The following is a 57,671-nucleotide window of genomic DNA, read 5'->3' as shown; positions in this document are numbered from 1 at the left end:
GGCGTACTGCCAGCCGCGGATCTCGCTGATCCGGCCCAGGCCCACCAGTGCGGCCGGGCGCAGCTGCCCGGAGTTGACGGACGCCATCAGGTCGGTGCCACCGGCGACGGGCACGGCGCTGGGCATGGCGGCGAGTGCTTCCACCGCCTCGTCCAGCGAGGACGGCAGCGTGACATTCTCCGCCGCCTGCTGTGCATACGTGCTCACGCAGCTGCCCCTTCCCGGCCTTCCTCCGTCACGCGGTAGCCGTACCGTACGTGCTGACAGCCCGGACGTGGCAACTCTGGCACATGTTCCCCGGTGGTCGACGCGAGGGTCCACGAAGTACCGATCCGCCCGCCCCGGGGGCGAACATGCGACTGCGCGGGGTATTTTCCGCTGTGCCGGAATTGCCATCGTTCAGGGCGCTTGCCACGGTACGCGTCCACCCGGCCGGCCCGCCGAGTGGCCTGTGGAAAACTCCGGGATCTGTGGACAACTCCCGGACCGGATCACACGATCGGGGGCGGCCCCTCCTTGGGGCGGCCGAGCACGCCGGGGCGGCGCTGCCAGGGCAGCGGCCCGCCGGCGGGGCGGTATTCCACCCCGAGGGCGTCGAGACGGGCGTAGTGGGCGGTCATCCGCCGTTCGAAGTCGGGCCAGTCGCGCGCGGCCGGCTCCGGCAGCGCGGACCAGGCGACCTCGGCGAAGGCGGCGAGCCGGGGGAAGGCCATGTAGTCCAGCACGCGCACCGAGTCCATCACCTCGGTCCAGATGTTGGCCTGCGCGCCGATCACATGTGCGGCCTCCTCCTCGGTCAGTTCCGGCGGGACCGGCTCGAAGCGGTAGACATCCTCCAGCCCGCGGGCGTGCGCGATCGGCACCGGCTCGTCCGGGGACTCCGACTGCCGCCAGTCCAGGTACACATGGCTCTGCGGGCACATCACCACGTCGTGGCCCGCCCTGGCCGCCGCGATACCGCCTCCGTAGCCCCGCCACGAGGAGACGGCGGCCCCCTCCGCGAGGCCGCCCTCCAGGATCTCGTCCCAGCCGATCAGTCGGCGGCCGCGCTCGGATAGCCACTTGTCGAAGTGCCGGATCAGCCAGCTCTGCAGCTCGTCCTCGTCCGCCAGCCCCAGCTCCTTGATCCGCGCCTGGGCGGTGGGCGACTCGCGCCACTGCTCCTTGGGGCACTCGTCGCCGCCGACGTGGAAGAAGGTGCCGGGGAACAGCTCCAGCAGTTCGGCGAACACGTTCTCGTAGAAGCGCAGGGTGTTGTCGGTGGGTGCCAGTACGTTGGGGTTGACGCCCCAACTGGGGAGGACGGGGAGGGTGGTGGTGTCGATGACGTCGGTGTTGCCGAGTTCCGGGTACGCGGCGATGGCCGCCTGCGAATGGCCCGGGATGTCGACCTCGGGGACGACGGTGATATGCCGCTCGGCGGCGTAGGCCACGATCTCCCGGATGTCGTCCTGGGTGTAGTAACCGCCGTGCGGGCGCTCGTCCCACAGCGGTGACTCCCGCAGGCCCACCTTGGTGCGCTCCCGCCAGGCGCCGACCTCGGTGAGCCGCGGATAGCGCTTGATCTCCACCCGCCAGCCCTGGTCGTCGGTGAGGTGCAGGTGCAGCACGTTCAGCTTGTGCGCGGCCATCAGGTCGACATAGCGCAGGACGACGTCCTTGGGCATGAAGTGCCGCGCCACATCGAGCATGAAGCCGCGCCAGCCGAAGCGCGGGGCGTCCTGGAGGTGGCAGGCCGGCACCTGCCAGGAGCGGTCCGGGGCGCCCACCGGGGCGCGGCGGAAGGCGTCGGGTCCCAGCAGCTGGCGCAGGGTCTGCGCGCCCCAGAAGACGCCGGCCGGTCCGGCGCCGATGATCCGTACGCCCGAGGCCGGGTCGACCGTGATCCGGTAGCCCTCGGCGCTGCCCGACGCCCGTTCGTCCAGCGCGAGCCGCACCACTCCGCCGGCCGAGCGCTCGCCGGGCGTCCCGGCGGCGAAGGGCAGCCCGGTGGCGGCGCCCAGCGTCGCCCGCAGCCAGCGCGCGGTGGCCTCCGTACCGGGTTCCGCGACGAGCAGGGTCCCGGCGGTGAGGGCGAAGCTCCCGTCGGCGGAATACGTTGGTTTGTGGCTGGGGGTGGGAATGAGGTCCATGGAAACAATCCTGCCCGGCGAACGCCGATTGGCATAGACCAATCCCGGAATAACGATGTCCCGCCCGCGCGTGCGGACTCCCGGCCGCTACAGCGCCTGACGCCGCCGGGTCTGGAGCCGCCAGACCAGCACCACCGCGGCACACCAGCTGAGCCCGGTCCAGGCCAGGTGGCCCAGCGCCAGCGCCGTCCAGGGCCAGCCGGACGCCTGCCCGGCCGCCGCCAGCCCCACCGTGCTGCCCGCCAGCCCGCCGGCCACCGCGAGTTGCACGGCCACCACCCGGCCGTAGCCCAGCATCCGCCGGGCCAGCCAGGTGCCGTACCACCAGCGCGCCCCGACCAGCACCAGCACCAGCGCGCCGAGCCCGGCCGCGGCGGCCGTCGCGGTGGCCCACAGCGGCCAGCCGTGGCCGCCCCGGGCCCGGTCGGCCACCATGCCGGTGCTGAGCAGCACCGGGAAGGGCAGCAGCGCGCCGACATGGACCGCGCCGATCCGCCACAGCCAGTCGTCGCCGCCCAGTTCGGTACGGGTGGTGGCCCGGATGCCGCGCAGCCGGGTCCTGGCGGTGACGCCGGAGCGCCGGGTGCCGACCCGTACCAGCAGCGCGATCAGTACCAGGGTGGCGGCCAGCACGGCCGCGGCGGACAGGAGTTGCCAGCCGCCGCCGGTCTCGATCCGGTAGAGCTGCACCGCCCAGAACAGCGCGAGGCCGATCCCGCCGACCAGCGCGCCGCCGCGCGGCGCGGTGAGTTGCCCGGCGTCCACCCCGAGGGTCAACGCCCGCTCGACCGCCGATTCGTGCTCGGTGCGGTGCCGGCGGGGCAGCCGGCCGAACAGGCCCCGGGTCGCCGACAGTGAACGGGCCAGCGCCACCTGGGCCTCGGCCTCGTACGGAGCGACGGCGACCGCCCGGCGGGCGGCGACCACCGCGTCCGGGACCCGGCCGAGCCGGCGGTAGACGTCGGACAGCAGCACCGAGGGCTCCCAGCCGTCGGGCTCGGCGCCATGGGCCCGCAGCGCCACGGTCAGCGCGTCGTGCGCCTCGTCCAGGGTCAGCAGGACGACCCCGGCCAGCACGAAGACGTCCGCGGTCTCCGCCGGCCCGGCCAGGGCCAGCGCCCAGTCGACCGCCTCGCGGGCCTCGACCGGCCGCCGCTCCTGGGTCAGCACCCAGGCGCGCAGCAGATAGCCCGCGCTGCCGTTGCGCTCCACGAAGGCATCGCTGATCAGGGTGTGCGCCTCGGCGAACCGGCCCTGGCCGACCAGGACGTGCACCCGTTCACCGCTGCTGGCGTCGTCCTCGGGCGGCCCGCCGGGCAGATCCTCGTCGTCGGGCGGGCCGGCCGCGCCGAACACGCCGCCGTCAGCCGTTGCTGCCCTTTCCGGACTTGTCCTTGGCGCCGTCGCCGCCGCCGAACGACATGCCCTCGTAGATCTCCTTGCACATCGGGCAGACCGGATACTTCTTCGGGTCCCGCCCGGGGACCCAGACCTTGCCGCACAGCGCGACGACGGGCGTGCCTTCCAGCGCGCTCGCCATGATCTTGTCCTTCTGGACATAGTGCGCGTAGCGCTCGTGGTCGCCGTCACCATGGGAGAGCTGCGGAGTCGGCTCGACCAGAGTGCCGGTGCCCGTCCCGCGCTCGGGCTCAAGAGTGCTCATGGGAGTCAAGCCTAATTGAGACTCGGATCGTCGGGATACGTGGCCAGCATCGCCAGCTTTCCCAGTTGCCGGCGCAGCACCGAGCGCCACAGCCGCTCCGGGTCGGGGGCGGACAGGTCGCCCGGCTCGGAGTCCACCAGATACCAGGCGCCGGCCACCAGCTCCTGCTCCAGCTGGCCCGGCCCCCAGCCGGCGTAGCCGGCGAAGATCCGCAGCGATCCCAGCTCGGCGGCCAGCAGTTCCGGCGGCGCCTCCAGGTCGACCAGGCCGATGGCGCCGTGCACCCGCCGCCAGCCCAGCAGCCCGCTCTCGCCGTCCGCGGCCGGCTCGCCCGGCACGACGGCCAGGCCCAGCGCGGAGTCCAGCGAGACCGGACCGCCCTGGAAGACCACCCGCGGGGCGACGGCCAGCGGCGCCCACGGCTCCAGGACGTCACCGACCTCCACCCCGGTGGGGCGGTTCAGCACGACGCCGAGCGACCCCTTCCGGTCGTGGTCCAGCAGGAACACCACGGCCCGGTCGAAGTTGGGGTCGGCCAGCCTGGGGGTGGCGACGAGCAGCCGCCCGGTGAGCGAGGTCACCTCGGTCATGCTCCACATGATCCCGCACGGGAGCGGCGCGCGTAGGCTCATCCTGGGCGTGGGCCCGCCAAACACGGGCACACGTCCAGCGCATTACCATTTCTTCTTGCGTTCCCGCGCGGCGACCTCCGCCCCGGGCGTCCCGCTGCCCCCATGCCTGCCCCAAGGCCCGTTCCCAACTGTTCCCGACGGTCGCCCACGGCTTCCGAACCGTTGCGAACGATCCTTCCGACGATCGCGAGATCCATGACCGACATCGCCGACGTACTGCTTGTCCATGGCGGAACCCCTCTTGAAGGCGAGATCCGGCTCAGAGGCGCGAAGAACCTCGTACCGAAGGCCATGGTGGCCGCGCTGCTCGGCAGCGGGCCCAGCAGACTGCGCAACGTCCCCGAGATCCGTGACGTCAAGGTCGTACGCGGGCTGCTCCAGCTGCACGGCGTGACCGTGGAGAACGGCGACGAGCCCGGTGAGCTGGTGCTGGACCCGACGAAGGTGGAGAGCGCCAACGTCGCCGACATCGACGCGCACGCCGGCTCCTCCCGGATCCCGATCCTCTTCTGCGGCCCGCTGCTGCACCGGCTGGGCCACGCCTTCATCCCGGGGCTGGGCGGCTGCGACATCGGCGGCCGGCCGATCGACTTCCATTTCGACGTGCTCCGCCAGTTCGGCGCGACCATCGACAAGCGGGCCGACGGCCAGTATCTGGAGGCCCCGCAGCGGCTGCGCGGCTGCAAGATCCGGCTGCCGTACCCGTCGGTGGGCTCCACCGAGCAGGTGCTGCTGACCGCGGTGCTCGCCGAGGGCGTCACCGAGCTGGCCAACGCGGCGGTCGAGCCGGAGATCGAGGACCTGATCTGCGTACTGCAGAAAATGGGCGCGATGATCTCCATGGACACCGACCGCACCATCCGGATCACCGGCGTGGACCGCCTCGACGGCTACACCCACCGGGCCATCCCGGACCGCCTCGAAGCCGCGTCCTGGGCGAGCGCGGCGCTGGCCACCGAGGGCGACATCTACGTCCGCGGCGCCCAGCAGCGGTCGATGATGACCTTCCTCAACACCTTCCGCCGGGTGGGCGGCGCCTTCGAGATCGACGACGAGGGCATCCGCTTCTGGCACCCGGGCGGCCCGCTGAACGCCATCGCGCTGGAGACCGACGTCCACCCCGGCTTCCAGACCGACTGGCAGCAGCCGCTGGTGGTGGCACTCACCCAGGCCTCGGGGCTGTCGATCGTGCACGAGACGGTCTACGAGTCCCGGCTCGGCTTCACCTCGGCGCTCAACCAGATGGGCGCGCACATCCAGCTCTACCGGGAGTGCCTGGGCGGCAGCGCCTGCCGCTTCGGGCAGCGCAACTTCCTGCACTCGGCGGTGGTCTCCGGGCCGACCAAGCTCCAGGGCGCCGATCTGGTCATCCCCGACCTGCGCGGCGGATTCTCCTACCTGATCGCGGCGCTGGCCGCCCAGGGCATCTCCCGGGTGCACGGCATCAGCCTGATCAACCGCGGCTACGAGAACTTCCTGGCCAAGCTGCAGGGCCTCGGGGCGCACATCGAGCTGCCGGAGCGGGCGGCGGCGACAGCGGCGACCACAGCGGCCTGAGAAAGCGGGCCCTGGCCCGCTCCCGGCCCCCGCGAACGCCGAAGGGCGGCTGTCCCCCACCGGGACGGCCGCCCTTCGTGTGTCACGCCCTCGGCGGCTTACTTGCCCTTGGCGGATTCCTTCAGCTTGGAACCCGCGGAGACCTTGACGCTGTAGCCGGCCGGAATGTTGATCGGCTCGCCGGTCTGCGGGTTGCGGGCGGTGCGGGCGGCACGGTGAGTGCGCTCGAAGGTCAGGAAGCCGGGAATGGTGACCTTCTCGTCACCCTTGGCGACGATCTCACCGACGGTCTCAGCGAACGCGGCCAGGACGGCGTCCGCGTCCTTGCGGGTCACCTCGGCGCGGTCGGCCAGCGCGGCCACCAGCTCACTGCGGTTCATATCTGTACTCCCGTGTTCTTTCTAGCCATGGGGGCGCGAGCTCGAAGCTGTTGCTGTGTGCCTCACTGCCCAGGTGTGCATCCTGCCCCCACATATGGGGGGAAAGCCAATCGCCTGCCCGCGCGAGTCGTGGAAAAAGCGTGGCCGGGGGCTTGGGCATGACGGATTGTCGTCCCATGGTGCACACACGGATTCCGATCGGCCGGAATCCGGGCGTTGTCCGCGCCGATGTCCGCCCCGACGTCCGCGGCCGACCGCTAGGGCCGCCGTCGCGGTGCGGTGACCGTCACAGTGCCACGGCCGTACCGGTCGCCGCCCCGGACACCGACGGGCCCTGCGCCTTGGCCGCCTCCCGCACCGCGTCGGCGACCGCGCCGGCCACCTTGTCGTTGAAGACGCTGGGGACGATGTAGTTCGGGTTCAGCTCGCCGTCGCCGACCACGCTCGCCAGGGCCCGCGCGGCGGCCAGCATCATCTCGGTGTTGACCGTACGCGACTGGGCGTCGAGCAGGCCGCGGAAGACGCCGGGGAAGACCAGTACGTTGTTGATCTGGTTGGGGAAGTCGCTGCGCCCGGTGGCGACCACGGCGGCGGTCTCCCTGGCCTCGCCCGGGTCCACCTCGGGGTCGGGGTTGGCCAGCGCGAAGACGATCGCCTTGTCGGCCATCTTCGCGATGTCCGAGCCGTTCAGGACGTCCGGGGCGGACACGCCGATGAAGACGTCGGCGCCGACCACGGCCTCCTTCAGGGTGCCGGTGACCCCCTCCGGATTGGTGTTCTCGGCGACCCAGCGCAGCGGGGAGGCCGGGGCCGCGTCCTTCAGGTCGTCGCGCTCGGCGTGCACCACGCCGTGGATGTCGGCCACCACCGCGTGCTTGAGGCCGGCCGCCAGCAGCAGCTTCAAGATGGCCGTACCGGCCGCGCCCGCGCCGGACATGACGACCCGCAGGCTGCCGATCTCCTTGCCGACGCACCGCAGCGCGTTGGTCAGCGCGGCCAGCACCACGATCGCGGTGCCGTGCTGGTCGTCGTGGAAGACCGGGATGTCCAGCGCCTCGCGCAGCCGGGCCTCGATCTCGAAACAGCGCGGCGCGGAGATGTCCTCCAGGTTGATGCCGGCGAATCCGGGGGCGATGGCCTTGACGATGGTCACGATCTCGTCGGTGTCCTGGGTGTCCAGGCACAGCGGCCAGGCGTCGATGCCGGCGAACCGCTTGAACAGCGCCGCCTTGCCCTCCATCACCGGCAGCGCGGCCTTGGGGCCGATATTGCCCAGGCCCAGCACCGCGGAGCCGTCGGTGACCACGGCCACCGAGTTGCGCTTGATGGTCAGCCGGCGGGCGTCCTCGGGGTTGGCCGCGATGGCCATGCAGACCCGGGCGACTCCGGGGGTGTAGATCATCGACAGGTCGTCACGGTTGCGGATCGGGTGCTTGGACTGCATCTCGATCTTGCCGCCGAGGTGCATCAGGAACGTACGGTCGGAGACCTTGCCGATCACGACGCCTTCGATGCCGCGCAGCTTGCTGACGATCTGGTCGGCGTGCTCGGTGGAACTGGCCGCCACCGTGACGTCGATCCGCAGCCTCTCGTGGCCCGAGGCCGTGACGTCCAGGCCGGTGACCGATCCACCGGAGGACTCCACCGCGGCGGTCAGCTGGCTGACCGCGGTCCCGCTGGCGGGGACCTCCAGCCGTACCGTGATCGAGTACGAGACGCTTGGCGCCGTTGCCATGACGACCTTCTTCCGGTTCCTACGAGAGGGTTGTTCGGTTGTCCGTAATGCGGATCGATCGTCGCACCTACCGCCGGGTAGGTCTAAACCCGCGGCTGAGGACGGAAGACTACTTCCGCGATGCGGAGATCGGCCGAGCGGGTGGCGAGCGGCGGGGGAAGAACGCATGACCGAGGGGTGACCCATGAGGTTTTCCGCCCCACGGGAAGAGGTTCCGCGAAGGGTTTGTTAGATTGGACAAGGCACCGGCTCGATCCAAGCCCCCGGGCCCAACCTTAGGCGCTTCGAGCGCCCACTTGCCGCGAGGCGAGCATGGCGGGCCGGTGTCATGAACGTCCTTCGGGCGCCCCTCCTGCACGGAGGGGCGCCCGAAGTCGTCTCCGAGGGCCGGTGCCCGGCCCAGCCCCGGCCCAGCCCTCCGCTCAGTCCCTCCTGAGCAGGTCGGGGACACCGTCCGCGTTCGGCAGATCCCGCTCCCCGGCCAGCACGGTCAGCTGCTGGGTGGCCCGGGTCAGCGCCACGTACAGCACCCGCAGGCCGGCCGGCGACTCCTCGGCGATCTCCGCCGGACAGACCACGACCGTGGCGTCGTACTCCAGGCCCTTGGCCTCCAGACTGCCCAGCGCCACCACCCGGTCGCCCAGCCCGGCCAGCCAGCCCCGAGCCTGGGCCCGCCGGTTCATCGCCACGACCACACCGACCGTGCCGTCCACCTCGGCCAGCAGCACCTGCGCCGCGGCCCGCACATCGGCGCCCAGGTCGTCGCCGGCCACCTCGTAGCGCGGCCTGATGCCGGTGGAGCGGACGGCGCGCGGCGATTCGCTGCCCGGCATGGCCAGCGCCAGCACCGTGGCGGCGACCTCGGCGATCTCGGCCGGATTGCGGTAGTTGACGGTCAGGGTGAAGCGGCGGCGCGGCCGGGCGCCGAGGGCCTCGTCGCGCGCGCGGGCCGCCTCGTCCACGTCCAACCAGGAACTCTGCGCCGGGTCGCCGACGATCGTCCAGGTGGCGGTGCGGCCGCGGCGGCCCACCATCCGCCACTGCATCGGGGTGAGGTCCTGCGCCTCGTCCACGATGACGTGCGCGTACTCGGTGCGCTCCCAGGCCAGCCGCTCGGCCCGCTCCCGACCGCTCTCGCCGCGCTGCGGCATCAGCTCGTCCAGACCGGTGAGCTGGTCCATCGGGTCGATCTCACGCCGCTTGTCCCGGGGCGGCAGCCCCAGCAGCGTCTCCAGCTCGTCCAGCAGCGCCACGTCGTGCACCGTGGCGCCGGTGCGCCGCAGCGAGCGGGCCACCCGGCGGACCTCGGGCGGTGACAGCACCCGGCGCGCCCAGCGGCTCAGCCGCTTCTCGTCGGCCAGCGCCGCCAGCACGTCGGCCGGTCGCAGCACCGGCCACCAGCCGTCCAGGAAGTCGATGAAGTCCTGCTCGGTGCTGATGTCCTCGTCGAAGCCCTGGCGCTCCTCGGCGGCCAGCTGCTGGTCGTCGAAGCGGCGGCCGGACTTGCGCCACAGCGCGTCCAGCAGCAGCCGGCGGGCCCGCGGGCGCAGCAGATTGACCGGGGCGGTGCCGCCCAGCACCTGCTGGCGCACCGCGTCCAGCTCCTGCGGGTCCAGCTCGACCCGGCGGCCGAAGGCGACCACCCGCAGCACCGAGGGCTGCCGGTCGTCGCCGTCCAGGCAGCCCCGGGCGGCGTTGCGCAGCACCTTCGTCATCCGCAGCGACCCCTTGATCCGGGCCACCGCCGGATCGTCGTAGAGGTCCGCGGTCACCCCGTCCACCAGCGAGCCGACCGCGCGGATCGCGACCTGGCCCTCCTCGCCCAGCGACGGCAGGACGCCCTCGGTGTAGGCCACCAGCAGCGGTGTGGGGCTGACGCACAGGATTCCCCCGGCGTAGCGCCGCCGGTCCTGGTAGAGCAGGTACGCGGCCCGGTGCAGCGCCACCGCGGTCTTGCCGGTGCCGGGCCCGCCGGTCACCTCGGTGACGGACGCGGCGGGCGCGCGGATCACCAGGTCCTGCTCGGCCTGGATGCTGGAGACGATGTCCCGCATGGTGTGGGTACGGGCCTGGCCGAGCGCGGCCATCAGCGCGCCGTCCCCGATCACCGGCAGCCCCGTGGTCAGCTCCGGACGCAGCAGGTCGTCCTCGACGCCCAGCACCCGGCGCCCCTTGGAGCGGATCACCCGGCGGCGCACCACCCGGCCGGGCGCGACCGGCGTGGAGCGGTAGAAGGGCGCGGCCGCCGGGGCCCGCCAGTCGATCACCAGCGGCGCGTAGTCAGTGTCCAGCACCCCGATCCGGCCGATGTGCAGCGTCTCGGCGATGTCGGCGGTGGCGTCCTCACGGATCGCGTCGTCGGCCGGATCGACCGAGGTGAACGCGCCGTCGGCGCCCTTCTTGCCGTCCTTGCCGCGCAGCAGGTCGATCCGGCCGAAGAGGAAGTCCTCGAACTCGCTGTTCAGCCGGTTGAGGTGGATGCCGGCCCGGAAGACCTGCGCGTCCCTTTCGGCCAGCGCGCCGGGCGTGCCGACCTGGCCCCGCTGGGCGGCGTCGCTCATCAGGAACTCCGCCTCGTGGATCTTCTCCTCAAGGCGGTGGTACACCCGGTCCAGGTGCGCCTGCTCGGCGGCGATCTCCTGGTCCCTGACCCCCGGTGCTGCGGTCTGCGCGGCCACGCAGGACCCCCTTCTTCGTGCGGTGCCCCTCGCGCGACCGTGCGAGGGGCAGCCTGCAACCGTACGCGACCTGCGGCCTTCTGCCCACCCGGCCGCCGCCGCCCGGGCCCCGGCTTTCCCCCGGGTGGCCCGTCCGGCGCCCTCCCGGTCAGCCCTGCGCGGTCCTGAGCGTGCTGCGGCGGCGGTGGCGGGCCACCCGCTCGCGGTTCCCGCACACCTCGCTGCTGCACCAGCGGCGGCGCCGGCCGCGCGAGGTGTCCAGATAGACCAGCGTGCAGTTCTCCCCCGCGCAGCGCCTCAGCTGGGTCCGCGCCACCGGGTCGGTGAACAGCTCCACCGCGTCCCGCGCGACCGCGGCCAGCAGTTCCTCGCACCTCGGCTCCCCGGCCAGGCTCCGGCGCAGCGCCCCGCCCTCCCCCGCTACGGCGGCGGGCGCGGGCGTGGCGGGGCGTGCGGCGGCGTTCAGCGCGTCCACGTCGGCGGGCGCCTGCCGGTGCGCCGCCAGTTCCGCCTCCACCATCCGCCCGAGCCGGCCCCTCAGCTCGACGAAGGCGGCCAGCCACCAGTCCGCCACCCCCACCGACGTCCCTTCGGGCACCAGCCCGGCCCCGTACACCCACGCCCGTAAGCTCCCCACCGACGGCAGCCCCTCCTCCGCCCCCGTCGCGACCAGGTCCAGGCACACCCGCCCACCGTCAAAGCGCAGCGCCTCCATCGCGCCACCACCTTCCCCATCCGTCGCTCTCCCTTCAGGGTGCCCGCAGACGGCGCGGTGAGCTAGAAGAGCGTCAAGCCGTATCGAAAAAGGCGACGGACCGTCAGGAGCCGGGCGCGTACTTGGCGTCGGCGTGGGGGTCGACGGAGAGGCGGTAGCCCCGTTTGACGACGGTCTGGATCAGCTTCGGGGCTCCGAGGGCGACCCGCAGCCGGGCCATCGCGGTCTCGACCGCGTGCTCGTCGCGGCCCGCTCCGGGCAGCACCCGCAGCAGGTCGCCGCGGGAGACCACCCAGCCCGGCCGCCGGGCCAGTGCCCGCAGCAGCGACATCCCGGCCGGCGGTACGGCCCGCAGGCCACCGTCCACCACGGCTGCCTGCCCCCGTATCTCCAGCCGGTGGCCCGCTACCGGCAACGGCCGCACGCCCCCGGGCAGTTCACTGGCGATGAGCTGCACCAGCGGGCCCAGGCGGAAACGCTCCGGCTGCCGGGTCGGCACGTCGTGCGCCTGCAAGGGCAAGGCGGTCATCGGTCCGACGCACGCCGCCAGCACCTCACCGCGCCGGAAGGCCCGCAGCAGCTCCTCCAGACGCCCGCGCCGCCGGGCCCGGTCCAGCAGGGAGGCGGCGGCCGGCGCGCTGGTGAAGCTCACCGCGTCCAGCCCCCGGGCGCACACCGCGTCCAGCAGCCGGTCGACCGGCGCCAGGTCCTCCGGCGGCATCCAGCGGTAGACCTGCACCGCCACCACCAGCGCGCCCGCCTCGCGCAGCGCCTCGCTGAAGCCGGGCAGCGGCTCCCCGTGCACCAGTACGGCGATTTTGCGCCCCTCGACCCCCTGCTCCAGCAGCCGTTCCAGCACCTCGGCCATCGACTCCGAGGCCGGCGACCACGCCTCGGCCAGCCCGACCGCCCGCACCGCGCCGCGCACCTTCGGGCCGCGCGCCAGGATCTCGACCCCGCCGAGCCCGCGCAGCAACTCCTTGCCGAGGCCCCACCCTTCGGCCGCCTCGATCCAGCCGCGGAAGCCGATCGCGGTGCTGACCACCGCGATGTCGGGCACGTCGTCCAGCAACCGCCGGGTCACGGCCAGGAGTTCGGCGTCCCGCGACAGCGGCACGATCCGCAGTACGGGCGCCCGCAGCACGGCGGCGCCGCGCCGCTCCAGCAGCGCGGTCAGCTCATCGGCGCGGCGGGCCGCCGTCACCCCCACGGTGAAGCCCGCCAGCGGCGGCACCGCTCCCGGTTCACTGGTCTGTCCGGAATCCGTTCCCATCACCGCTCCGCCCGGCTCGTGCTGGAGATGCAGATCCCGCCGGGGCGCCCGCCGTCCCATCGGCGCCGCTCGTCCCGCCGGGATCTGCATCGTCGCAAGAGGGCATGACACACCGAGTTCACCGGCATTTCCCGGCTGTTACGGACCGGGGCACCCTTTTCCGCGTCCGCGGCACCGCCGACGAGGCGGGAGCCGCCCGTGCGGGCCGATGCCCGGGGCGGCGGGTCACCGGAGGTATACGGCCGGGGCGGGCAGGCGGGCGCGCTCAGTCGGTCAGCACGAGCCACTTCCTGCCGTCGATGAGTTCGCGAACCGCGTCCAGATGCCCGGCGTGGCACGCCGTCTCGGTGATCACATGCAGGAGCACGTCCCGCAGGGTGCCGGGCTGCCAGCCGCCCGAGGGGCCCTCGGGGCGCCAGGCCGGGGCGGCGTCCACAGCGGTGTCCAGGATGACGGCGTCGGCGAGCGCGGTCTCCCGGCGGTACAGATCGAGTACGGAATCGGCCGGCACCTCGGGGCCGACCCGCCAGGCGTTCTCAGGTCCCCGCGCCAGCCAGTCGAGGACCTCCGGCTCACCTGCGACGACGCCCCGGAACCAGAAGCGCTCCACATCCAGCGCGAGGTGCCGTACCAGCCCCAGGCACGTCCACCCCGACGGCAGCACCGCCCGGCGCAGCGCTTCCTCGTCCAGCCCGTCCACCATTTCCCGCACATGCCGCCGCTGCGCCTCCAGCGCCCCGACCAGCGCGCGGATCTCCGCCCCCGGTGCCATTTGGCTCCGCCTTTCCCCGGTCCGAATCCTCTGGGCCCCCACATAACCGCCCGGCGCGTCCCCCTCGCAACCCGCCCGGCCCCTGCCGGCGGCCCACCGGGCGTGGTTCGGCCGCCCCCCGGCTGTCGCTGCGTCCTGGCTGGTCGCGCAGTTCCCCGCGCCCCTGGCGGGGCCGTTCCCCCACCCCGAAACGCACCGGTCCCCCCGGCGGGGACACGCCTGACGGCAGGCGGTGACCAACAGGGGCGCGGGGAACTGCGCCACCAGCCCACGACGGGCCGCAGCCCGCAAACAACCACAACCCCCGGGGCGGATCCGGCCCGCGCCCCCGGCAGGCGGCGTGCCGCCAAACGACGAAGGCGAGGCGGCCCGCGCTTTCGCGCGGGCACACCTCGCCTGTCGTCATGGTGGAGATGGCGGGAATCGAACCCGCGTCCTGTGGTGCAAAATCAGGGCTTCTCCGAGCGCAGTCCGCTGTGCTTTTCTCGGCCCCGGCAGTCACGCGGACAAGCCGCCGACGGGCCCAGCCACTGTTTGATTTCCTTCCAGGACCCGTGACCGGTCCTAGAAGTTTAGTTCCCTAGCTGATGCCAGGATCCGGGTCGGGAACAGCCCCGGGCTGACACTTCGCAAGTCGCTACTTAGGCAGCGAGGGCGAAGGAATCGCGCTTGGTGTTGGCGATTATTGTTTCGGCATATGGTTTACGAGATCATTGCCGCTTTCTCGGCTCGCTTCCCCTGCTTCGACATCCCCAGTCGAAACCGATCATCCCCATGTTGTGTTTTCAAGGTGCCCGCGGAACTCACCATGGCCCCGCGGTCCTCACGCCATCGTAGTGGAAGAACGTCCGGCGGTGCCAGCGCATTCCCGCGCGCACACCCCCGGTCCACCGCGCCGTCACCCGCCCGACGTACCACCCGCCCCGGCGCGCCCGCCGACGGCGGCGGACCGCTCAGGCGCGCTGGCGCCGGCGGACCGCCGACATCGCGCGGTCCGACTCGCGCCGGTCCTGCTTCTCCCGCAGCGTCTGCCGCTTGTCGTACTCCTTCTTGCCCCTGGCCAGCGCGATCTCGACCTTCGCCCGGCCGTCCTTGAAGTACAGGGCGAGCGGCACGATGGTGTGCCCGCTCTCCTGGGACTTCTGCACGAGCTTGTCGATCTCGGCCTTGTGCAGCAGCATCTTGCGCTTCCTGCGGGCCGTGTGGTTGGTCCAGGTCCCCTGGGTGTACTCGGGGATGTGCACGTTGTGCAGCCACGCCTCACCGCCGTCGAGCTGCCCGAAGCCGTCGACCAGCGACGCGCGGCCCATGCGCAGGGACTTCACCTCGGTACCGGTCAGCACCAGACCGGCCTCGTAGGTGTCCAGGATGAGGTAATCGTGTCGCGCCTTCTTGTTCTGCGCGATCATCTTGCGACCCGTCTCTTTTGCCATAGCCGGACCATTGTCCCACTACGAGGGGGCTCCGAGGCCAGCGAATACCTCGCGGCTCTCGGCCACCGGGTCCTGCCCGGGCGGGACCTGCACATCGGGGGTGATGCCCCGGCCGTCCACGCCCCGGCCGGCGGGCAGGTCGTAGTGGCCCACGGTCAGCTCGGCCACCGAGCCGTCGGGCAGCGCGCTGGGCATCTGCACCGACCCCTTGCCGAAGGTCCGCGACCCCACCACGACCGCCCGGCCGCGGTCCTGGAGCGCGCCGGCCAGCATCTCGGCGGCGCTCATCGTGCCGCCGTCCACCAGCACCACCAGCGGGACGGCGGTGTCGCCGCCGGCCGCCGCGTACAGCGCCCGCTGCTGACCGCGCAGGTCGTAGGTGGCGACGAGGCCGCCGTCGAGGAAGACCGAGGCGACGGCCACCGCCTCGGTGACCAGGCCGCCGGAGTTGCCGCGCAGATCGAGCAGCACGCCGCGGGGGGCGTTCCGGGCCGCGGCGCGGACCTGCCGGCCGACACCGGCCGAGAACGCGTCGATCTTGATGTCGGTCGGCCCGCCCTTCGGACGGCTCACGGTGACGGCCTCGGTGGCCAGGCTGGCGCGCCGCAGCGTGACCTTCCAGCCGCGCCCGCCGCGCTCGACACCGAGGGTGACCCGGCTGCCGGGCACGCCGCCACCCGTGTCGCCGTCCCCGCCGTCTTCGTCGTCCCCGCGCAGATCGGCGACGACCTCGGTGACCGGGAGGCCGGCGCAGCCGATCCGGTCGATGGTGGTCAGCACGTCACCGACCCGGATACCGGCGTGCCCGGCCGGGCTGCCGCCCTGCACCCGGGCGACCTGGATCCGCCCGCCGTCGATCCGGCGCACCCACAGGCCGACCCCGACGTAGCGGCCGTCGAGTGCCTGCTGGAGGCCCGCGTACTCCTGGGCGGTGTAGAAGGAGGACCAGCGGTCGCCGCTGCGGCTGACCAGCTTCCGCGCGGTGGCCGGGCCGACCTCGCCGTCCTGGATCTCCTCGGCGATGCGGCCGGTGTCGAGCGGGGCGGGCGCGGCGCCCTGGATCTCGGCCGCCCGCGCCAGTCCGCTGTCGGCGATCCGCCGGACCGGAGAGGTGAGGCTGCCGGCCGCGGCCCCTGTCGCGAGCATCGTCCCGAACACCAACGTCAGGGTCGCCCCGCGGCGGATACGGCGGGGCGACCCGAACAATGACAGGCCGGACATGGCGGGAAGTCTAGGCCAGGAAGGGGCGGCGCACGGAAGGGCGCGGACGGACCGGCCCGACCGGTCCGAGCGGACGGACCGGCGGAGCGGCCCGAGTTGCCGGAGCGGCCGGAGCCGTCAGACCCGCAGATACCTGCGCAGCGCGACGAACGCGGCGAGGGCCGGCATGAACAACCCGATCAGCAGCACGAGCGGCAGCACGCCGAACACCGGACCCCAGCCGAGGAACGACACCGACGAGATCTTGTCCTGGAGCTTGAGCCCGGAATCGATCAGGAAGTACCTGCCGCCGAGCAGCATCACGCAGGCCAGCCCCGCGCCGACGAGTCCCGCGAAAGCGGCCTCCATGATGAACGGCATCTGGATGTAGAAGCTGGACGCGCCGACCAGCCGCATGATCCCGGTCTCGCGTCTGCGGCTGAACGCCGAGACACGGACGGTGTTCACGATCAGCAGCATGGCCACGGTGAGCATGAAGGCGAGGACCACGTACGCGACCCTGGTCATACCGTTCAGCAGACCGAACAGGCTCTGCAGCACCGCCCGCTGATCCTCGACGGACTGCACCCCCGGATGCCCGGTGAACGCGCTGGCGATGACCGCGAACTTGGTCGGGTCCTTCAGCTTGACCCGGTAGTTCTCCTCCATCTGGTCCGGCGTGACCGAGCTGTACAGCGGGGAGTTCTTGAACTGCTCCTGGGCGTTCTTGTACGCGCCCTCCGCCGACTCGTAGTAGACCTTCTCCACCACTTGGAGCTTGTTGAGGTCGGCGAGGATGCTCTTCTTCTGGTCGTCCGTGACGGCGCCCTTGGCGCAGTTGGGCGTCGTCACCGCGTCGCCCTTGTTGCACATGTAGATGGTGACTTCGACCTTGTTGTACCAGTAGCCCTTCATCGCGTTGACCTGCTTGTTGACCAGCAGGGCGCCACCGGTGAGAGCCAGCGAGAGGGCCACGGAGATGATGACGGCGAAGGTCATCGTGAGGTTGCGGCGAAGACCGACGCCGATCTCCGACAGGACGAACTGGACGCGCATGGTGCCAAGTTCCTTTCAGGGGCTGGTGGTTACGGCGCTCAGTCAGTGCTGGTAGCCGTAGACACCGCGCGACTGGTCGCGCACCAGCCGGCCCTTCTCAAGTTCGATGACGCGCTTGCGCATCTGGTCGACGATGTTCTGGTCGTGGGTGGCCATCACCACGGTGGTGCCGGTCCGGTTGATCCGGTCCAGCAGCCGCATGATGCCGACCGACGTCTGCGGGTCGAGGTTTCCGGTCGGCTCGTCGGCGATCAGCAGCATCGGCCGGTTGACGAAGGCCCGCGCGATCGCGACGCGCTGCTGCTCACCGCCCGACAGCTCGCCGGGCATCCGCTCCTCCTTGCCGGCCAGGCCGACCAGGTCCAGCACCTCGGGCACCGTCTTGCGGATGGTGCCGCGCGGCTTGCCGATCACTTCGAGGGCGAACGCCACGTTCTGCGCGACGGTCTTGTTGGGCAGCAGCCGGAAGTCCTGGAACACCGTGCCGAGCTGGCGCCGCATGTGCGGGACCTTCCAGTTCGACAGCCGGGCCAGATCCTTGCCGAGCACGTGCACCAGGCCGGTGTCCGTACGCTCCTCGCGCAGGATCAGCCGCAGGAAGGTGGACTTCCCGGAGCCCGACGAGCCGACCAGGAAGACGAACTCACCCTTCTCGATCTCCAGCGTGACATCCCGCAGGGCAGGACGGTTCTGCTTGGGGTAGGTCTTGGTGACGTTGTCGAATCGGATCACGTTCGCACCAGGTTTGCGGGGTGAGCGGACAGGGGATGTGGGGGCGACACTACGCGACCGCGCTCAGGCCGCGCAGTCGCCGTCCGAGGTTGGTGGCCTTGCCCACAGGGCATCCACGGACAAAACCGTCATTGTCGCGTCCGGTCTCCGCCGCCCGGCGCCGGTGCGGGGGCGCCGATTCGCGCGGAACCTGTCACAGTGGAAGGTGCGTGTACACGTAGTGGACCCGCGCATCCCCTACGCGCGGCGCATCCGCGGAGTAGGACCGCGTCGCCTCGGGAACGATTCCGGCACCGGGGGCGTTCATTGGGGCGGAGGAGGAGATCGCATGACATGCGACCGACTGGTGTGTGCGAACTGCGCCGGCCCGGTGAGCGAGGGCCGCTGCCCCGTCTGCCGCGCCAGCCGCGCCCGACTGGAACGGGAGAACCCGTTGTCGTCGATATCTCCCGCCGCGCTCATAGCTTTCCTCGTCGCGCTGCTGGCGCTGGTGCTGGTCGTGGAGCACGCCACAGCTTGACCGAGAGTAGTCATCGAATCCCCGCGGGGTGACCGGCGGGAGCTTCCGCGCGTGCGCTTCGCACGAATGCCGCGGACATCACCGCGGCCATGAGAAACGGGGCCCGGGACGCCTGACGCGCCCCGGGCCCCGTTCGCGTCACTGGTGTACGCCCGGGGCTGTAACTCAGCCGGCGTCGCGGCGGCCGGCCAGACGCGGGGTCAGGCGGAAGCCGACACCACCCGCGATCATGGTGGCCGCGCCCAGGATGAGGTACGTGGTGCCGTCCGAGCCGGTCTCGGCGAGCTGGCTGGTGGTGGCGCCCTGCGGGACCTGCTGGACGGTGTCCGCGCCGGGGTTGTTGTTGCCGCAGTCCACGCTCGCACCGGTCAGGGTGCAGGTGTTGCCGTTACCGCCGGACGCGGCCGAACCGCCGCTCGGGGTGCTTCCCGGGGCGGTGCTGGGGGTGTCGCCGCCGGAGACGCCCGCGATGGTGCCCGGCGCCGTCGTGGGAGGCGTGGCGGGCGTGCTCGGCGGAGTGCTCGGCGGCGTGGTGGGAGGCGTCGTCGGCGGGGTCGTGGGCGGAGTGGTCGGCGGCTCCGTGGTCGGCGACGTCGGCGGAGTGGTGGGGGGCGTCGTCGGCGGCTCCGTGGTCGGCGCGGTGGTCGGCGGCTCGGTCGTCGTGTCCGTCGGGTCGGCCGACGCGGTGTCCGTGGGCAGCACGTCCACCAGCGGCTTCGGCACGGCTGCGGCCTGGGCCACTCCCGCCACCGTCAAGGACGCACCGGCCGCCACGAGGACGGCCGCGGCGACGCGGGTCACGCGCAGCCGTGTGTTGCGGTTGCTCATGAGTCAAGTACCCCCAGTAGGTGTCTGCTTCAGGCGTGCGCGGCCATGGAGGGGCGCGGAGCCGCTGGGAGGACCGGTGCGTTCGTCCCCGTGCGCTGACGCCTCACATCGTGCGCATGCCGCGCAACACCCTGTCGGCTTTCACAGGTACCGTCAAGGTCATTAAGCACGCAATCGGCTGAATTGCCCAGGTGTGGCCGGGAGTTCGCTACCCCACTGTGACATCACACGGTGACAACACCTGGACGAAGAGCAGTCGGACCGCTCAGGCGACGGCCTTCTCGTGCGACTTGCGCCAGCGGATGCCCGCCTCGATGAAGCCGTCGATGTCGCCGTCGAGGACACCGTGCGGATTGCCGACCTCGTAGTCCGTGCGGAGGTCCTTGACCATCTGATACGGGTGCAGGACGTAGGAACGCATCTGATTCCCCCACGAGTTGCCGCCGTCGCTCTTGCCCAGGGAGTCCATCAGGGCCTGCTCCTCCTGCCGGCGCCGCTCCAGGAGTTTGGCCTGCAGTACGTTCATCGCGCTGGCCTTGTTCTGGATCTGCGAGCGCTCGTTCTGACAGGAGACGACGATGCCGGTGGGGAGGTGGGTGATGCGCACCGCGGAGTCGGTGGTGTTGACGCCCTGGCCACCGGGGCCCGACGCGCGGTAGACGTCGACCCGCAGTTCGGTCTCGTCGATCTCGACGTGGTCGGACTGCTCGACCACCGGGAGCACCTCGACGCCGGCGAACGACGTCTGGCGGCGGCCCTGGTTGTCGAAGGGCGAGATCCGCACCAGCCGGTGGGTGCCCTGCTCGACCGAGAGGGTGCCATACGCGTAGGGCGCCTTCACCACGAAGGTGGTGGACTTGATGCCGGCCTCTTCGGCGTACGAGGTCTCATAGACCTCGGTGGAGTAGCCGTGCCGCTCGGCCCAGCGCAGATACATCCGCTGGAGCTGCTCGGCGAAGTCGGCCGCGTCGACGCCGCCCGCCTCGGCGCGGATGTTGACCAGCGCCTCCCGGGCGTCGTACTCACCGGACAGCAGGGTGCGGACCTCCATCTCGTCCAGCGCCTTCTGCACGGTCACCAGCTCGGCCTCGGCCTCGGTACGGGTGTCCGCGTCGTCCTCCGCCTCGGCCAGCTCGAAGAGGACGGACAGGTCGTCGATCCGGCTGCGCAGCGCCTCGACCTTGCGCAGCTCGGCCTGGAGGTGGGAGAGACGGCTGGTGATCTTCTGCGCGCTCTCCGGGTCGTCCCACAGGGACGGGACCGCGGCCTGCTCCTCCAGCGCGGCGATGTCGGCCCGCATCTTCCCGAGGTCGAGGACGGCCTCGATCGATCCCATGGTCGAGGACAGGGACTTCAGTTCTTCGGATACATCGACGATCGCCACCCCTCCAGCCTACCGGCTGGGCGAAGACAGCAGAGTCCCTCGTCCACAGGCTTCCGCCCGGCGCCCCTGCTCACGCGCCCGCGCGGGTCCGGTCGGGCGCCGCGGCGGCCGACCCCGCGGCACCGCCGCGCCCCGCCCGCTCAGACCGAGGCGGTCGACCGGGTCAGCGTCCCCGACCCGGTCCTGGCGTACAGCTGGAGCGACCGCCCGGCGGCGGCCGCGGCCACCGGTCCCGTACCGCCGCCGCGCGGCAGGGCCGCCGAACTCGAGCCGGCCGATTGGTCACCGCCCGCGAAGACGTAGATCCTGCTCCCGACGGCCACCGCCTCCGGGCGGTGTCCGGCCGCGTCGAGGCCTCCCACCAGCGAGGACGGCCGCCAGGCGCCGCCGGAGTACGGCAACCGCAGCACCGCCCCGTCGGCCTTGCGGACGACGAAGGCGTCCAGGGTGCCGTCGGAGCGCGAGACCAGGGCGGGCGCCTCGGTGATCCGGCCGGCGGTGGGCACCAGCGCCCAGGCGTTCCAGCGGCCCTCGACCAGTGAGGCGGTCACCAGATCGCCGCCCACCCGGCCGACCAGATCGATCCGGCCGGGCTCGGAGGAGGCGGCGGCGGGCGCGGCGTCGAAACGGGTGCGCTCGTCCACCTGCGACCAGGCGTTCCAGTAGCCGCCGGACAGGGTACGGCGGTAGAGCAGACCGTCGGTGCCCAGGGAGAACAGATCGATCCGGCCCGCCTCGGCGGAGGCGACCGCGGGATCGTCGGTGGTGCTTATACCGGTGAGCCGGTGCCAGGGTCCGTAGCCGGTGCTGTCGTGCACGACGTACCAGACGTTCTTGTCCGCGCCCCGGGCGAAGACATAGGTGGCGCCGCCCATGACCAGCGCGCGCGGGCCGCCGGTGAGCCGGACGGACGGGGCCGGTACGTCGTCGAAGGCGGACCAGCGCGGCAGGGCAACGGGCGCGCCTGTGACGCCCTGCGGTGAGGGCGCGCCCGCGGTGGGCGCCGTCGGGGTGGCGGCCGGGGCGCTCGGAAGGCCGGTCGGAGAGCTGCTGGGAGAAGGGCCGGCCGGCGGCTGGTCGTCCCGGGAGGTGCCGGAGCCGGCCGGGCCGTTGGAGCCGGCCGCCGCGATGCCCCAGCCGCCGATTCCGGCCACCGCGAGGGCCGCGGCGGCGGCAGCGGCCACCTTGAGCCGGCGCTGCCGCAGGGCGTCCGACACCGCGCGGTGGCGGGGGCTGGCCGGGCGCTCGGCGGCGGAGGCGCGGTTGCCGGCGGCCTTGCTCCCGCCGCGCGGCGCGCCGCGCCCGGCCGCCGCCAGTTCGTCGGCGGTGGGCAGTTTGATGCTGGTGTGGGTGTCACGGCTGGAGTCGGGGGCGGCGCCCCGGACCAGTGGGACGGCGCCGCGCTTGCGGTCCGGGCCGGCGACCGCGCCGGTGCCGGGACCGTGACCGGGCGCGAAGGGCGACTCGGCGGGCGCTTCGTCGCCGTAGGGCGTCTCGGCGGCGCTGCCGTCGGCGCCGGGCGCTGCCACCTCCAGCGCGGGGGCCCCGGCCAGGCCCGGCAGCAGCTCGCGCAGCCGCGCGGCCAGCTCCCCCGCGGTGAGCCGGGAGGCCGGCGCCTTGGCGAGGCACTGGGCGAGCAGCAGCCACAGCTCGTCGGGCAGGCCCGGCAGCGGTTGTACGGCCTCGGTCACGTGCCGGCGCAGCACCGCGCCCGGGTGACCGCCGCCGAAGGGCGTGAAGCCGGCCAGCAGCTCGTAGAGCACGGTGGCGAGGGCGTAGATGTCGACCGAGGCGCGCGGCGGCAGGCCCTCGATGATCTCCGGGGCCAGATAGTCCGGGGTGCCGATGATCCGGGTGGCGCGGGTGCGGCGCGGGGAGTCGACCAGGCGGGCGATGCCGAAGTCGGTGAGCAGCGCGGGCGGGGCGCCGCCCGGGCCGGGCGGGGCCGCCGAGTCCAGCAGGACGTTCTCGGGTTTGACGTCGCGGTGCACGACGCCGGCCGCGTGCGCGGCGGCCAGTCCGTCGGCCACGTCGGCGGCGACGGACACCGCCGCCTGCGGGGTCAGCCGGCGCTCGCGCTCCAGCCGGGACCGCAGGTCGGTGCCGCGCACCAGATCCATGACCAGGGCCAGGTCGGTGCCGTCCACGACGAGATCGCGGATGCCGACGATGTGCGGGTCGTCGAGGGAGAGCAGCGCGGTGCGCTCCTGGACGAAACGTCCCACCAGATCCTGGTCGGAGGCCAGGTCTTCGCGCAGCAGCTTGATCGCGACCGGCCCCTCGGGGCCCTCGCCCAGCCACACCGTGCCCGCGGACCCCCGCCCGAGCACCTGGTGTGCGGTGTACCGGCTGCCGATCTTCCTGGCCAAGGCTGCTCCGACTCCTCCGAAGGTCCGTCGCGTTGGCGACAAAACTACGCGGGTCAGCGGCTGTTCGGGTACGGGCGGGCGGTCAGGAGGCGTATCGGTGGAGAAATCACCCTCCGGAAGTCGACATGTCGTCAACATCGGCTGCCGGTAAGGGGGTTGGCGGCGGCCGGCGGGGACGGCGGGTGGACCCGCCCGCCCCCGCCGCCCCCGCGCCCGAGCCCGCCGCACGCCGTTGTCCGACGCTCAGCCGTGGTCCGACGCTCAGCCGTTGTCCGAGCCCCCGGTGAGCGACGACACCTGGTCCCACACCGTCCTGACCCCGTTCGACCCGGCGTCCCACAGGTTGCGCGTGCTGTTCACCCAGTCGGGCAGCGGTGTGGTGTACCAGACCAGCACGAAGATCACCACGATGACGAGGATCACCATCAGGCAGCCCTTGAGGCAGCCGAGGCCGGGGATCTTCATCGGGTTGGCGCTCCGGCGGCCCGACCCGCGGGGCTCACGCGGTTCGCGGCCCCGGGGCGGCTCGGCGGCCGGCGGCCGGGGAGCGGCGGGCGGGCGCTCGTACGCCTGGGGCTCGTAGCGCTGCTCCGGGCGCGGCCGGCTCGGCGGGGGCGCGGCACGGCGCTGCTGCGGCTGCTGCGGGGCCTGGGGCTGCTGCGGCGAGTAGCCGTAACCCTGGGCCTGCTGGGCGCCCGGCTGGCCCGCTCCAGGCCCCCGGCCCTGCTCGGGGTACGGCGGCCGGCCGCCGTACTGCTGCTGCCCGTACGACTGCGGCGGCTGCGGCGGCTGGGCGGTGCCCGGCTGGCGGTGCGGGCGGCGGCGCAGCGGGTCCTGATCCGGCGGGAGGTGCTGCTGCACCTCCGTCTGCTCGTTGCGGTGCCGGGCCGCGCTCAGCTGGGACTCCCACGGATGCGGGCCCTGCGGCGGCTGCGGCGCGCTCCCGGGAGTCTGCGGCAGCAGCCGGGTCCCGTCCGGCGCCCGGGACTCGGAGGGGAGCACGGCGGTGGCCGCGTTCGGATCGAAGGCGTTGACGGCGGACCCGCCGCCGGAGGGCAGCACCTGGGTGGGATCGGCGTCGCCGACACCCGTGTCGGGGACCAGGGTCGGAGTCGGGTCCGGGGCGAGCAGCGCGCCGACGCCGTAGGCCGCCTCGACCTGGGCCGGACTCGCGTGCACCCCGACGCCCGCGGCGACCACCCGCAGCGCCCGGGCCAGATTCTCCGCGCTGGGCCGCTGGCCCGGCTCCTTGCGCAGACAGCGCTCGATGACCGTCCACAGCGGCTCCGGGACGTTGCCCGGCCGCTCGGGCGTGTCATTGAGATGGTGCTGCAGCACCTCGATCGCGCTGTCGCCGCGGAACGGCGGACGGCCGGTGACCAGCTCGTACAGCAGGATGCCGGCGCCGTAGACGTCCACCGCCGAGGTCTGCGGGCGGCCCTGCGCGGACTCGGGCGCCACATACGTCGGTGTGCCCACGAACTCATGGGTGCGGGTCAGGCCCGGCGAATCGGCCAGCCGCGCGATACCGAAGTCGGTGAGCATCGGGTGCATCCGCTCGGTGCCGTCCTCGCCGGTGACGGTGGCGAGCAGCACATTGGCCGGTTTCAGATCCCGGTGCACCACGCCGTCGGCGTGGCTGGCGGCCAGCGCGTCGGCGACAGCCGCGGTGAGCAGGGCGGCGCCGACCGGCGAGAAGTGGCCGTTGTCCCGCAGATAGCGGTGCAGGTCGGGGCCGTCGATGAGATCCATCACCAGGGCCAGCAGATCGCCCTCGACCACCAGGTCCCGGACCCGGACGATGTGCGGGTGGCGCAGCCTGACCAGCACGGAACGCTCCCGCAGGAAGCGCATCACCACGTCGGGGTCGCTCGCCAGCTCTTCCTTGAGCACCTTGACCGCGACCGCCTCGCCGGGCACCACGGCGCCGTCCGCACCGCGCACCCGGCCACGCCAGACGGTGCCGGTGGCGCCGCGTCCCAGCGGCTCCTCCAGGAGGTACTTGCTGCCTACCGGCCGCACGTCATGCGCTCCCTAGCTCCCTGTGGGCTCGTCCGCCCGCTTACCCCGTTTGACTGGCTGATCCCGGCAAGCGTAGTGCCGACCACCGACGAAGCGTCCGGACAGCACCGGGGAACCGCAGGTCGCCCACAGCGAAACCGGTGTGCGGACCCTCCTCGCGATCCCCCCGTGAACCCCTCGCGATCCCCTCGTGAATCCGCCGTCGTACCGTCGCGGGTCCTCCTGTTCGTTCCCTCCTAGGACGCCGCCGACTTCGGCTTGGTTGCCGCGCGGGCCCGGGCTCGGTCGCCCCGCGCCCCCCGGTCGTTTCCGGTACCGGAACGGTCATGGGATGATCGCCCACCGATCGGTCAAGATCACCGGGGACGGGACCGGGGACGGGCTGTCGGTGGCGGGTGGGAGGATGCATCCGTTGTACGTCGACGCGCCCGTGCACGGCCGGGAAGAGACATCCGCTTCCGGCCGGTGGCAGGGCCCGGGGAGAAGGGACCGCGGACGAGATGCAGATCCGGCTGACCGTCCTCGGGCCGCGCAGCGGCCGGGCCGTGCGAGGCTGCGACGTGCTCATCACGGCGCCCGGGGGCACCCCCCTGAGCGCGGTGGCGGGGGCACTCGCCTCGGCCGCCGGATCGGCGCAGTCCGGGGGCCGCTCCGCAGGTTCCTCGGTGGTGCTCTACGCGGGCAGCCAGCGGCTCGCCCCCACCGCTGTCCTCGGGGTGCCGCCGCTGGTGGACGGCGCGCTGGTCTCGCTGCACACCCCCGCCGAGCAGTACGGCGAGGGCGGCGGCCACGCCGACCAGGGCCAGTACGGCCGGTTCGGGCAGTACGGCCGCCCGCCGGCCGAACTCCCCCGGCTGCATGTGGTGGGCGGCCCGGATGCCGGCGGCGTCCATCTGCTGCCCGGCGGCCAGGCCAGGATCGGGCGCTCGGCGGACGCCGATGTGCCGCTGGACGACCCGGACGTCTCCCGGCTGCACTGCGAGATCGCGGTCGGCGCGGACGGCGCGGTCACGGTCGCGGACCTCGGCTCCACCAACGGCACGACGCTGTCCGGGAAGGCGGTCGGCGCGCAGCCGGTGCCCTTCCCGCCCGGAGCCCTGCTCGGCATCGGCGAATCGACCCTGCGGCTCGCCGCCGCGCACACCCCCGAGCCCGCGCCGCTGCCCTCGGCGCCCGACGAGGACGGCCATCTGCGGGTGTCACTGCGGCGCGCGGCCTGGCCGCCGTCGGAGTACGGAGGGCTCGGTAACGAGCCGGGTCCTGAGACGGGCGCGGCCTACCGGGACCCCGCCGACGCCCCCGACCCCCGGGAGGCCGTCACCTTCGGCCGGGGCATCCCCAGCCCGGCCGCCGACGATCCCGACGGACGGCGACGGGCCACCGGAGAGCGGGCCAGAGGCGCGCACGCGCCGGGCGGGGAAGCCGACCGGCCGCGCGTGGTGGACGCCATAGGCGCCTGGGCCAAGCGACGGCTCGGCGGCGGTGGCCGCGGGGCCGGAGCGGGGCCGGAGACGGTCGACGACACCGAGGCGGAGACCCTGCGGGGCCGCTGGCCGGACCCGGCCGCCGTCCTGCTCACCGCGCTCGGACCGGGCCGGCGGCTGTGGGAGCGGGGCCCCGGCCACCCGGACGCGCTCAACATACGGCTGGGGAGCGCGGATCTGGTGTCCGAGGACGGCGCGCGCCGGCTGCCCGGGGTGCCCTTCACGGTGGACCTCCGCTCGCCCCTGACCGCCGCGCTCGCCCTGAGCGGACCGCGCCCCCGGCTGGCCGGACTCGCCCGGGCCGTACTGGCCCAGCTGTGCGCCCTGCACTCCCCCGCCGCCCTGGAGATCGTGCTGATCAGCGCGGACCGGGCGCGCGGCTCCGACCAGCGGGCCGAGGAGTGGTCCTGGGTCAACTGGCTGCCGCATCTGCGCCCGGCCCACGGCCAGGACTGCCGCCTGCTGCTCGCCTTCGACCGCGACCAGGCCGAGTCCCGCACCGCCGAGCTGACCCGCCGCCTCGAATCCGGCGCGCTGGGCCCCCGCTGGGCGACCGCCTCCGCCGCCTCGGTGGCCGCCGCGACCGCCGCCTACGAAGGCCCGTACACCGTCCTGGTCATCGACGGCGACCCCGGCTCCGTCACCCTCCGCGAAACCGCCGCCCGCCTGGCCGCCTCCGGCCCCGCCTCGGGCATCCACGTCCTCAGCCTCACCGAGACCGGCGAGCACCCGGTCATCACCACGGGCCTGGTGGCCCACCTCTCGGGGGACGTGGCGACGACCCTCCACATCACGCCTGCCGCGGGCTCGGCCGCACCGGCCGCGGCCGGCCCGGCGGGCGACCCGGAGCACCCGCGGGACGCGGACCGCGCGCCGGACGGAGACGCCGGAGACGCCGGGGAGGCCCGCGCGTGGCCGGCCGGCGGCAGCAGCGACAGCCGCGGCCGTACGCGGACCGGCGGCGACGCCGGAAACGCAGCCGGGGGCCCGGCCGGTGGCGGCGGCCGCGGCGCCGACGACCGGGGCCGTACGCGGACCGGGGGCCCGGACGCCCGGCCCGCCGAACGTGACGACGGCCGGGGCGGCACCCAGGCCGTCGGACGTGACGGCGACCGGGACCATGGGCGGAGCGAAGGCTACGGCGGGACCGGGGGCGGCCCCGCCGCTTCCGGGGCGGCGGTGCTCGCCAGCGACGGGCGCGGTGCCGGAGGCGCGGGACGCGCCGGCGAGCCGGGCCGTCAGCAGGATCTGGGCCGGGGCCCGGCCGGCCCCGGGGAGCGGTCGGCGAGCGCGGGACGGCCGCAGGACGCAGAGCTCGGCCACCCCGGAGCGCGCCATACGCGCGCCGCGGGCCCCCTGCCGGTCAGCCCTCCGGAGGGCATCGTGGTGGACGCCGTGTCCGCCGCCTGGGCCGAGCACTTCGCGCGGGCGCTGGCGCCGCTGCGGGAGGCGGACGAGCAGGAAATGGGCGGGCGGTCACGGCACGCGCTGCCGGTGACCGTACGGCTGCTGGACGAACTGGACCTCGCGCTGGCGACACCCGCGAAGATCGCCGCGCGCTGGGCGGAGGCACCCGCGGGGGCCGCCGCCGCCCGGGCCGTGCTGGGAGCGGGCGGCGGCGGGCGCGTCGTGGTGGACCTGGTCGCGGAGGGCCCGCACACCGTGGTGGGCGGCGCCCCCGGCTCGGGCAAGACGGAGCTGCTGCGCTCGCTCGCGGCGGGGCTGGCCGCGGCCGAGCGCCCGGACCGGCTCGCCCTGGTGCTGGTCGACGGCGCCGGGCAGGAGCGCGGCGAGGGCCTGCTGGCGGTCGCCGACCTGCCCCACGTATCCACCCATCTGGTCGCCTCGGACCCGGTACGCATGCGGGAGTTCGCCCAGGCGCTGAGCGCCGAGCTGAAGCGGCGCGCGGAAGTGCTGGGCGAGCAGACCTTCGGTGCCTGGCACGCCGACCGGCTGGTCGCGGCGACCCTGCCGCACCAGAGCGGCACGGCCGACCGCAAGCCCACCGCGCCGGACGCCGCCCGCTGGCCGGATGCCGCCCCTCAGGAGCCGGCGCGGTCGCAGCCCCCGGGTCCTGTTCCCGTGCTCCCCCGCCTGCCCCGCCTCGTCGTGATCGTGGACGACTTCGACGCGCTGGTCGCGCCCGCCCTCGGCAGCCCGGGCCGCCCGACCGCGGGCAGCGTCGTCCGCGCGCTGGAAACGGTCGCGCGGGACGGCGAACGGCTCGGTGTGCACCTGGTGTTCGCGACCGGCCGACCGGAGCGGACGGCGGGTACGGACGCGGACGAGGCGGCACGGCTGCGGATCGCGCTGCGGATGCCGGACCCGGAATCGGCCACGCTGCTGGTGCATGTGGAGGACCCGGCGGGACTGGACGACGCGGTGCCCGGCCGGGGCTATCTGCGGCGGCCGGGCGGCGCCGTGACGGCCTTCCAGGCGGCCCGGGTCAGCGCCAGGATTCCGCGGACGGCGACACTGCGGCCGACCGTGGTGGCGCTGGAGTGGGAGCGGATGGGCGACCCGCCCGCCCGCCGCCAGGTGCGGGAGCTGGGCAACGGGCCGACCGATCTCGCGCTGCTGGCCAGCGCGCTGGAGCGGGCGGCGGAATCCTCGGCGTCCGGGGCGGCCGCGGTGTCCTCCCCGGCCTCGGCCGATTCGGCCACCCCGGCGTCCCGGGCGCCTTCATCGGCTCCCCCGGCTCCTCCGGCATCTTCGGGAGCGGAATCCGCCGGTCCCGCGGAAGAAGGCCCCCTCTCCGCCATTTCCCGGGCAACACCCCTCATCTGAGTGACTATCGGATAGGTAAACAGTCAATCAACCAGGGCCATGTTTACGCCAAGATCACGGCATGGTCACGATGGTTCACGCGCTCCCCCGCTCGCCCTTGCGGCCCTTGTCGACCCGGCGTAGGACAGACGGCACGGGACTGAGGGGATGACAAAATGGCCACGCCGTCAAAGGTGTTCACATCGTTCGAGCCGATCGCATCGTTAGGTGAAAGCGGCGGCACAAGCCCGGCGCAGCGCGGGCGCGTTACCCGCGCCACCCGGATAGCGCTCGCCGTGCTCGCCGCCTCCGCACTCGCCTTCACCGCGTCCGCCTGCGGCGGCGGCGACAAGACGGACGAGAGCAAGAGTTCGCCGACCGCCGCTCCGGTGTCCGCGTCCGACGCGGGACTGGGACTCCCCGATCTGCACGGCCAGAAGATCGAGGTCGCCGCCGTATGGACCGGCCCCGAGCAGCAGAACTTCCAGAAGGTGCTGGACGAGTTCGACAAGCTGACCGGCGCGAAGTCCACCTTCGTACCCACCGGCGACAGCCAGTCCACCTTCCTGGGCACGAAGATCGCCGGCGGCGCTCCGCCCGATGTCGCCTTCCTCGCCCAGAACGGTGTCCTGCACCAATTCGCCGACAAGGGCTGGCTGAAACCACTCGGTCCGGCGGCGCAGGCCCAACTCAGCGCGAACTTCTCGCCCGGCTGGCAGAAACTCGGCTCCTGGAAGGGCAAGCAGTACGGGGTGTACGCGAAGGTCTCCAACAAGTCGATGATCTGGTACAACACCGCGGCCTTCGAGAACGCGGGCGCGTCCGTGCCGACGACATGGGCGGACTTCCTGAAGACCGCGGAAACCGTCTTCGAGTCGGGCACCCCGCCGGTATCGATCGGCGGCGCCGACGGCTGGACGCTCACCGACTGGTTCGAGAACATCTATCTCTCGCAGGCCGGTCCGCAGAAATACGATCAGCTGGCCGCTCATCAGATCAAATGGACCGATCCGTCGGTGAAAACCGCGCTCACCACGCTGGCCCAGCTCTTCGGCAACAAGGACCTGATCGCCGGCGGTACGAGCGGCGCGCTCGGCGCGGACTTCCCGAAGTCGGTCACGACCGTCTTCACCGGTAATCCGCCCGGCGCCGCGATGGTCTACGAGGCGGACTTCGTATCGGCGTTCATCAGCGCCAACACCAAGGCGAAGGTGGGCACCGACGCCAAGGAGTTCCCCTTCCCGGCGGTCGGCACCGGCAAGGCGCCGGTGGTCAGCGGCGGCGACGTGGCGGTCGCGCTCAAGGACAGCAAGGGCGCGCAGGCGCTGCTGACCTTCATCGCCTCGACCGACGCCGCCAAGATCTGGGCCCAGGGCGGCGGTTACCTCTCGCCGAACAAGTCGCTCCCGCTGTCGGCGTATCCGGACGACGTACAGCGCGACATCGCCAAGTCGCTGATCGCGTCCGGTGACGACTTCCGGTTCGACATGTCCGACCAGGCGCCGGCGGCGTTCGGCGGCACCAAGGGCCAGGGCGAGTGGAAGGACCTCCAGGACTTCCTCAGCAAGCCGTCCGACGTGGCGGGCGCGCAGGCGAAGCTGGAAGCCGACGCCGTCAAGGCGTACGGGAACTGAGGGCCGGATGGCTGACGCCTCCGTTCCGGGAGCGGGGGGCGGCATCACCGGTGCCGCCCCGGCCGCGCCGGGCCCGGTCGAGGGCCCCGGCGCCGGCCGCCCCCCGGTGCGCCTCCGCCGCAGCGTCATGGGCACCCGGCCGTGGGTCGCCGCGCTGTTCCTGCTGCCCGCGCTGATCCTGCTGGGCGCGCTGGTGGCGTATCCGATCGGCTTCACCGTCTACCGCAGCCTGTACGACGCGGACGGCAGCGGCTTCGTCGGGCTGAAGAACTTCGGCACCGTCTTCAGCGACCACGGCATCCTCACCGCGGTCCGCAACAACGCGATCTGGGTGGTGGTGGCGCCGACGGTGGCGACCGCGCTGGGCCTGGTCTTCGCGGTGCTGACCGAACGGGTCAGCTGGGGAACGGCGTTCAAGCTGGTCGTCTTCATGCCGATGGCGATCTCGATGCTGGCGGCCGGCATCATCTTCCGGCTGGTCTACGAGCAGGACCCGTCGCGCGGGGTGGCCAACGCGGTGGTGGTGGCGGTGCACGACACCTTCACCGACAACGCGGCCTACCCCGGGGCCCGGCCGCGCCCCGGTGGCGATCTCGCGGCGACGGCCGGGGGGTCGTACACCACCAAGTCCGCCGCCGCCAGCGGCGCTCCGGCGGATCTGCCGCTGATCGGCATCCCGCGGAACAAGCTCCCGGCCGGCGCCCGGCAGGCTCGTCCGGCGACCGCGAAGCCGGGCGCGGTGACCGGCACCGTATGGCTGGACTTCCGGCCGGGCGGCACCGGCAAGGCCGGAGTGATCGATCCGGGGGAGAAGGCGCTGTCCGGGGTGAAGGTGCAGGCGGTCCGGGACGGCAAGGTCGTCGCCTCGGCCACCTCCGGCAAGGACGGCACCTACGCCCTTCCGGCCACGGCGGTCGGCGCCCAGCTGCGGCTGCCCGCCTCGAACTTCTCCGGCAAGTACGGCGGCATCAACTGGCTCGGCCCGAATCTGGTCACCCCCTCGATCATCGCGTCCTACGTCTGGATGTGGGCGGGCTTCGCGATGGTGCTGATCGCGGCGGGCCTGGCCGGCGTCCCGCGCGAACTGCTGGAGCAGGCACGGGTGGACGGCGCCAACGAGTGGCAGGTCTTCCGCCGGATCACCGTGCCGCTGCTCGCTCCGGTGCTGGTCGTGGTGATGGTCACCCTGATGATCAACGTACTGAAGGTCTTCGACCTCGTGTACATCATCGCGCCGGGCAACACCCAGTCCGACGCGAATGTGCTGGCCCTCCAGCTCTATCTGTCGTCCTTCGGCGGCGGTGACGACCAGGGCGTCGGCAGTGCGATCGGTGTGATCCTGCTGCTGCTCGTCCTGCCCGTCATGATCTTCAACATCCGGCGGCTGCGCAGGGAGGGACGGCGATGAGCGCGGACGCGAGCGCGGGTGCGGGGACTGGTGCGGGGCCCGGTGCGGGGGCCGGGGGGACGGCCGGCCGGCCGGCGGTCACGGCGCCGCCCGTCGTGGTGCGGCCCAGGTCGGCCGGCGGCGGGCGCGGGATCGCCTCCCGGCTGGCGGCCGTGGCAGGCGGCGGGGTGGTGCGGATCGTGCTGCTGGTGGTGGCGCTGTTCTGGCTGCTGCCGACCTTCGGCCTGCTGCTGTCCAGCCTGCGCAGCCCGACCGACATCTCGGCCAGCGGCTGGTGGAAGGTCTTCACCTCCCCCTCCCAGCTCACCGTCTCCAACTACCGCACCCTGCTGGACAATCACGCGATCACCGACTCGCTGGTCAACACCGCGCTGATCACCGTGCCGGCCACGTTGCTGGTGGTGGTGATCGGCTCGCTGGCCGGCTACGCCTTCGCGTGGATGGACTTCCCGGGCCGCGACTGGTGGTTCATAGCGGTGGTGGCGATGCTGGTGGTCCCCGTCCAGGTGGCCCTGATCCCGGTGGCCCGGCTGTTCGGCGACATCGGCATCTTCGGCGACATCATCGGCGTCGTCCTCTTCCACACCGCCTTCGGCCTGCCCTTCGCCATCTTCCTGCTCCGCAACTTCTTCGCCGAGATCCCGCGCGAACTCCTGGAGGCGGCCCGCCTCGACGGCGCCGGCGAACTCCGCCTCTTCACCCAGGTCGTCATGCCCCTGGGCGGCCCGGCCATCGCCTCCCTCGGCATCTTCCAGTTCCTCTGGGTCTGGAACGACATGCTGGTCGCCCTCATCTTCGCGAACAGCGACTCCCAGCCCATCACGGTGGCCCTCCAGGAACAGGTCCGCCAATTCGGCAACAACATCGACATCCTGGCCCCGGGCGCCTTCGTCTCGATGATCATCCCGCTGATCGTCTTCTTCGCCTTCCAACGCCAGTTCGTCTCGGGGGTGATGGCGGGGGCCGTGAAGTAGCCTCCGGCGGTTCCCCGGAGGGCCTGCGGCCCTTCGGGGCACGACCTCGCTGACCGGGGCCCGGACGGTGCCCTGCAAGAGCGCGGCCTTACTGCCGACGGTGCTTTACAGGGGCGCGGGGAACTGCGCGACCAGCCACGACGGCGGAGCGCCTGCCCCCGAACCGAACCACCCCCCGTCGATGTCCCGCTGAGGCAAGGCGCGGCTGGGCGATCCGCCACCTGGCCGTAGGGGCGGGGCCGTGCCCGCGTGGCGGGTGCGGGGAGGGGCGGGGGCTTGGGAGGCTCGGAAAGCGAGGTTGCCCGAGGCTGGAGTTGTCATGACATCGCATGAGCTGATCCCCGAGTCACGGCACCGTCAGCTCGACGAGGGCGCCGACCGGTCCTGGGCCGGGCGGCGCGGCGGCAGGCGGGCGCGGGAGGCCGCGATCGTGGGCGGGCCCGCCCTCGTCGCGATGTACATGGGCTACCGGCAGCGCTGGGTCGGCGACGACGGCCTGATCTACTCCCGGACCGTCCGCCAACTGCTGGCCGGCCACGGCCCCGTCTTCAACCTCGGCGAGCGCGCCGAGGCGTCCACCGGGACACTGTGGCAGTGGCTGATCGCGGGCGCCGCCTACCTCTGCGGCCGTGACCCGTCGGTGGTCGCCGTCACCCTCGGCATCCTGCTCACCGGTGCCGGCTACATCGCGGTCATGGCCGCGGCCCGCTCAGCGGTACGCCCGCTGAGCGCCGCCCCCCTGCTGCCGCTGGGCATACTGATCCTGCTCCCGGTCAAGGCCGACTGGGACTACGCCAGTTCCGGCCTGGAGAACGGTCTCTCCACCGGCTGGATCGGCTGCTCCTGGTGGCTGCTGGTCCGCGCCCGGCCCCCGGCGGCCGGCTCGGCCCGCTCCCGTCGACCCGGCGGTTACGCCGCCGCCTTCGTCATCGGGCTCGGACCGCTCGTGCGGCCCGACCTCGCACTGGTCGGCGCGGTGTTCCTGGGCGCCCTGTGGTGGCTGCTGCGCCCGCCTCCCGGGCGGACCCTGCTGATGCTCGGCGCGGCGGCCGGACTGCCCGCCGCCTACGAGGTCTTCCGGGCCGGCTACTACGGAGTCCTGGTCCCGCTCCCCGCGCTCACCAAGGAGGCCTCGCAGGCGGTGTGGTCGCGCGGCTTCGCGTACTTCGGCAATTTCGCCGGACCCTACTGGCTGTGGGTGCCCCTGACGCTGCTCGCGGCGCTGGCCGTCCTCGTACCGCGCCGGACGGCGCTGCGCCCGGAACTGCTGGCACCGCCGGTCGCGGGGCTGCTCTCCTGGCTCTATGTGTGCCGGGTCGGCGGCGATTTCATGCACGGCCGGCTGCTGGTGCCCGGCCTGCTGCTGCTGGTGATGCCGCTGTGCGCCGTACCGCTGTCCCGGCCGGTGATCGCCGTGGCCGGGGCGCTGGCGGCGTGGGCGGTGTGCTGCGCGCTGCTGTGGCGGCCGGTGGCGTCGAGCGGGAATCCGTATCTGATCCTCGACGAACAGCGCGACTACGTCGGCTACACCGGCGACCCGCACCCGATCACCGAGGCGACCCACGGCCGGCGGCGCAAACCGCTGCGTCCGGCCCTGCGGGCGGCCGAGGAGGCGGGCCGGCCGGTTCTGCTGATGCAGATCCCGGGCGGCAGGAACGGTTTCGCGTCCCTGCCGCTCGCCCACCGCTTCGGCGCCCGCACGGCGGCCTCCTACGACCTGCTCGGCTACAACGGCGTCGTGACGCCGCTGGCGGACGCCTCCGTGGACCCGCTGGGCCTGGCCTACCCGCTGGCCGCGCACCAGGCCCGCACCGCACGGCGGACCGCCGGCCGCTCCGGGCACGAGAAGCCGCTGGACCCGGCCTGGATCATCGCCGACTACACCGACCCCGGCGCCGCCCTGCCGCCCGGTCTCGACCCGGCCCGGGTACGAGCGGCCCGCCACGCGCTGACCTGCGGCCCGCTCGCCGAACTCCAGTCCTCCGTCCGCGCACCCCTCACGCCCTCCCGCTTCCTGCGCAACGCCCTGGGCGCCTGGACCCGCACCGTGTTCCGCTACCCCGACGACCCGGTCGAGGCGGAGCGCACCTTGTGCCGGAGGTGAGCGCGGGCCGGCTGGCTCCTAGCGGTGGGTGCGCAGCAGCGTCCGGAAGGTCCGCATCGCCACCGACAGGCTGGCCAGGTCGAACTCCTCCGCCCCCTGGATCTCCTCCAGTGTCGTGCGGGCCCGGCCGATCAGGCCGGAGTTCTGGTCCTCCCACGCCTTGTAGCGGTCCTCCGGTCGGGCCGAGTCCTGGCCCGCGGCCAGCACGTCCGCGGTGAGCGCCGCGTGCGCCGCGAACAGATCCTCGCGGATGGCCGCCCGCGCCATCGACTGCCAGCGGTCGGCCCTCGGCAGCAGGATGATCCGGTCCAGCAACTGGGTGATCCCCAGCCGGTCGGCGAGGTCGAAGTAGACCTCGGCCACCTCCAGCGGTTCCTTGCCGCTCCGGTCGGCGACCCCCACGATGTCCAGCGTGGGGAAGGCCGAGGAGAATCCGGCGACCTTGTCGGCCAGTTCCTCCGGCACCCCGGCGCCGGTCAGCTCGTCGTGCAGGGTCTGATACCAGTCCAGGTCGGCGCCCCGCAGCAGCTTCGGCAACTGCGCCCAGACGGTGTGCACCCTTTCGGTGAAGAACTCGATGGTCTCGGCGATCTGCAGCGGCTGGATCCGGTTGTTCAGCAGCCAGCGCGTGCCGCGTTCCACCAGCCGCCGCGAGTGCAGCCTGATCCGGGTCTGCACGGCCGCGGGCACCACATTGTCGAGCGACTCCACCTCGTCCCAGATCTGCCCGAGGCCGAAGATCGTGCGGGCCGCGACATGCGCCCTGACGATCTCGTCGGTCGTCGCGCCGATCTCCTCCCTGAAGCGGTGCAGGAAGGTGGTCCCGCCGGAGTTCACCGTGTCGTTGACCAGCACCGTGGTGACGATCTCGCGGTGCAGCGCGTGGCCGTCGATCTGCTGCTCGAACCGCTCCCGCAGCGGCACCGGGAAGTAGGCGTGCAGCAGGGACCGCAGATACGGGTCGTCCGGCAGATCGGTGTGGATCAGCTCGTCGGCAGCGGTGATCTTGGCGTAGGCGAGGATCACCGCCAGCTCCGGCTGGGTCAGCCCCTGGCCGGCCGCCAGCCGCTCGCGGATCTGCCGGTCGGTGGGCAGGAACTCCAGTGCCCGGTCCAGGTGCCCGTCGCGCACCAGCCGGCGGATGAACCGCTGATGGGCGTGGAGCAGGCTGCTGCTCTGCGCCATGCCGTTGGCCAGCGCGACATTCTGCGCGTAGTTGTTGCGCAGCACGAGATCGCCGACCTCATGGGTCATCTCGGCCAGCAGGTTGTTGCGCTGCTTGACGGTCAGATCGCCCTCGGCGACCACGCTGTTCAGCAGGATCTTGATGTTGACCTCGTGGTCGGAGGCGTCCACCCCGGCGCTGTTGTCGATCGCGTCGGTGATGATCCGGCCGCCCGAACCATCGGGGCCGCCCGAGCGGGCGAACTCGATCCGGCCGAGCTGGGTGAAGCCCAGGTTGCCGCCCTCGCCGACCGCCTTGACCCGCAGTTCGGAGCCGTCGATCCGGATCGCGTCGTTGGCCTTGTCGCCGACGTCGGCGTGCGTCTCGGTGGAGGCCTTGACGTAGGTGCCGATACCGCCGTTCCACAGCAGGTCCACCGGCGCCTGGAGGATCGCCCGCATCAGCTCGGCGGGGGTGATCTTCAGTGCGGACGTCTCCAGGCCGAGGGACTTGCGGACGTTCGCGCTCAGTGGGATCGCCTTGGCCGTCCGCGGGTACACGCCGCCGCCGGACGAGATCAGTGAGGTGTCGTAGTCGGCCCAGGAGGAGCGCGGCAGCTCGAACAACCGGCGCCGCTCGGCGTACGAGACGGCCGCGTCCGGGTTGGGGTCGAGGAAGATGTGGCGGTGGTCGAAGGCGGCGACCAGCCTGATGTGCTCGGACAGCAGCATGCCGTTGCCGAACACGTCCCCGGACATGTCGCCGATCCCGACGACGGTGAAGTCCTCTTCCTGGGTGTTGTGGCCCGTCTCTCTGAAGTGCCGTTTCACCGACTCCCAGGCACCGCTGGAGGTGATGGCCATCTTCTTGTGGTCGTAGCCGACCGAACCGCCCGACGCGAAGGCGTCACCGAGCCAGAAGCCGTAGCCGACCGCGACCTCGTTGGCGATGTCGGAGAAGGCCGCAGTGCCCTTGTCCGCGGCCACCACCAGATAGGTGTCGTCCCCGTCGTGCCGCACCACGTTCTGCGGCGGGACCACCTCGCCGGCCACCAGATTGTCGGTGATGTCGAGCAGACCGGAGATGAAGGTCTTGTACGAGGCGATGCCCTCGGCCATCCAGGCGTCGCGGTCGACGGCCGGGTCGGGTAGCCGCTTGCCGACGAAGCCGCCCTTGGCGCCGACCGGGACGATGACGGTGTTCTTCACCATCTGCGCCTTGACCAGGCCGAGCACTTCGGTGCGGAAGTCCTCGCGGCGGTCGGACCAGCGCAGCCCGCCCCGGGCGACCTTGCCGAAGCGCAGGTGGACGCCCTCCACCCGGGGTGAGTAGACCCAGATCTCGAACGCGGGCCGGGGCGCGGGCAGATCGGGGATGGCCCGCGGGTCGAACTTCATCGACAGATAGGCGTGCGGCCCGCCCTTGGAGTCCCGCTGGAAGAAGTTGGTGCGCAGCGTGGCCTTGATGAGGGTGAGGAAGGCCCGCAGGATGCGGTCCTCGTCCAGGCTGGCCACCTGGTCGAGGGCGAAGTCCAGCTCTTCCAGGATGCCTTCGGTCAGTTCGCTGCCGGCCCGCTGGTGGTCGGGCGACAGCCGGGCCTGGAAGAGGTTGGTCAGCAGCCGGGTGGTGTGGACGTTGTTGCGGAGGGTGTCCTCCATGTAGTCCTGGCTGAAGGTCGAACCCGCCTGCCGCAGATACTTGGCGTAGGCCCGCAGCACCAGGGCCTCCCGCCAGTCGAGGCCGGCCCGCAGCACCAGCGAGTTGAAGCCGTCGTTCTCCGCCCGGCCGGTCCAGGTGGCGGAGAACGCCTGCTGGAACCGCTCACGCGCGTCGTCCCCGAGGTCGCCCAGCGACGGGTCCAGGCGCAGGCCGAAGTCGTAGATCCAGGTGCGGGAGCTCTCGGCGCGGCGCAGCAGCTCGTAGGGCCGCTCGTCCACGACCTCGACGCCCAGCCGCTGGAGCACCGGCAGTACCGCGGACAGCGAGACGGGCGCACCGGTGCGGTAGATCTTGAAGCGCCGGTCCTCGGGAACGGCGCCCACCGGCTCGTACAGGCTCAGTGTGAAGTCGTCCTCGCCCAGGCTCTCGATGTGCTGGAGGTCGGCGACCGCGGCGCGCGGGGTGAAGTCGGCCCGGTAGCCGTCGGGGAACGCCTGTCCGTACCGGCGGAGCAGCTCGGCGGCCCGCTCCTCACCGCATTCGGCGGTGAGCGCCTCGGCGAAGCCGTCCGCCCACGAACGGGTGGCCTCCGACAGCCGGTTCTCGATCCGCTCCACGTCCGTGTCGCCCAGCTGCCGCAGCGGGGTGCCGGGGTCCACCCGGATCACGAAGTGCAGCCGGGACAGCACCGACTCGGTGTTCCAGGCGGTGAAGTCGGCGCTGCGCCCGCCCAGTTCCTCCTGGAGGATGTGGGTCAGCCGCAGCCGTACCGCCGTGGTGTAGCGGTCCCGGGGCAGATACACCAGCGCGGAGTAGTAGCGGCCGTACTCGTCCTGCCGCAGGAACAGGCGGAGTTTGCGGCGCTCCTGGAGGTACAGCACGCTGGTGACGATGGACCGCAGTTCGTCGGCGGGCGTCTGGAACAGCTCGTCGCGCGGGAAGGTCTCCAGGATCTGCAGCAGGTCGCGCCCGTCATGGCTGTCCGGGGTGAAGCCAGCGCCCTCCAGCACCTCGTCGACCTTGCGGCGGATCACCGGGACGCGGCGGATCGACTCGGTGTAGGCGGCCGAGGAGAACAGGCCGAGGAAGCGGCACTCCCCGGTCACATTGCCCTCGGCGTCGAACCGCTTGACGCCCACGTAGTCCAGGTACGACGGGCGGTGCACGGTCGAGCGGCTGTTGGCCTTGGTGAGGATCAGCAGCCGGGGCTCGCGGGCCTTGGCCCGCGCGTCGGCCGACAGCCGGTTGAAGGACGGCGAGTCGGGGTGGCCGGGGTGCCCGGGATGGGTGCTGTCCGCGTGCGGGTGCACCGGGTCGGAGCGCAGGATGCCCAGGCCGGTGCCGGGGATGGCGTGGAGCACGTCCCCGTCCTCGCCGTCCGGGCCCGGCTCGGTGGTCAGCGCGTACTCGCGGTAGCCGAGGAAGGTGAAGTGGTCCTCGCAGAGCCAGCGCATCAGCTCCACCGCCTCACCGGACTCCGGCTCGGGCAGCGGCGCGGGGGCGGTGGCGAGTTCGTCCGCGATGGTCTTCGCGGCCTGTCGCATCTTCGTCCAGTCCTCGACGGACTCGCGGACGTCGGAGAGCACTTGGCGGAGATCGGCGGCGATCTCCTTGAGGTCGGCCCGGTCGGTCTCGCGGTCGATCTCGACGTGGATCCAGGACTCCAGGAGCACGTCGTGCGCGGACAGCTCGTCCTCGGGGCCGCTGGGGGCGCCGATCACCTCCAGGAGCTTGCCGGTGATGTCCCGGCGGACCTGGAACTGCGGGTGGAACACGACGTGGATGGCCCGGTTGGCCTGGTTGAGCGCGCTGGTCACCGAGTCGACGAGGAAGGGCATGTCGTCGGTGACGACCTCGACCACGGTGTGGCTGCTCTGCCACCCGTTCTCCTCGACGGTGGGGGTGTGCACCCGGACGTTCGCGGTGCCCTGCGGGCGTACCTCCGCGAGGCGGTAGTGCGAGAGCGCGGCACCGAAGACATCGACCGGGTCGCGGTCCATCAGGTCTTCGGGAGCGCTGTGCAGGTAGTAGCGCTGGAGAAACGCGGTCAGCGTCTCTGCGTCGAGGCCCTGGCCGGATACCGCTCCCGCCGGGCTGTTGTCACCGACCCTGGCTGCCCGTTCCAGCAGCTCGGCCTTGGCTTCGTCCAGCTTGGTCTGCATGTTCTCTGACTCCTGTCGCGCGCCGTTGCGTGACGTCGGGTGATGGCACGCCGTCCCGCGACGCGGGGTTGCTGCTGCGGGACGACGTCATGCCGGAAAGGGGGTCGTCGTGCGCACAAGCACGGATCGGTCCCGGGTGCACGGATCAACGATGATCACGGCGCCAAGGCTATCGCTCCGGCTGGGGTGCCTGTATGCGCCGCCTTCGTACAAATGCATCGCACACCTTTGGCCGGATTGGCCACAATCCGCACTTCGCCCCAGGTCAGCGGGCTATCTCCTCGGCCAGCCCGACGGCTTCGGCCAAGGTGTCCACCACCGGCACCCCGGCCGACTCCAGGCTGCGGCGGCTGCCCGAGCCACCGGTGTAGAGGACCGCGTAGGCGCCGACGTGGGCGGCCGCCGCGGCGTCGTCCAGCGCGTCGCCGATCACCACCACCCGGCCGCCGTCCAGCCCGTCGAGCGAGGCGAGATGACGGGCCATCTGGGCGGCCTTGCCCTCGGTGGACGGACCGGTGCGGCCGTCCACCCGGAGGAAGTGCCCTTCGATGCCGTGCGATGTGACCAGCGGCAGCAGCCGGTCGTGCGGCGCGAGCGAGCACAGCGACTGGGTCAGACCGGCCGCCTGGCGGGCGGTGAGCAGTTCCAGGGCGCCGTCGGCCAGACCGCACGCCTGGGCCAGGGCCCAGTAGTGGCGGTGGAAGGTGGCGTCCATGACCTCCCACTCCGCACTGGTGGGCAGCCGGCCGATGAGCCGCTCGTAGAAGAGGGGCACCGGCACGCAGTACAACTCGCGATAGCGGTCGAGAGTGATCGGTGGCAGGCCGAGTTCGGCGAAGGAGGCGTTGGTGGCCCCGATCACCGCGTCCATGTCGTGGAACAGGGTGCCGTTCCAGTCCCACACGAGATGCGCGTTCACAGGGGAAAATCTACCCGCGCGCCGCGACAGCCCGTTTCATGCCTGTGGATAACTCACGTCGGCCGGGCGAACTCCGGCCGTGCGAAGACCCCGTGCGGATCGGGGCGGCGCGGCCGGGCCCGCTTCGCCTCAGCCGATCAGATGGGGGATCTCCTGCGTGGCGTACCAGAGCAGTTCGTGGTCCTCGGCCCCGTCGACCGTGAACCGCGCGTCGTCGTCCCCGGTGTCGGCGGCGCCGACCGCGTCCGCCGCCGCGCGGACGTCCCGCTCCGCCCCGGCCGCGTCCAGGTGCACCGCCGCGGCCTTCGTCAGCGGCACCGCCCGGGCCAGCCGCACCTCGCCGAGGGTGCCGGGGTCCAGGCCGCGGTCGGGGTCGTGGCGCACCTCGCCGTCGCCGACGTCCAGGGCCACCACCACCCGCTTGCGCGGCACGTCCGGATGCGCCGCCAGCAGCCGCAGCGACGCCTGGGCCGCCCGCGTCAACGCCGCGTACTCCAGTTCCTCGATGTCGTCCGAGACGTACCACTCGCGCAGGCCGGGTGTCACCGCGAAGGCGTCCAGCGGCGCGGGCCCGATCTCGCCCGCCTTGTATGCCTCGGCGAGCCCGGCGAGCGTGGTGGGGATGTAGACGCGCATGGCGTGAAGCATACGTGCGCCACCATCCGGATAGGTGAATCTCAGGCGGCCTCCCGGCGGCTCCCCGAGAGCTTGCCCGCGACTGCCGCGACCCCCTACAACCGGCCCTACCAACCGGTAACGATCTTGGGAGTCGTCGATGCGCAGCCCCGCCCCGCCCCCGTCCGTGCCGTCCCCGGCCCCCGCCGCCGCGCGCCGGGCGGGCAGCGCCGCCCCGCCCGGACGCCGCGACTCCCGCCGCCCCACGGGCCGCCCGAACGGCGCCGTACGCCCGGCCGCCGCTCCGGCCCAGGCCCCCGCCCTGCGTCCGCTGCCGCCCCACGTCTGGTTCGCCGGCCGCCTGCTGGACGTCCTGACCGGGCGCCAGCCGCTGACCTGTCTGGCCGGGCGGGTGCGCGACGAGGCGTACCAGCGGCTGTGGGAGCGGCACGCGGCCCGCGCCGACTGGCGCGGCCGCGCCCGGGGCCGTACCCCTTACGTGTACCGCTGCCGGATCTTCCGTACCACCGACGGAGCCCTCGAAGTGGCCGCGGTGGTCGCCCTGGACCAGGACGTCTTCCGCGCCCTGGCCTTCCGCCTCGAACCCGGCGACGACGAGTCGGGCCCCGGCTACGGACCCGCCCGCTGGCGCTGCACCGCGGTGGCCGCGCGGTGAGCCCGCGCCCGGCGAGCGGCCGCCGCGGCAGGACCGGAGACGTAGCCGGACCCGGAGACGGCTCGGGGCCGGACCTGATCGGTCCGGCCCCGAGCCGGTGGACTTCCCTGTACCGCGCCCTGCTCCGCGCGCCCTACTTCTTGCGGCGACGCCCGCCCTTGGCGGCCCGGCGGCGCTCCGCGCGCGTCGTACCGCTCTCCTCGTCATCGGCGGAGGCGCCGCCGTCCACCGCCGCGCCGGCGAAGTCGCCCTCGACGACGCCGCCCTCGCCGTCCACCGAAGGAGCGGAGAAGTGCAGCCGGTCGGCCCGCTTGGGAGCCTCCAGGCCCTTGGCACGGATCTCCGGACGGATCTCCTTGACCAGCGACGGCGCCGCGTCCTCGACCTCGGCGTCCGTCACCGGGACCTCCTCGACCTGCTGCTCGACCTGGACCTCCAGGTTGAACAGATAGCCGACGGACTCCTCCTTGATGCCGTCCATCATGGCGGTGAACATGTCGAAGCCCTCACGCTGGTACTCCACCAGCGGGTCGCGCTGCGCCATGGCGCGCAGACCGATGCCCTCCTGGAGGTAGTCCATCTCGTAGAGGTGCTCGCGCCACTTGCGGTCCAGCACCGAGAGCACCACGCGCCGCTCCAGCTCGCGCATGATCTCCTCGCCGAGCTGCTTCTCGCGCTCGGCGTACTGCTCGTGGATGTCGTCCTTGACCGACTCGGCGATGAACTCGGCGGTGATACCGGCCCGGTCGCCGGCCGCCTCCTCCAGCTCCTCGATGGTGGCCTTGGCCGGGTAGAGCTGCTTGAAGGCGCCCCACAGCCGGTCCAGGTCCCAGTCCTCGGCGAAGCCGTCGCGGGTCTCGGCGTCGATGTACGCGTCGATGGTGTCGTCCATGAAGTGCTGCACCTGCTCGTGCAGGTCCTCGCCCTCCAGGACGCGGCGGCGCTCGCCGTAGATGACCTCGCGCTGCCGGTTGAGCACCTCGTCGTACTTCAGGACGTTCTTGCGGATCTCGAAGTTCTGCTGCTCCACCTGCGACTGGGCGGAGGCGATGGCGCGGGTGACCATCTTGTTCTCGATCGGCACGTCGTCCGGCACGTTCGCCATGGACATCACGCGCTCGACCATCTGCGCCTTGAACAGCCGCATCAGGTCGTCGCCCAGCGAGAGGTAGAAGCGGGACTCGCCCGGGTCCCCCTGCCGGCCGCTGCGGCCGCGCAGCTGGTTGTCGATCCGGCGCGACTCGTGGCGCTCGGTGCCCAGCACATACAGGCCGCCGAGCTCCTTGACCTCTTCGAACTCGGCCTTGACGGCCGCCTCCGCGCGCTCCAGCGCGTCCGGCAGCGCCGAGGCCCACTCCTCGACATGCTCGACCGGGTCGAGGCCGCGCTGCCGCAGCTCCGCCTCGGCGAGGTCGTCGGGGTTGCCGCCGAGCTTGATGTCGGTACCGCGCCCGGCCATGTTGGTGGCGACGGTGACGGCGCCCTTGCGGCCCGCCTGAGCGACGATGGACGCCTCACGGTCGTGCTGCTTGGCGTTCAGCACCTCGTGCGGGACACCGCGCTTGGACAGCTGCGCCGAGAGGTATTCCGACTTCTCCACCGAGACGGTGCCGACCAGGACCGGCTGGCCCTTCTCGTGCTTCTCCACGATGTCCTCGACCACGGCCGCGAACTTCGCCTCTTCGGTGCGGTAGATCAGGTCCGGCTTGTCGAGGCGCTGCATCGGGCGGTTGGTGGGGATCGGTACCACGCCGAGCTTGTAGATCTGGTGGAATTCGGCGGCCTCGGTCATGGCCGTACCGGTCATACCGCACAGCTTGTCGTACAGACGGAAGAAGTTCTGCAGGGTGATGGTGGCAAGGGTCTGGTTCTCGTCCTTGATGTCCACCTCTTCCTTCGCCTCGATCGCCTGGTGCATGCCCTCGTTGTAGCGGCGGCCGGCCAGGATACGGCCGGTGTGCTCGTCGACGATCATGACTTCGCCGTCCATGACGACGTAGTCCTTGTCGTTCTTGTAGAGCTCCTTGGCCTTGATGGCGTTGTTCAGATAACCGACGAGCGGGGTGTTCACCGACTCGTAGAGGTTGTCGATGCCCAGCCAGTCCTCGACCTTGGCGACACCCGACTCGTGGATGGCGACGGTGCGCTTCTTCTCGTCCACGTCGTAGTCGCCGGTCTCCTCCTTGCCGAGGCTGCTCGCCTCGCCGCGGGTGAGCCGCTTCACCAGGCGGGCGAAGTCGCTGTACCACTTGGTGGCCTGGTCCGCCGGACCGGAGATGATCAGCGGGGTACGGGCCTCGTCCACCAGGATGGAGTCGACCTCGTCCACGATCGCGAAATTGTGACCGCGCTGGACCAGCTCCTCCTTCGACCACGCCATGTTGTCGCGCAGGTAGTCGAAGCCGAACTCGTTGTTGGTGCCGTAGGTGATGTCACAGGCGTACTGCTCACGGCGCTCGGCGGGCGTCATGTTCGCCAGGATGCAGCCGACCTCCAGGCCGAGGAATTTGTGCACCCGGCCCATCCACTCCGAGTCGCGCTCGGCGAGGTAGTCGTTGACGGTGATGAGGTGGACGCCCTTGTTGGAAATCGCGTTCAGATAAGCGGGCAGGGTCCCGACCAGGGTCTTTCCCTCGCCGGTGCGCATCTCGGCGACATAGCCGAGGTGCAGCGCCGCGCCGCCCATGATCTGCACGTCGTAGTGACGCTGTCCCAGCACGCGCTTGGCCGCCTCACGGACGGTGGCGAACGCCTCGGGGAGCAGGTCGTCGAGCGACTCGCCCCCTTCGTAGCGCTCTTTGTACTCGTCGGTGAGGGCCCTCAGCTCGGCATCGGAGAGGTTGATGAAGTCCTCTTCGATGGAATTGACCTGGTCCGCGATGCGGTGCAGCTTGCGCAGGATCTTGCCTTCACCTGCACGCATGATCTTGCTGATGACGGACACGTAGGCTGGCTCCTTGCCGGTCGGGCCTGGCGCGGCTCCCGCGCTGGCACAGCGGGGGGTTCTCGACTGTCTCGGACGGTGTTCGGACGGTCTCGGCCCAGCTGCAACGGCCATGGTAAGCGAGGAGACCAGGGGGCCGGGAGGCCCGGTAGAGGCAAAACGCTTTTCCAGCACCCTCGGGGCTCGGTGATACTCGGCCGCAGGTCCCTCGGCCTCTTACCGGAAGGTGCGATTCAGCATGGAACCGATCACCCTCACCACCGACCGTCTCCTGCTGCGCCCGCTGGAGCCCGCCGACGCCCAGGCCGTGTACGCGGCCTGCCAGGACCCGGAGATCCCGCGCTGGACGAGCGTCCCCTCACCGTACGCCCTGGCGAACGCGACCGACTTCATCGGCCGGATCTGCGTGGAAGGCTGGCGGGACGACACGCTCTTCAACTTCGGCGTCTTCACCCGGGCCACCGGGGACCTGGTGGGCTCGATGGGTCTGCTCCGGCTCGGGCGGCTGCCCGCCCCGGACCACCAGGCGGAACTGGGCTACTGGACGGCCGAGGAGCAGCGCGGCAAGGGGTACACCGTGGAGGCGGCGCGTGCCGCCTGCGACTGGGCCTTCGAAACGCTCGCCGTGGAGCGGATCGAGTGGTACGCCGAGGCCGGCAACGAAGGCTCGCGCGCGGTCGCGCTGAGGCTGGGCTTTGTGATGGAGGGCACCATCCGGGCAAAGATCATCAAAGAGGGCACCCGGCGGGACGCCTGGAGCGGGTCACTGCTGCCGTCGGACTGGGGCCGCCCGACCGCGTCGGCCTACCTGCCGTACGGGAGGTAGCCGGAGATGGGCGGGAAGTCCTCCTGCCGACGGACATCAGCGCAGGTCAGGGCGTTTGTCAGTGGCCGGCTCTAGGCTTCCGCCATGACGCTCCTCCCGCCGCCCCAGCTCACCTTGTCCGCCGACGAGGCCCGCAGGATCGCCCTGCGCGCCCAGGGCTTCCTCGGCGCCCCCGACCGGCGGGCCGGCACGCGGGGAGTCCTGCGGTCGCTGGGCGCGGTGCAGCTGGACACGATCTCGGTGCTGGCCAGGTCGCACGAGCTGATCCCGTACGCACGGCTCGGCGCGGTGGGCCGCGAGGCGGTGGAGCAGGCGTACTGGACGGACCATCACGCTTTCGAGTACTGGTCGCACGCCGCCTGCGTCCTGCCCATCGAGGAGTGGCCGCACTTCGCCTTCCGCCGCCGCGCCATGCGCGCCCGCGGGCACCGCTGGCACCTGCTGGCGGACGCCGAGCGCTCCCTCGCCGCCGTCCTGGACCAGCTGAAGGCCGAGGGCCCGCTGAACTCCACCCAGCTCGGCGGCGCCAAGAACGGCGGCCTGTGGTGGGACTGGTCCGAGACGAAGATCGCGGTGGAATGGCTGCTGGACACCGGCCAGGTGGTCTGCACCCAGCGGCGCGGCTGGAAGCGGATCTACGACCTGGCCGAGCGTGCCGTCCCCGGCGCGCTGCTGCACGACGACCTGGACGACACGGAGTGCGCGCGCCGACTGGTCACCCTGGCGGGAGCGGCGCTGGGCGTCGCCACCCGCTCCGACCTCGCGGACTACCACCGGCTCAAGGGTGAGCAGGTCACTGCGGTGATCGGGGACACCGGGCTGGTGCCGGTCGAGGTCGAGGGCTGGGGCAAGCCCGCCTGGGCCGATCCGGCGGCGCTGGCCGTCGAACCGCGCGGCCGGCACCGCACGACGCTGCTGTCCCCGTTCGACTCGCTGATCTGGGACCGGCCGCGCACCGAGCGGATCTTCGGTTTCACCCACCGGCTGGAGGCCTACACCCCCAAGCCCAGGCGGGTGCACGGCTATTTCGCGATGCCGCTGCTGGCGGGCGGAAAACTGGTGGGCCGGGTGGATCCGGCCCGTGAGGGCAAAACGCTGGTGGCCCGCCAGGTGTCCCTGAACGGCCCGAAGGCGGTGCAGCCCGCGGCCGACGCCATCGCGGAGGCGGCCGGCTGGGTCGGCTGCGTGGAGGCCCGGGTGGAAAGAGTGCTGCCGGAGACCCTCCGCGCCCCGCTGGTCGAGGCGGTCCGGGGCGCCCACGGCCCCCACTGACCGGCCCGGATCGGCCCGTCCGCCCCGGCGCCCGTCCGGCCCAGCAGGGTGGCTGGGCCCGGTCGGCTCTCCCGTCGGCGGTGCCCCGGCTAGCGGATCTCCAGGATCTTCTCCCGCATCGCGTAGACCACCGCTTCCATCCGGGAGTGCAGCTGCAACTTCTCCAGGATGTTGCGCACGTGGTTCTTCACGGTGTTCTCACTGATGAACAGCTGTTTGGCGATGTCCCGGTTGTTCAGCCCGGTCGCCACCAGCTTGAGCACTTCCAGCTCACGGTCGGTGAGCTTGGGTGCGGGCACCAGTCGTCGCTCGTCGGTGCGCTGGATCATCGACTTGAACTCGGTGAGCAGCTTCGACGCCATCGACGGGCTGATCTGCGACTGCCCGTCGGCGACGGCACGGATCGCGGTCGCCACCTCGTCGGTGGAGATCTCCTTGAGCAGATAGCCGGTCGCCCCGGCCTTGATCGCCTCGTAGAGGTCGGCTTCCTCGTCGCTTATGGTCAGCATGATGATCTTGGCGCTGGGCGCGACCTCCTTGATCGACGTGCACGCCTCGATGCCGCCGCGCCGCGGCATCCGCACATCCATCAGCACGATGTCCGGCAGCAGGTCGGCGGCCTTCTCCACGGCCTCCGCACCGTCCCCGGCCTCACCGATGACCTGGATGTCCTCCTCCTGCGCGAGGACGATCTCCAAGCCCCGCCGGAACAACGCGTGATCATCCACGACCAGCACCCGGATGGGTTCGGCGCGGGCCGGACTCACCGCCGGCGCTTCATAGGGGACCGGGCCGCGCGTACCGGGAGCCCCATGGTCGAAATCCGGCATCAGATCCTCCCCCTCAGACCAGAATTGGGCATTGGTCCAGCATTTCACGTCCCCCGCGCGGTGGTGCCCCCAGGACGAACCCGGGGGCACCCAACTGCCGCTTGTCTGCCGGTCTCAGGCCCCGTGACGCAGCATGGCGCCCGCGTCGGCCGGAACCCCTGCTCCTGCCTGATCCTCATTCAGATGGATGACGCCGTAGTCGTAGCCCTGCCGGCGGTAGACCACGCTCGGCTGCTTGGTCTCGCTGTCGACGAACAGATAGAAGTCGTGCCCGACCAATTCCATCTCGTACAGCGCCTGGTCCAACCCCATCGGTGTGGCGGGATGCGTCTTCTCCCGGACCACCAGCGGTCCCTCACCGCGCACTTCGAGCGAACCGAACCTGCTGGCCGGCACCCCGTCGGTGACGTGGTCGGCGGCGAACTCCCCGTCGCCGTTGATCGACGCCGTCCCCGGCACGATCGTGGCGACGTCCGAGGCCGGCGTCCGGCCGTTGCCCCGTCGGGTGTGGCGCTTGCTCGCGGCCTTGCGCAGCCGCGCCTCCAGCTTCGTGACGGCCGCGTCCAGAGCCGCGTACGGATCCGCCGCCGCTGCTTCGGCGCGGATCACGGGGCCACGCGTGTTGAGCGTGATCTCCACCCGGTCGGAATGCTCCGCCTGCCGGGGGTTGAGCTCCTTGGACACCTCGACGTCGAGGCTGATCACCTTGCCGTCGAGCTTCTGGATCTTGTCCAGTTTCTCGGCCACATGCCTCCGGAACCTTTCCGGCACCTCGGTCTTGTGGCCTTTGACGACGATGTCCACGCAGAACTCCGTTCCGGACCACCCACTGATCAGGGGCGATCCCTTTCCTGAGGCCGGAACGGATGCCAGACCCGTCCGGCGCTGCGTCGGCTGCTGCTCCGCCGCCCCGGACCCCGGGACGTGAAGCCGCGGCTTTCACCTCCTTCTGCCCCGAAGGGAAGATCGACACCAGAAATGGTCCACTTCCCTCTCCTTCGAACATAGACCCGAAGTACGCAACTCGGCATCCCCGGCGCCGCCGCTCCTCCATTCGAATGAATCCCGCCGCGCCAGGCCCTTACCCGCCGTCGAGACGCCCCTCCTGACGCCCCTCCGGATCGCGCGGCCCGGCCACCACCGCCGCGCCCACGACCCGGCCGCCGGCCGCCGCCACCGCCCCGGCCGCCAAGGTCAGGGAGGCTCCGGTGGTCATCAGGTCGTCCACCAGCACCACCGGCGCGACCCCCAGCAGCGGCAGCCTGCCACCGCCCGCGGCCACCGCGCCGGACAGGTTCGCCAGCCGCTCGGCCGCAGCCAGCCCGGACTGGTCGGCGACCGGCCGCAGCTGCCGCAGCACCGCCACCGCCCTGGCCGGCACCCCTTGCCCGCGCAGCGCCCGGGCCGCCGCCCGGGTCATCCGAGCGGTGGCGTCATGCCCGCGCTGAGCCACCGCCCGCCGCGCCGAAGGCACCGGCACCAGCAGCACCGGCCCGGCGGCGTACACCCGCCGTACCGCCCCGGCCAGCGCCCCACCCAGCGGCCCGGCCAGGCCCAGCGCACCCCGTTCCTTGTGCGCCAGGACCACCGCCCGCACCTCGTCACCGTAAAGGGCGGCGGCGTAGACCGGCGGCAGCCCGGGCGGCTCCGGGGACGGCCACACCCGCCGCGCCGAGGCCGCCCCGCCCAGCAGCCCCGTACACCGCCCGCACAACTCCGTCCGCGGCAGCCCGCACCCCGCGCAGTCCACCGGGAGTACCAGCCCGGTGATCTCCTGCCACCAGCCCCGCATGCCTCTACTGTGCGGGGCCGCCAGGTCCCGCCACCAGTCACTCTTTCGGGGGTTGTGGACAACGCGGACCGGTCGGGCGCCGGCTCCGGCTCACCCCGGGTAGACCGGCCCGGTCCCCGCCGGGGAGACCCGCTGCCAGTGGGCATCGGCGGGGAGCACGTAGACATCGGCGTTGTAGGACATCAGCAGCGGCTTGCTCTGGTCCTCGGACGCCGCCACCGATGTCGCCTCGTTTATCCCCTGGACGGTGGGCGCCGTCGAGCCGTCGGTGTTCAGATACTGGATCTGCTGCACCTCACCCGACTCCGTACCCAGCACCACCAGCTGGCTGCTTCCGGCCCACGACACCGAAGCGACGTTCTCGTCGGGAGGGCTGAGGGTCTGCAAGCCGGTCACCGAGAAGGCGTCCGGATGCTGTGCGGTGCCCCGCTGGATCCTGCCGAGCCGCAAGCTCACCGACGTGCCCTGCCGCACCACCAGAGCGATCCGCACTCCGTCCGAGGAGACCCGCAGCGATTCCACCCGCCCGTCCAGGCCCGGCACCGGCACCTCGATCGGCGGGCCGCTCCCGTCCCGCAGCATCAGCAGTCTGGGGGCCTTCGGATCACGGTCGGCCACCCACAGGTCCCCGAGCCCGTCCCAGCTCGGAGCGCTGAGTCCGTCCTTCTTGGGGTTCGCCGCGGTGCTTTTCAGCACCGGCTGGGCGAAGGGCCCATTGCCGAGCAGCGGGCCGACGACCAGGTCGCGGCCATTGGTACGCACCCCGGCCGCCTCCTCCTCGTCGAACCGCACCGCGACAGAGCCCAGATCGGCCTTCGCCGTCCCGAAGGGCCCGGAAACCGGCGTCGCCGCCGTGCTGTCCCGGCCCAGCGTCAGCAGACGATGGCCCTGTGTCCCGATGTAGTAGGGCTGCGAGGTCGTCCCGGCCAGACTCTCCGGACCGTAGGACAGCGCCTGCGTGCCCGGCACGCTGCACACCGCGGCGCCGTCCGCCCGGTCCACCTCGGCGGAGGCCAGCTTCGCCGTCGCCTGGGCCTGTGCGGTGGTGAAGAGCTGCGCGGCCAGCTGCACACAGCTGAGCGGGTTCAGCCGGTCCGCGCTGCGGTTGTCGAGCCGGACCCGCAAGTGCTGCGAGTCATCGAGATCGACGCCGCCGTCAGGGGCTTTGCCGTCGAGCCGGGTGCCGGCCGGGGCCGCGCTGTAGGCCACCGGTGACAGCCAGTCCGTCGGGCCGCTGAGCAGCGCCGAGACCGCCGACACCAGGGGATTGCTCTCCTGGCTGCGCAAGTACACCGGGTCGGCCACCAGCCGCTGCTTGCCGCCGTCACGCTGTGCGTCCGCCCCGAGCTTGGCGAAGTAGTACAGATCCGCGGACTGGTAGAGCTGCTGGAACTCCGTCTCGGAGAGGATCAGGCCGTCCTGGAGCCCGTCGATCCGCCATCCGTCCTTCTCTTTGACCAGGTGGAAGGGCACCTGAAAGTCACCCTGCTGCGGCTGGTAGGCGTGCTTGTCGTCCACCACGGCCGTCTTGACGGCGGACAGATTGACGGTCCGGGCGTTCTTGCCGCCCGTCCCGCCGTCCTCCGTCACCTGGAAATCGCTGGAGGAGTACACCGTGATCCCCGTCAGCGGCTTCCACTTCGCGGCCACGCTCTTGGTCAGGAACTTCTTGGCGGTCGCGAAGTCCGTCTCACTGCCGGTCGTGGCCTGCAGGAATCCGTTGACGATCTCCGCCGGGTTCTCGTCCGCGGTCGGGGCCAGCGGAAAGAACCGCACCTGCGGGTCGGCGTCCGCGCCCTGCCCGTCGTCGACCTTGCGCACCTCACCGCTGCTGGGCATCGAAGCGCATCCGGCCAGCAGCAGCAGCGACGCGCACAACGGCAGCGCACCCAACCGCAGCAGCCGCCCCCGGCTTCCCTTCGCACGCATCACGCGTCGCCTTCCCTGGCCGTATCCCTGCGCTCCACCACCCGCGCCCCGCTGCCCGGCAGCGCCGCCGGGTCGGCGGCCGGCGGCCTCGGCAGGGCGTTGGGCACCGGCGGCATCCCCGGTATCTGCGGCGGCTGCCCGGAATCGCGCCCCCACCCCCGGTCGGCCGTCGTACCCGTACGCGGCACCGGTACGGACGCGGGCGCGGCGGCCCGGGCCGGCAGGCCCGAGGAAAGCAGCCCGCGATTGCGCCGCGAGTCGTCCGGCTCCAGCGGCAGCGGCGAACCCCGCAGACTGTCGCCCGCGGTCCGGGGCAGCGTCACCCGGAACTGCGACCCGCCGCCCGGCTCGCCCCACGCCTGCAGCCACCCGCCGTGCAGCCGGGCGTCCTCCACGGCGATGGACAGGCCGAGGCCGGTACCACCGGTGGTGCGGGCCCGCGCCGGATCGGCCCGCCAGAACCGGTTGAACACCCGGGTCGCCTCGCCCGGCTTCAGCCCGACACCGTAATCCCGCACCGCGATCGCCACCGCGCCGTCCGCGGTCGCCAGCCGTACCAGCACGTCCTGGCCCTCGCCGTACTCGATGGCGTTGACCACCAGATTGCGCAGCACGCGCTCTATTCGGCGCGGGTCCGCCTCGGCTATCACCGGCTGCGCGTCACCCCGTATCACCACCCGGCTGCCCTTGCGCTCGGCGAGCGGCTCCGCCGCGTCCACCACCCGGCGGACCACCTCGCGCAGATCTATCGGCTCCGCGGACAGCTCGGCGGCGCCCGCGTCGAACCTGCTGATCTCCAGCAGGTCGGACAGCAGCGACTCGAAACGGTCCAGCTGGTTCTGCAGCAGTTCGGCGGACCTGGCCGTCGCCGGATCGAAGTCGGTGCGCGCGTCATGGATGACGTCCGCCGCCATCCGTACCGTCGTCAGCGGTGTCCTCAGCTCGTGCGAGACATCGGAGACGAAGCGGCGCTGCATGCGCGACAGGTCCTCCAGCTGCTGGATCTTGCTCTGCAGGGTCTGTGCCATCTTGTTGAAGGACTCACCGAGTCTGGCGATGTCGTCCTCGCCCGTGACCTGCATCCGCTCCTGCAATCGGCCGGCCGCCAGCCGTTCGGCGATCCCGGCCGCCATCCGCACCGGCGTCACCACCTGCCGCGTCACCAGCCAGGCGATCGCGCCGAGCAGCACGACCACGAAGATCCCCGCGGTGGCCAGCGTGCCCTTGACCAGGCCGAGGGTCTTCGCCTCCTGGTCGAACGGGAACAGGTAGTACAGCTCGTACGAATTCCCGTCGATGTCCGTCAGCCGCTTGCCGACGGCGAGGGCCGGCTGCGGCGGATTGCCGTCACTGGTTCTGGCCAGGGTGTACTGCTCGACGGCGCCCGAGTGCTTCTCCACCGCGGCGCGCAGCGAAGCGGGGATGCTCGCGTCGGGCAGGATGCTGCCGGAGCCGTGCGACCCGTGCGTATTGACACTGGCCTGGCCGAAGGACTCGTCACTGCCGGCACCGGGGCTCAGCGTGACGATCCAGTAGAGGCCCTTGCCGCCGCTGGCGAACTGCTGCACGAGATTGGTGAGCCAGTCCCCCGCGTGGACCGCGCCCTGGGTGGCGCCGGGGCCCGAGGTGCCCTGCGACCGGCTGCCCGTCGAGGCCATGTCCTGCGCGATGTGGAATCCGCCGGTGGCCTGATTCTCGGCGGCCTTCTCCTTGGCGTCGAGCAGTCCGTTCTTGACCTGCCCGATCACCACGAAGCCGAGCAGCAGCACCACGCCGACCGACATCAGCAGCGTGAAGGCGACCACCCGGAGCTGGATGTTGCGCCGCCACAGCCGCGCCACCGGCTGGAGCGGACGCCGTGCCCAGCGCACGAACGAACGGATCACCGGCAGCAGGCCCCGCAAGGGCTCGGCCAGCCGGTTCTCCAACCGCTCACGCTCGTGCGACACGCTCATCTCAGCCCGGTCCCGCCTTGTACCCGACACCGCGGACCGTCACAACGATCTCCGGACGCTCCGGGTCCTGCTCCACCTTCGAGCGCAGCCGCTGAACATGCACATTCACCAGCCGGGTGTCGGCGGCGTGCCGGTAACCCCAGACCTGCTCCAGCAACACCTCCCGGGTGAACACCTGCCACGGCTTGCGTGCCAGCGCCACCAGTAGGTCGAACTCCAAAGGCGTCAGCGCGATCGGCTGCCCGCCGCGCTTCACCGAGTGGCCGGCCACGTCGATCACCAGATCACCGATCGCCAGCTGCTCGGGCGTCGGCTCCTCCGCCCGGCGCAACCGCGCCCGGACCCGCGCGACCAGCTCCTTCGGCTTGAACGGCTTGATGACGTAGTCGTCCGCCCCCGATTCGAGGCCGACCACCACATCCACCGTGTCGCTCTTCGCCGTGAGCATCACAATCGGCACCCCGGACTCCGCCCGGATCTGCCGACACACATCAATGCCGTCCCGTCCCGGCAGCATCAGGTCCAGGAGCACCAGATCAGGCTTGGTCTCCCGGAAAGCAGCCAGCGCCTTGTCACCGTCGGCGCAGAACGACGGCTCAAAACCTTCTCCGCGCAGCACGATGCCAAGCATCTCTGACAGCGCGGTGTCGTCGTCGACGACCAGGACACGTCCCTTCATACCGACCATCATCCCATTTGCATATCGGTTAACGTGACCACCGGTGATGTAGGTCACGGGCCTGGGTCTATGTCCGTGGTTGTCCACGGTTGTCCAGCGGGATCTGCCGCCGTTGCTGTCAGGCGTGGATGTCACGCTTTCGGAGGGCTGCTACCGAGATCATGTGGCCAGTATGGACCGGGCCCGGTGAAGGCGCGGCCCGGACCGGACCACGGCCGTCAGCCGCAGACAGCCGCCAGCCCCCCGGCCGTGACCGGCGAGACCACCCCGTTCTCCGTCACGATCGCCGTGATCAGATCCGGCGGAGTCACATCGAAGGCCGGGTTGTACGCCTGCGTACCCAGCGGCGACGGTGCGAGGTCCGTCACCTCGCTGCCCGAACGCTGCTCCACCTCGATCGAAGCACCGTCCGGGGTTGTCAGGTCCACCGTAGTCGTCGGCGCCACCACGATGAACGGCACGTGGTGATGGCGGGCGAGCACCGCCAGCGGATAGGTGCCCACCTTGTTCGCCGTCGCGCCGTCCGCGGCGATCCGGTCCGCCCCCACCAGCACCGCGTCCACTTCGCCGGCGCTGAACAGCGACCCGGCCGCGTTGTCGGCGAGCAGCGTGTACGGCATCCCCGCCCGGGCCGCTTCGTACGCCGTCAGCCGGGCGCCCTGGAGCAGCGGCCTCGTCTCGTCCACCCACAGCCGCCGCAGCTCGCCGGACCGGTGCGCGGCCAGGACGACCGCGAACGCCGTCCCCTCGCCGCCCGACACCAGGGCGCCCGTGTTGCAATGCGTGAGGATCCGGTATCCACCGCCGGTCACCAGTTCCGCCAGCAGGTGACCGCCGTGTTCGGCCATCGCCCTGCTCGCCGCCGCGTCCTCGACATGGACCGCCCGCGCCTCCGTGAGCGCCGCGGACGCGGCCTGCTCCGGGGCCGCCTGACGGTAGGCCCTCAACGCGCGCCGAACTCCGTACTCCAAGTTGACGGCCGTCGGCCGGGCGTGCGCGAGCAGATCCGCGGCCTCCTCGACGTCATAGCCGCGCGCGGCCGCCAGCGCGATCCCGTAGGCCCCGGCCAGCCCGAGCAACGGCGCACCCCGCACCGCCAGCGACCGTATCGCCCCCACCAGCGCCTGTACGTCCGTACACACCAGCTCGACCTCCTCATGGGGAAGCCTGGTCTGGTCGAGAAGGACCAGCACCGGGCCCTCAGGAGGCTCCTCCCAACGCAGCGCCGGGATGATGCCGTGCTCAGGTCGCGTGAAGTGGTCACCCATTGTTCCAGTCTGCCCTGCGAACCGGCTTCGGCGGCAGCCCATGACACGATGGGCGGCCAGTAGAGCAGCGCGCACAACGAAGGGGCAGCCTCCGATGACCAACGCTCCGGGCTCCGAATCGCCCGGATCCTCCTCCGACTCCCCCGAGCCGGAAGACGGCCAGAGCCCCGCATCCGCCATCCCGGAGCCCGCCGGCCCACCGGCCGCGACCGCCGGTCCGCCCCGCTGGGCACCGCAGCAGCCACCGCCGGTGAGCGGTTGGGCCAACTGGACCCCGCCCCCCGGAGCGCAGCAGCCGCAGGACGGCCCACCGCGCTGGGGCCAGGGCTGGGGAGCGACGCCACCGGGAGGTGGCTGGCAGCAGGGCCCCTGGATCCCGGCCCAGGCGCCCAAGCCCGGTGTCATTCCGCTACGACCCCTCCGGATGGGGGACATGCTGGAGGGCGCCTTCACCACGCTGAAACTGCAGTGGCGGGCGGTCCTCACGGTCACCTTCGCGATTGCCCTGGTCACGGTGAGTGTCTCGGTCGTCGTCCAGGGACTGTTCGTCGGCGACACCCACCTCAAGAGCCTCCAGGACGACCCCGACCCGAGTGTGGGCGAGATCCTGCACAGCTTCAGCGGCACCTTCGTGAGCCTGGGCCTCATGTCCCTGGTCACCATCATCGGTACGGTCTTCGCCACCGGCCTGCTCGGGCTGGTGACCAGCCGCACCGTCCTGGGACGTGCCGTCAGGTCGAGGGACCTGTGGCGCGACGCCCGACCACGACTGGGCCAACTGCTGGGTCTGACCCTGCTGATCGCGGTGATGCTCTACGGAGTGATCCTCGTGGGCGTACTTCCGGGGGCACTCATCGCCCTGGCCGGCGGGGAGAACGGCGGAGCCGCCCTCGGGTCGCTCGGCTTCTTCGGCGGCTCGATCGTCGCCATCTGGCTCTGGGTCCAATGGAGCCTCGCGGGACCGGCCCTGACGCTGGAAAAGCAGGGCGCCATCGCAGCGCTGAGGCGTTCTTCGAAGCTCGTACGCGGGGAGTGGTGGCGGGTCCTCGGCGTCCAGTTCGTCGGCCTGCTCATCGCGGGCGTCATCAGCACGCTCATTGAAATCCCGTTCATCGCGATCGGTTCACTCGTGGCCGACGACGGTTCCAGTTCCCTGTTCGGCTCCGACAGCAATCTGAGCTGGACGTACCTCGTCATCAGCGGCGTCGGCCAGCTTCTCGCCTCCACTGTCACGCTGCCGATCAGCGCCGGGGTGACGACGCTCCTGTACATGGACCAGCGCATTCGCCGTGAATCCCTGGACATCGAGCTGGTACGGGCAGCCGCGGCGCCGGCGAGCGCGGACAACAAGGTGTGAGCGGGACGCGGTAAGGGCGGTAAGGCAAGAGCGGGACAGGCCAGAGAGCGCAGGGCAGGGAGCGGGTGAACGCAGAAAAGCCCCTGCCCCGAGTCGGAGACTCGGGGCAGGGGCTGAATAATTGTTCGGCGGTGTCCTACTCTCCCACAGGGTCCCCCCTGCAGTACCATCG

General features: G+C 72.0%; 40 protein-coding genes, 1 other RNA gene and 1 pseudogene (1 of these 42 running past the window's edge). 11 read left to right on the top strand and 31 right to left on the bottom strand.

All coding sequences use genetic code 11. From position 1 onward, the window contains the following. From ACFO3J_RS33730 to ACFO3J_RS33710, 5 genes are all read right to left on the bottom strand, one after another. On the bottom strand, positions 1-207 hold the start of the coding sequence (locus ACFO3J_RS33730) for an FAD binding domain-containing protein (protein ID WP_386437952.1). It extends 666 nt beyond the left edge of the window; only the first 207 of its 873 coding nucleotides appear in the window; the start codon lies at positions 205-207; the stop codon falls past the left edge of the window. Positions 208-491: 284 nt separating this feature from the next. Next, positions 492-2,132: a beta-N-acetylhexosaminidase gene (locus tag ACFO3J_RS33725; protein ID WP_386437949.1), complete on the bottom strand. Its 1,641-nt coding sequence runs from the start codon at positions 2,130-2,132 to the stop codon at positions 492-494. Positions 2,133-2,219: 87 nt separating this feature from the next. After that, positions 2,220-3,488, bottom strand: coding sequence for a tetratricopeptide repeat protein (locus tag ACFO3J_RS33720; protein WP_386437946.1), 1,269 nt, complete (start codon positions 3,486-3,488; stop codon positions 2,220-2,222). 7 nt (positions 3,489-3,495) lie between these two features. Further along, positions 3,496-3,795 (bottom strand): DUF3039 domain-containing protein, encoded by a 300-nt coding sequence (locus ACFO3J_RS33715; protein WP_386437943.1) that lies wholly within the window; start codon positions 3,793-3,795, stop codon positions 3,496-3,498. An 11-nt stretch (positions 3,796-3,806) separates the two neighbouring features. Next, positions 3,807-4,394 carry a YqgE/AlgH family protein gene (locus tag ACFO3J_RS33710; RefSeq protein ID WP_386437941.1) on the bottom strand — a complete coding sequence of 196 codons (588 nt, stop codon included), beginning with the start codon at positions 4,392-4,394 and terminating at the stop codon, positions 3,807-3,809. Between the two features lie 228 nt (positions 4,395-4,622). Here ACFO3J_RS33710 and murA point away from each other — a divergent pair, with 228 nt between their 5' ends. Beyond that, positions 4,623-5,984, top strand: a complete 1,362-nt coding sequence (gene murA, locus ACFO3J_RS33705) for a UDP-N-acetylglucosamine 1-carboxyvinyltransferase (protein WP_386437938.1) — start codon at positions 4,623-4,625, stop codon at positions 5,982-5,984. A gap of 98 nt (positions 5,985-6,082) precedes the next feature. Here murA and ACFO3J_RS33700 read toward each other — a convergent pair whose 3' ends face one another. The 11 genes from ACFO3J_RS33700 to ftsE form a co-directional block, all read right to left on the bottom strand. After that, positions 6,083-6,364 (bottom strand): HU family DNA-binding protein, encoded by a 282-nt coding sequence (locus tag ACFO3J_RS33700; RefSeq protein WP_033176253.1) that lies wholly within the window; start codon positions 6,362-6,364, stop codon positions 6,083-6,085. 286 nt (positions 6,365-6,650) lie between these two features. Continuing rightward, positions 6,651-8,099, bottom strand: a complete 1,449-nt coding sequence (locus tag ACFO3J_RS33695; protein ID WP_386437935.1) for an NAD-dependent malic enzyme — start codon at positions 8,097-8,099, stop codon at positions 6,651-6,653. 422 nt (positions 8,100-8,521) lie between these two features. Beyond that, the gene (locus ACFO3J_RS33690) at positions 8,522-10,777 is read right to left on the bottom strand and encodes a HelD family protein (protein WP_386437932.1); all 2,256 of its coding nucleotides are present in this window, start codon (positions 10,775-10,777) and stop codon (positions 8,522-8,524) included. Positions 10,778-10,925: 148 nt separating this feature from the next. Further along, a complete protein-coding gene (locus ACFO3J_RS33685; RefSeq protein ID WP_386437929.1) occupies positions 10,926-11,492 on the bottom strand; it encodes a CGNR zinc finger domain-containing protein in 567 nt (188 codons plus the stop codon). 103 nt (positions 11,493-11,595) lie between these two features. After that, positions 11,596-12,765, bottom strand: a complete 1,170-nt coding sequence (locus ACFO3J_RS33680; RefSeq protein WP_386437926.1) for a uroporphyrinogen-III synthase — start codon at positions 12,763-12,765, stop codon at positions 11,596-11,598. A gap of 265 nt (positions 12,766-13,030) precedes the next feature. Beyond that, positions 13,031-13,537: a DinB family protein gene (locus ACFO3J_RS33675; protein ID WP_386437923.1), complete on the bottom strand. Its 507-nt coding sequence runs from the start codon at positions 13,535-13,537 to the stop codon at positions 13,031-13,033. Positions 13,538-13,942: 405 nt separating this feature from the next. Beyond that, positions 13,943-14,311, bottom strand: a transfer-messenger RNA (tmRNA) gene (gene ssrA, locus ACFO3J_RS33670). 179 nt (positions 14,312-14,490) lie between these two features. Beyond that, positions 14,491-14,970, bottom strand: coding sequence for an SsrA-binding protein SmpB (gene smpB, locus ACFO3J_RS33665; RefSeq protein ID WP_386437920.1), 480 nt, complete (start codon positions 14,968-14,970; stop codon positions 14,491-14,493). Between the two features lie 18 nt (positions 14,971-14,988). Then, the gene (locus ACFO3J_RS33660; RefSeq protein WP_386437917.1) at positions 14,989-16,191 is read right to left on the bottom strand and encodes a S41 family peptidase; all 1,203 of its coding nucleotides are present in this window, start codon (positions 16,189-16,191) and stop codon (positions 14,989-14,991) included. Positions 16,192-16,308: 117 nt separating this feature from the next. Beyond that, the gene (gene ftsX, locus ACFO3J_RS33655; protein WP_386437914.1) at positions 16,309-17,226 is read right to left on the bottom strand and encodes a permease-like cell division protein FtsX; all 918 of its coding nucleotides are present in this window, start codon (positions 17,224-17,226) and stop codon (positions 16,309-16,311) included. Positions 17,227-17,268: 42 nt separating this feature from the next. Then, complete coding sequence (ftsE, locus tag ACFO3J_RS33650) at positions 17,269-17,958, bottom strand: cell division ATP-binding protein FtsE (protein ID WP_386437911.1); 690 nt, start codon at positions 17,956-17,958, stop codon at positions 17,269-17,271. Positions 17,959-18,286: 328 nt separating this feature from the next. Between ftsE and ACFO3J_RS33645 the strand changes: the two genes are divergently transcribed. Further along, positions 18,287-18,478, top strand: coding sequence for a hypothetical protein (locus ACFO3J_RS33645; RefSeq protein ID WP_386437908.1), 192 nt, complete (start codon positions 18,287-18,289; stop codon positions 18,476-18,478). 165 nt (positions 18,479-18,643) lie between these two features. Here the strand turns inward: ACFO3J_RS33645 and ACFO3J_RS33640 are convergent, their stop codons facing one another. The 4 genes and pseudogenes from ACFO3J_RS33640 to ACFO3J_RS33625 form a co-directional block, all read right to left on the bottom strand. Continuing rightward, positions 18,644-19,306, bottom strand: coding sequence for a hypothetical protein (locus ACFO3J_RS33640; protein WP_386437906.1), 663 nt, complete (start codon positions 19,304-19,306; stop codon positions 18,644-18,646). Positions 19,307-19,571: 265 nt separating this feature from the next. After that, positions 19,572-20,690, bottom strand: a complete 1,119-nt coding sequence (gene prfB / locus ACFO3J_RS33635) for a peptide chain release factor 2 (RefSeq protein WP_386437903.1) — start codon at positions 20,688-20,690, stop codon at positions 19,572-19,574. A gap of 1,064 nt (positions 20,691-21,754) precedes the next feature. Then, a pseudogene (locus ACFO3J_RS33630) lies at positions 21,755-23,059 on the bottom strand (protein kinase domain-containing protein); the annotation flags it as partial. Between the two features lie 261 nt (positions 23,060-23,320). Further along, positions 23,321-25,081, bottom strand: coding sequence for a serine/threonine-protein kinase (locus ACFO3J_RS33625; protein ID WP_386437900.1), 1,761 nt, complete (start codon positions 25,079-25,081; stop codon positions 23,321-23,323). A 500-nt stretch (positions 25,082-25,581) separates the two neighbouring features. Between ACFO3J_RS33625 and ACFO3J_RS33620 the strand changes: the two genes are divergently transcribed. The 5 genes from ACFO3J_RS33620 to ACFO3J_RS33600 all read left to right on the top strand — a co-directional run bounded on the left by ACFO3J_RS33620 (position 25,582) and on the right by ACFO3J_RS33600 (position 35,451). Then, a complete protein-coding gene (locus ACFO3J_RS33620) occupies positions 25,582-29,352 on the top strand; it encodes an FtsK/SpoIIIE domain-containing protein (protein WP_386437897.1) in 3,771 nt (1,256 codons plus the stop codon). A gap of 275 nt (positions 29,353-29,627) precedes the next feature. Continuing rightward, the gene (locus tag ACFO3J_RS33615) at positions 29,628-30,965 is read left to right on the top strand and encodes an ABC transporter substrate-binding protein (RefSeq protein ID WP_386437895.1); all 1,338 of its coding nucleotides are present in this window, start codon (positions 29,628-29,630) and stop codon (positions 30,963-30,965) included. A 7-nt stretch (positions 30,966-30,972) separates the two neighbouring features. Next, a complete protein-coding gene (locus tag ACFO3J_RS33610; protein WP_386437892.1) occupies positions 30,973-32,373 on the top strand; it encodes a carbohydrate ABC transporter permease in 1,401 nt (466 codons plus the stop codon). Further along, entirely contained in the window at positions 32,370-33,347 is a 978-nt protein-coding gene (locus ACFO3J_RS33605; RefSeq protein ID WP_386437890.1) for a carbohydrate ABC transporter permease, read from the top strand. Before ACFO3J_RS33610 ends, ACFO3J_RS33605 begins: the two co-directional genes overlap by 4 nt. Positions 33,348-33,666: 319 nt before the next feature. Next, on the top strand, positions 33,667-35,451 hold the full coding sequence (locus ACFO3J_RS33600) for a hypothetical protein (protein WP_386437887.1): 1,785 nt from the start codon (positions 33,667-33,669) through the stop codon (positions 35,449-35,451). 18 nt (positions 35,452-35,469) lie between these two features. On the opposite strand, the gene ACFO3J_RS33595 is transcribed toward ACFO3J_RS33600, so the two are convergent. The 3 genes from ACFO3J_RS33595 to ACFO3J_RS33585 all read right to left on the bottom strand — a co-directional run bounded on the left by ACFO3J_RS33595 (position 35,470) and on the right by ACFO3J_RS33585 (position 41,992). After that, positions 35,470-40,437: an NAD-glutamate dehydrogenase gene (locus ACFO3J_RS33595; protein ID WP_386437884.1), complete on the bottom strand. Its 4,968-nt coding sequence runs from the start codon at positions 40,435-40,437 to the stop codon at positions 35,470-35,472. A gap of 265 nt (positions 40,438-40,702) precedes the next feature. Beyond that, positions 40,703-41,356 (bottom strand): HAD family hydrolase, encoded by a 654-nt coding sequence (locus ACFO3J_RS33590; RefSeq protein ID WP_386437881.1) that lies wholly within the window; start codon positions 41,354-41,356, stop codon positions 40,703-40,705. 129 nt (positions 41,357-41,485) lie between these two features. Beyond that, positions 41,486-41,992 (bottom strand): DUF6912 family protein, encoded by a 507-nt coding sequence (locus tag ACFO3J_RS33585; protein WP_386437878.1) that lies wholly within the window; start codon positions 41,990-41,992, stop codon positions 41,486-41,488. Between the two features lie 139 nt (positions 41,993-42,131). On the opposite strand from ACFO3J_RS33585, the gene ACFO3J_RS33580 reads away from it, so the two are divergent. Beyond that, positions 42,132-42,647 carry an Rv3235 family protein gene (locus tag ACFO3J_RS33580; protein WP_386437876.1) on the top strand — a complete coding sequence of 172 codons (516 nt, stop codon included), beginning with the start codon at positions 42,132-42,134 and terminating at the stop codon, positions 42,645-42,647. 133 nt (positions 42,648-42,780) lie between these two features. Here ACFO3J_RS33580 and secA read toward each other — a convergent pair whose 3' ends face one another. Next, the gene (gene secA, locus ACFO3J_RS33575) at positions 42,781-45,591 is read right to left on the bottom strand and encodes a preprotein translocase subunit SecA (protein ID WP_386437873.1); all 2,811 of its coding nucleotides are present in this window, start codon (positions 45,589-45,591) and stop codon (positions 42,781-42,783) included. A gap of 238 nt (positions 45,592-45,829) precedes the next feature. Here secA and ACFO3J_RS33570 point away from each other — a divergent pair, with 238 nt between their 5' ends. Both ACFO3J_RS33570 and ACFO3J_RS33565 read left to right on the top strand, forming a co-directional pair. Next, the gene (locus tag ACFO3J_RS33570; protein WP_386437870.1) at positions 45,830-46,417 is read left to right on the top strand and encodes a GNAT family N-acetyltransferase; all 588 of its coding nucleotides are present in this window, start codon (positions 45,830-45,832) and stop codon (positions 46,415-46,417) included. Positions 46,418-46,501: 84 nt separating this feature from the next. Continuing rightward, positions 46,502-47,689, top strand: a complete 1,188-nt coding sequence (locus ACFO3J_RS33565; RefSeq protein WP_386437867.1) for a winged helix-turn-helix domain-containing protein — start codon at positions 46,502-46,504, stop codon at positions 47,687-47,689. 89 nt (positions 47,690-47,778) lie between these two features. Here the strand turns inward: ACFO3J_RS33565 and ACFO3J_RS33560 are convergent, their stop codons facing one another. From ACFO3J_RS33560 to mtnA, 7 genes are all read right to left on the bottom strand, one after another. Then, the gene (locus ACFO3J_RS33560; protein ID WP_386437864.1) at positions 47,779-48,519 is read right to left on the bottom strand and encodes a response regulator; all 741 of its coding nucleotides are present in this window, start codon (positions 48,517-48,519) and stop codon (positions 47,779-47,781) included. Between the two features lie 114 nt (positions 48,520-48,633). Then, positions 48,634-49,323, bottom strand: coding sequence for a ribosome hibernation-promoting factor, HPF/YfiA family (gene hpf / locus ACFO3J_RS33555; RefSeq protein ID WP_386437861.1), 690 nt, complete (start codon positions 49,321-49,323; stop codon positions 48,634-48,636). A gap of 277 nt (positions 49,324-49,600) precedes the next feature. Next, the gene (locus ACFO3J_RS33550) at positions 49,601-50,311 is read right to left on the bottom strand and encodes a ComF family protein (protein WP_386437858.1); all 711 of its coding nucleotides are present in this window, start codon (positions 50,309-50,311) and stop codon (positions 49,601-49,603) included. Between the two features lie 90 nt (positions 50,312-50,401). Continuing rightward, positions 50,402-52,240, bottom strand: a complete 1,839-nt coding sequence (locus tag ACFO3J_RS33545; protein WP_386437855.1) for an LpqB family beta-propeller domain-containing protein — start codon at positions 52,238-52,240, stop codon at positions 50,402-50,404. Next, a complete protein-coding gene (gene mtrB / locus ACFO3J_RS33540; RefSeq protein ID WP_386437852.1) occupies positions 52,240-54,195 on the bottom strand; it encodes an MtrAB system histidine kinase MtrB in 1,956 nt (651 codons plus the stop codon). The genes ACFO3J_RS33545 and mtrB overlap by 1 nt, the downstream gene beginning before the upstream one ends. Before the next feature lies 1 nt (position 54,196). Continuing rightward, positions 54,197-54,886 (bottom strand): MtrAB system response regulator MtrA, encoded by a 690-nt coding sequence (gene mtrA, locus ACFO3J_RS33535; protein WP_386438387.1) that lies wholly within the window; start codon positions 54,884-54,886, stop codon positions 54,197-54,199. Between the two features lie 206 nt (positions 54,887-55,092). After that, the gene (gene mtnA, locus ACFO3J_RS33530) at positions 55,093-56,142 is read right to left on the bottom strand and encodes an S-methyl-5-thioribose-1-phosphate isomerase (RefSeq protein ID WP_386437849.1); all 1,050 of its coding nucleotides are present in this window, start codon (positions 56,140-56,142) and stop codon (positions 55,093-55,095) included. Positions 56,143-56,236: 94 nt separating this feature from the next. Between mtnA and ACFO3J_RS33525 the strand changes: the two genes are divergently transcribed. Next, positions 56,237-57,499, top strand: a complete 1,263-nt coding sequence (locus ACFO3J_RS33525) for a hypothetical protein (RefSeq protein WP_386437846.1) — start codon at positions 56,237-56,239, stop codon at positions 57,497-57,499. Positions 57,500-57,671 lie beyond the last annotated feature (172 nt).

Origin of the sequence: Streptomyces polygonati (assembly GCF_042650325.1) — a bacterium.
Classification (GTDB): Bacteria; Actinomycetota; Actinomycetes; order Streptomycetales; family Streptomycetaceae; genus Actinacidiphila; species Actinacidiphila polygonati.
The sequence above is the reverse complement of the archived record's forward strand: the minus strand, read 5'-3'. Positions and strand labels throughout refer to the sequence as shown.

Excerpts from the sequence above, each read along its gene's own strand:
- ACFO3J_RS33715 (WP_386437943.1), bottom strand. The coding sequence starts at position 3,795 with ATGAGCACTCTTGAGCCCGAGCGCGGGACGGGCACCGGCACTCTGGTC.
- ACFO3J_RS33700 (WP_033176253.1), bottom strand. The coding sequence starts at position 6,364 with ATGAACCGCAGTGAGCTGGTGGCCGCGCTGGCCGACCGCGCCGAGGTG.
- ACFO3J_RS33645 (WP_386437908.1), top strand. The coding sequence starts at position 18,287 with ATGACATGCGACCGACTGGTGTGTGCGAACTGCGCCGGCCCGGTGAGC.
- ACFO3J_RS33610 (WP_386437892.1), top strand. The coding sequence starts at position 30,973 with ATGGCTGACGCCTCCGTTCCGGGAGCGGGGGGCGGCATCACCGGTGCC.
- murA (WP_386437938.1), top strand. The coding sequence starts at position 4,623 with ATGACCGACATCGCCGACGTACTGCTTGTCCATGGCGGAACCCCTCTT.
- ACFO3J_RS33620 (WP_386437897.1), top strand. The coding sequence starts at position 25,582 with ATGCAGATCCGGCTGACCGTCCTCGGGCCGCGCAGCGGCCGGGCCGTG.
- ACFO3J_RS33585 (WP_386437878.1), bottom strand. The coding sequence starts at position 41,992 with ATGCGCGTCTACATCCCCACCACGCTCGCCGGGCTCGCCGAGGCATAC.
- ACFO3J_RS33640 (WP_386437906.1), bottom strand. The coding sequence starts at position 19,306 with ATGAGCAACCGCAACACACGGCTGCGCGTGACCCGCGTCGCCGCGGCC.
- ACFO3J_RS33685 (WP_386437929.1), bottom strand. The coding sequence starts at position 11,492 with ATGGAGGCGCTGCGCTTTGACGGTGGGCGGGTGTGCCTGGACCTGGTC.
- ACFO3J_RS33725 (WP_386437949.1), bottom strand. The coding sequence starts at position 2,132 with ATGGACCTCATTCCCACCCCCAGCCACAAACCAACGTATTCCGCCGAC.
- ACFO3J_RS33680 (WP_386437926.1), bottom strand. The coding sequence starts at position 12,765 with ATGGGAACGGATTCCGGACAGACCAGTGAACCGGGAGCGGTGCCGCCG.
- smpB (WP_386437920.1), bottom strand. The coding sequence starts at position 14,970 with ATGGCAAAAGAGACGGGTCGCAAGATGATCGCGCAGAACAAGAAGGCG.
- ACFO3J_RS33710 (WP_386437941.1), bottom strand. The coding sequence starts at position 4,394 with ATGTGGAGCATGACCGAGGTGACCTCGCTCACCGGGCGGCTGCTCGTC.
- ACFO3J_RS33605 (WP_386437890.1), top strand. The coding sequence starts at position 32,370 with ATGAGCGCGGACGCGAGCGCGGGTGCGGGGACTGGTGCGGGGCCCGGT.
- ftsX (WP_386437914.1), bottom strand. The coding sequence starts at position 17,226 with ATGCGCGTCCAGTTCGTCCTGTCGGAGATCGGCGTCGGTCTTCGCCGC.
- ACFO3J_RS33675 (WP_386437923.1), bottom strand. The coding sequence starts at position 13,537 with ATGGCACCGGGGGCGGAGATCCGCGCGCTGGTCGGGGCGCTGGAGGCG.
- ACFO3J_RS33695 (WP_386437935.1), bottom strand. The coding sequence starts at position 8,099 with ATGGCAACGGCGCCAAGCGTCTCGTACTCGATCACGGTACGGCTGGAG.
- ACFO3J_RS33660 (WP_386437917.1), bottom strand. The coding sequence starts at position 16,191 with ATGTCCGGCCTGTCATTGTTCGGGTCGCCCCGCCGTATCCGCCGCGGG.
- ACFO3J_RS33560 (WP_386437864.1), bottom strand. The coding sequence starts at position 48,519 with ATGCCGGATTTCGACCATGGGGCTCCCGGTACGCGCGGCCCGGTCCCC.
- mtnA (WP_386437849.1), bottom strand. The coding sequence starts at position 56,142 with ATGGGTGACCACTTCACGCGACCTGAGCACGGCATCATCCCGGCGCTG.
- ACFO3J_RS33550 (WP_386437858.1), bottom strand. The coding sequence starts at position 50,311 with ATGCGGGGCTGGTGGCAGGAGATCACCGGGCTGGTACTCCCGGTGGAC.
- ACFO3J_RS33545 (WP_386437855.1), bottom strand. The coding sequence starts at position 52,240 with ATGCGTGCGAAGGGAAGCCGGGGGCGGCTGCTGCGGTTGGGTGCGCTG.
- ACFO3J_RS33600 (WP_386437887.1), top strand. The coding sequence starts at position 33,667 with ATGACATCGCATGAGCTGATCCCCGAGTCACGGCACCGTCAGCTCGAC.
- ACFO3J_RS33525 (WP_386437846.1), top strand. The coding sequence starts at position 56,237 with ATGACCAACGCTCCGGGCTCCGAATCGCCCGGATCCTCCTCCGACTCC.
- ACFO3J_RS33565 (WP_386437867.1), top strand. The coding sequence starts at position 46,502 with ATGACGCTCCTCCCGCCGCCCCAGCTCACCTTGTCCGCCGACGAGGCC.
- ACFO3J_RS33570 (WP_386437870.1), top strand. The coding sequence starts at position 45,830 with ATGGAACCGATCACCCTCACCACCGACCGTCTCCTGCTGCGCCCGCTG.
- mtrA (WP_386438387.1), bottom strand. The coding sequence starts at position 54,886 with ATGATGGTCGGTATGAAGGGACGTGTCCTGGTCGTCGACGACGACACC.
- ACFO3J_RS33580 (WP_386437876.1), top strand. The coding sequence starts at position 42,132 with ATGCGCAGCCCCGCCCCGCCCCCGTCCGTGCCGTCCCCGGCCCCCGCC.
- ACFO3J_RS33595 (WP_386437884.1), bottom strand. The coding sequence starts at position 40,437 with ATGCAGACCAAGCTGGACGAAGCCAAGGCCGAGCTGCTGGAACGGGCA.
- mtrB (WP_386437852.1), bottom strand. The coding sequence starts at position 54,195 with ATGAGCGTGTCGCACGAGCGTGAGCGGTTGGAGAACCGGCTGGCCGAG.